Origin of the sequence: Mesorhizobium sp. M1A.F.Ca.IN.020.04.1.1 (assembly GCF_003997315.1) — a bacterium.
GTDB lineage: Bacteria > Pseudomonadota > Alphaproteobacteria > Rhizobiales > Rhizobiaceae > Mesorhizobium.
Map to the genome: position 1 here is coordinate 1 of NZ_RZSN01000001.1, position 55,667 is coordinate 55,667.

General features: G+C 63.0%; 55 protein-coding genes, 1 tRNA gene, 1 pseudogene and 1 riboswitch (1 of these 58 running past the window's edge). Of the genes and pseudogenes, 22 read left to right on the forward strand and 35 right to left on the reverse strand.

From position 1 onward, the window contains the following. Positions 1-61: 61 nt before the first annotated feature. Entirely contained in the window at positions 62-580 is a 519-nt protein-coding gene (locus EOA49_RS00005) for a GcrA family cell cycle regulator (protein WP_066996757.1), read from the reverse strand. A gap of 357 nt (positions 581-937) precedes the next feature. On the opposite strand from EOA49_RS00005, the gene EOA49_RS00010 reads away from it, so the two are divergent. The 3 genes from EOA49_RS00010 (at position 938) to EOA49_RS00020 (ending at position 4,204) form a co-directional block, all read left to right on the forward strand. Continuing rightward, entirely contained in the window at positions 938-2,137 is a 1,200-nt protein-coding gene (locus EOA49_RS00010; protein WP_067322728.1) for an aspartate aminotransferase family protein, read from the forward strand. Positions 2,138-2,152: 15 nt separating this feature from the next. Beyond that, positions 2,153-3,064, forward strand: coding sequence for an ornithine carbamoyltransferase (gene argF / locus EOA49_RS00015; RefSeq protein ID WP_095799366.1), 912 nt, complete (start codon positions 2,153-2,155; stop codon positions 3,062-3,064). A gap of 108 nt (positions 3,065-3,172) precedes the next feature. Continuing rightward, on the forward strand, positions 3,173-4,204 hold the full coding sequence (locus EOA49_RS00020) for an Hsp33 family molecular chaperone (RefSeq protein ID WP_127239715.1): 1,032 nt from the start codon (positions 3,173-3,175) through the stop codon (positions 4,202-4,204). 52 nt (positions 4,205-4,256) lie between these two features. Here EOA49_RS00020 and apaG read toward each other — a convergent pair whose 3' ends face one another. After that, positions 4,257-4,649, reverse strand: a complete 393-nt coding sequence (gene apaG, locus EOA49_RS00025) for a Co2+/Mg2+ efflux protein ApaG (RefSeq protein ID WP_066996767.1) — start codon at positions 4,647-4,649, stop codon at positions 4,257-4,259. A gap of 218 nt (positions 4,650-4,867) precedes the next feature. Between apaG and EOA49_RS00030 the strand changes: the two genes are divergently transcribed. After that, a complete protein-coding gene (locus EOA49_RS00030) occupies positions 4,868-6,013 on the forward strand; it encodes a ceramide glucosyltransferase (protein ID WP_127239716.1) in 1,146 nt (381 codons plus the stop codon). 41 nt (positions 6,014-6,054) lie between these two features. Here the strand turns inward: EOA49_RS00030 and EOA49_RS00035 are convergent, their stop codons facing one another. Then, entirely contained in the window at positions 6,055-7,245 is a 1,191-nt protein-coding gene (locus EOA49_RS00035; protein WP_095832208.1) for an O-succinylhomoserine sulfhydrylase, read from the reverse strand. Between the two features lie 56 nt (positions 7,246-7,301). After that, positions 7,302-7,379, reverse strand: a riboswitch (SAM riboswitch). A 135-nt stretch (positions 7,380-7,514) separates the two neighbouring features. Between EOA49_RS00035 and EOA49_RS00040 the strand changes: the two genes are divergently transcribed. Together EOA49_RS00040 and EOA49_RS00045 are read left to right on the forward strand one after the other, a co-directional pair. After that, positions 7,515-8,609, forward strand: a complete 1,095-nt coding sequence (locus tag EOA49_RS00040; protein ID WP_067322878.1) for a 2'-deoxycytidine 5'-triphosphate deaminase — start codon at positions 7,515-7,517, stop codon at positions 8,607-8,609. 87 nt (positions 8,610-8,696) lie between these two features. Then, complete coding sequence (locus tag EOA49_RS00045; protein ID WP_127239717.1) at positions 8,697-9,464, forward strand: ABC transporter substrate-binding protein; 768 nt, start codon at positions 8,697-8,699, stop codon at positions 9,462-9,464. A 49-nt stretch (positions 9,465-9,513) separates the two neighbouring features. Here the strand turns inward: EOA49_RS00045 and araD1 are convergent, their stop codons facing one another. From araD1 to chvE, 4 genes are all read right to left on the reverse strand, one after another. Further along, the gene (gene araD1, locus EOA49_RS00050) at positions 9,514-10,503 is read right to left on the reverse strand and encodes an AraD1 family protein (RefSeq protein ID WP_066996775.1); all 990 of its coding nucleotides are present in this window, start codon (positions 10,501-10,503) and stop codon (positions 9,514-9,516) included. Between the two features lie 208 nt (positions 10,504-10,711). Next, positions 10,712-12,004: a multiple monosaccharide ABC transporter permease gene (gene mmsB / locus EOA49_RS00055; RefSeq protein ID WP_066996778.1), complete on the reverse strand. Its 1,293-nt coding sequence runs from the start codon at positions 12,002-12,004 to the stop codon at positions 10,712-10,714. After that, on the reverse strand, positions 12,001-13,536 hold the full coding sequence (gene mmsA / locus EOA49_RS00060) for a multiple monosaccharide ABC transporter ATP-binding protein (protein ID WP_127239718.1): 1,536 nt from the start codon (positions 13,534-13,536) through the stop codon (positions 12,001-12,003). Before mmsA ends, mmsB begins: the two co-directional genes overlap by 4 nt. A gap of 188 nt (positions 13,537-13,724) precedes the next feature. Then, positions 13,725-14,795, reverse strand: a complete 1,071-nt coding sequence (gene chvE, locus EOA49_RS00065; protein ID WP_066996783.1) for a multiple monosaccharide ABC transporter substrate-binding protein — start codon at positions 14,793-14,795, stop codon at positions 13,725-13,727. Between the two features lie 293 nt (positions 14,796-15,088). On the opposite strand from chvE, the gene EOA49_RS00070 reads away from it, so the two are divergent. Then, complete coding sequence (locus EOA49_RS00070; RefSeq protein ID WP_067322751.1) at positions 15,089-16,078, forward strand: LysR substrate-binding domain-containing protein; 990 nt, start codon at positions 15,089-15,091, stop codon at positions 16,076-16,078. 122 nt (positions 16,079-16,200) lie between these two features. On the opposite strand, the gene EOA49_RS32450 is transcribed toward EOA49_RS00070, so the two are convergent. Then, entirely contained in the window at positions 16,201-16,656 is a 456-nt protein-coding gene (locus EOA49_RS32450) for a hypothetical protein (protein WP_164746664.1), read from the reverse strand. Positions 16,657-16,889: 233 nt separating this feature from the next. Between EOA49_RS32450 and EOA49_RS00080 the strand changes: the two genes are divergently transcribed. Then, positions 16,890-17,363, forward strand: a complete 474-nt coding sequence (locus EOA49_RS00080; RefSeq protein WP_127239720.1) for a hypothetical protein — start codon at positions 16,890-16,892, stop codon at positions 17,361-17,363. Positions 17,364-17,451: 88 nt separating this feature from the next. Here the strand turns inward: EOA49_RS00080 and EOA49_RS00085 are convergent. Continuing rightward, positions 17,452-17,525, reverse strand: a tRNA-Gly gene (locus tag EOA49_RS00085). 392 nt (positions 17,526-17,917) lie between these two features. Here EOA49_RS00085 and EOA49_RS00090 point away from each other — a divergent pair. From EOA49_RS00090 to EOA49_RS00100, 3 genes are all read left to right on the forward strand, one after another. After that, positions 17,918-18,652 (forward strand): hypothetical protein, encoded by a 735-nt coding sequence (locus EOA49_RS00090; protein WP_127239721.1) that lies wholly within the window; start codon positions 17,918-17,920, stop codon positions 18,650-18,652. Continuing rightward, positions 18,631-19,386: a glycosyltransferase gene (locus tag EOA49_RS00095; RefSeq protein ID WP_127214398.1), complete on the forward strand. Its 756-nt coding sequence runs from the start codon at positions 18,631-18,633 to the stop codon at positions 19,384-19,386. The genes EOA49_RS00090 and EOA49_RS00095 overlap by 22 nt, the downstream gene beginning before the upstream one ends. 149 nt (positions 19,387-19,535) lie before the next feature. After that, positions 19,536-19,799 carry a DUF6460 domain-containing protein gene (locus EOA49_RS00100; RefSeq protein WP_127239722.1) on the forward strand — a complete coding sequence of 88 codons (264 nt, stop codon included), beginning with the start codon at positions 19,536-19,538 and terminating at the stop codon, positions 19,797-19,799. Positions 19,800-19,810: 11 nt separating this feature from the next. On the opposite strand, the gene EOA49_RS00105 is transcribed toward EOA49_RS00100, so the two are convergent. Further along, on the reverse strand, positions 19,811-20,713 hold the full coding sequence (locus EOA49_RS00105) for a histone deacetylase (RefSeq protein WP_127239723.1): 903 nt from the start codon (positions 20,711-20,713) through the stop codon (positions 19,811-19,813). Between the two features lie 123 nt (positions 20,714-20,836). Between EOA49_RS00105 and EOA49_RS00110 the strand changes: the two are divergent. Next, positions 20,837-22,176, forward strand: a pseudogene (locus EOA49_RS00110) (MATE family efflux transporter). Here EOA49_RS00110 and EOA49_RS00115 read toward each other — a convergent pair. Beyond that, complete coding sequence (locus EOA49_RS00115; protein WP_127242852.1) at positions 22,169-23,248, reverse strand: quinone-dependent dihydroorotate dehydrogenase; 1,080 nt, start codon at positions 23,246-23,248, stop codon at positions 22,169-22,171. The pseudogene EOA49_RS00110 and the gene EOA49_RS00115 overlap by 8 nt on opposite strands. Further along, entirely contained in the window at positions 23,245-23,592 is a 348-nt protein-coding gene (locus EOA49_RS00120; protein WP_127242854.1) for a DUF952 domain-containing protein, read from the reverse strand. The genes EOA49_RS00115 and EOA49_RS00120 overlap by 4 nt, the downstream gene beginning before the upstream one ends. 110 nt (positions 23,593-23,702) lie before the next feature. On the opposite strand from EOA49_RS00120, the gene EOA49_RS00125 reads away from it, so the two are divergent. Both EOA49_RS00125 and EOA49_RS00130 read left to right on the forward strand, forming a co-directional pair. After that, positions 23,703-24,140, forward strand: coding sequence for a hypothetical protein (locus EOA49_RS00125; protein WP_066996874.1), 438 nt, complete (start codon positions 23,703-23,705; stop codon positions 24,138-24,140). 121 nt (positions 24,141-24,261) lie between these two features. Further along, positions 24,262-24,921, forward strand: a complete 660-nt coding sequence (locus tag EOA49_RS00130) for a response regulator transcription factor (RefSeq protein ID WP_066996819.1) — start codon at positions 24,262-24,264, stop codon at positions 24,919-24,921. On the opposite strand, the gene EOA49_RS00135 is transcribed toward EOA49_RS00130, so the two are convergent. Next, on the reverse strand, positions 24,922-28,407 hold the full coding sequence (locus EOA49_RS00135; protein WP_127242856.1) for a PAS domain-containing hybrid sensor histidine kinase/response regulator: 3,486 nt from the start codon (positions 28,405-28,407) through the stop codon (positions 24,922-24,924). Positions 28,408-28,657: 250 nt separating this feature from the next. Here EOA49_RS00135 and mscL point away from each other — a divergent pair, with 250 nt between their 5' ends. Continuing rightward, positions 28,658-29,080: a large conductance mechanosensitive channel protein MscL gene (gene mscL, locus EOA49_RS00140; RefSeq protein WP_067322891.1), complete on the forward strand. Its 423-nt coding sequence runs from the start codon at positions 28,658-28,660 to the stop codon at positions 29,078-29,080. 103 nt (positions 29,081-29,183) lie between these two features. Next, entirely contained in the window at positions 29,184-30,350 is a 1,167-nt protein-coding gene (locus EOA49_RS00145) for a pyridoxal phosphate-dependent aminotransferase (protein ID WP_127241997.1), read from the forward strand. Between the two features lie 11 nt (positions 30,351-30,361). Here EOA49_RS00145 and hemA read toward each other — a convergent pair whose 3' ends face one another. Then, positions 30,362-31,639: a 5-aminolevulinate synthase gene (gene hemA, locus EOA49_RS00150; protein ID WP_127242858.1), complete on the reverse strand. Its 1,278-nt coding sequence runs from the start codon at positions 31,637-31,639 to the stop codon at positions 30,362-30,364. A 207-nt stretch (positions 31,640-31,846) separates the two neighbouring features. Between hemA and EOA49_RS33235 the strand changes: the two genes are divergently transcribed. Then, positions 31,847-32,059, forward strand: a complete 213-nt coding sequence (locus tag EOA49_RS33235; RefSeq protein ID WP_127239738.1) for a hypothetical protein — start codon at positions 31,847-31,849, stop codon at positions 32,057-32,059. A gap of 76 nt (positions 32,060-32,135) precedes the next feature. Here the strand turns inward: EOA49_RS33235 and fixJ are convergent, their stop codons facing one another. Both fixJ and EOA49_RS00165 read right to left on the reverse strand, forming a co-directional pair. Next, on the reverse strand, positions 32,136-32,747 hold the full coding sequence (gene fixJ, locus EOA49_RS00160; protein WP_127239739.1) for a response regulator FixJ: 612 nt from the start codon (positions 32,745-32,747) through the stop codon (positions 32,136-32,138). Continuing rightward, the gene (locus EOA49_RS00165) at positions 32,737-34,251 is read right to left on the reverse strand and encodes a PAS domain S-box protein (RefSeq protein WP_127239760.1); all 1,515 of its coding nucleotides are present in this window, start codon (positions 34,249-34,251) and stop codon (positions 32,737-32,739) included. The genes fixJ and EOA49_RS00165 overlap by 11 nt, the downstream gene beginning before the upstream one ends. Positions 34,252-34,490: 239 nt before the next feature. Between EOA49_RS00165 and EOA49_RS00170 the strand changes: the two genes are divergently transcribed. Then, the gene (locus tag EOA49_RS00170; protein WP_127239740.1) at positions 34,491-35,300 is read left to right on the forward strand and encodes a universal stress protein; all 810 of its coding nucleotides are present in this window, start codon (positions 34,491-34,493) and stop codon (positions 35,298-35,300) included. A 99-nt stretch (positions 35,301-35,399) separates the two neighbouring features. Further along, positions 35,400-35,948, forward strand: a complete 549-nt coding sequence (locus EOA49_RS00175; RefSeq protein WP_127239741.1) for a hypothetical protein — start codon at positions 35,400-35,402, stop codon at positions 35,946-35,948. Between the two features lie 44 nt (positions 35,949-35,992). On the opposite strand, the gene EOA49_RS00180 is transcribed toward EOA49_RS00175, so the two are convergent. The 9 genes from EOA49_RS00180 to ccoN all read right to left on the reverse strand — a co-directional run bounded on the left by EOA49_RS00180 (position 35,993) and on the right by ccoN (position 44,833). Continuing rightward, a complete protein-coding gene (locus tag EOA49_RS00180) occupies positions 35,993-36,757 on the reverse strand; it encodes a CBS domain-containing protein (RefSeq protein ID WP_348626850.1) in 765 nt (254 codons plus the stop codon). Then, a complete protein-coding gene (gene ccoS / locus EOA49_RS00185; protein WP_127239742.1) occupies positions 36,754-36,924 on the reverse strand; it encodes a cbb3-type cytochrome oxidase assembly protein CcoS in 171 nt (56 codons plus the stop codon). The genes EOA49_RS00180 and ccoS overlap by 4 nt, the downstream gene beginning before the upstream one ends. Further along, the gene (locus tag EOA49_RS00190; protein ID WP_127239743.1) at positions 36,924-39,212 is read right to left on the reverse strand and encodes a cation-translocating P-type ATPase; all 2,289 of its coding nucleotides are present in this window, start codon (positions 39,210-39,212) and stop codon (positions 36,924-36,926) included. The genes ccoS and EOA49_RS00190 overlap by 1 nt, the downstream gene beginning before the upstream one ends. Continuing rightward, positions 39,209-39,724, reverse strand: coding sequence for a FixH family protein (locus EOA49_RS00195; RefSeq protein WP_127239744.1), 516 nt, complete (start codon positions 39,722-39,724; stop codon positions 39,209-39,211). The genes EOA49_RS00190 and EOA49_RS00195 overlap by 4 nt, the downstream gene beginning before the upstream one ends. Further along, positions 39,721-41,280: a cytochrome c oxidase accessory protein CcoG gene (gene ccoG, locus EOA49_RS00200; protein ID WP_164746666.1), complete on the reverse strand. Its 1,560-nt coding sequence runs from the start codon at positions 41,278-41,280 to the stop codon at positions 39,721-39,723. Before ccoG ends, EOA49_RS00195 begins: the two co-directional genes overlap by 4 nt. Before the next feature lie 172 nt (positions 41,281-41,452). Next, positions 41,453-42,316: a cytochrome-c oxidase, cbb3-type subunit III gene (gene ccoP / locus EOA49_RS00205; protein ID WP_127239745.1), complete on the reverse strand. Its 864-nt coding sequence runs from the start codon at positions 42,314-42,316 to the stop codon at positions 41,453-41,455. A gap of 2 nt (positions 42,317-42,318) precedes the next feature. Beyond that, positions 42,319-42,468 (reverse strand): cbb3-type cytochrome c oxidase subunit 3, encoded by a 150-nt coding sequence (locus EOA49_RS00210; RefSeq protein WP_127239746.1) that lies wholly within the window; start codon positions 42,466-42,468, stop codon positions 42,319-42,321. A 12-nt stretch (positions 42,469-42,480) separates the two neighbouring features. Continuing rightward, entirely contained in the window at positions 42,481-43,212 is a 732-nt protein-coding gene (ccoO, locus tag EOA49_RS00215; protein WP_127239747.1) for a cytochrome-c oxidase, cbb3-type subunit II, read from the reverse strand. A 10-nt stretch (positions 43,213-43,222) separates the two neighbouring features. Next, on the reverse strand, positions 43,223-44,833 hold the full coding sequence (gene ccoN, locus EOA49_RS00220; protein WP_127239748.1) for a cytochrome-c oxidase, cbb3-type subunit I: 1,611 nt from the start codon (positions 44,831-44,833) through the stop codon (positions 43,223-43,225). A gap of 241 nt (positions 44,834-45,074) precedes the next feature. Here ccoN and EOA49_RS00225 point away from each other — a divergent pair, with 241 nt between their 5' ends. After that, on the forward strand, positions 45,075-45,407 hold the full coding sequence (locus EOA49_RS00225) for a hemerythrin domain-containing protein (protein ID WP_348626853.1): 333 nt from the start codon (positions 45,075-45,077) through the stop codon (positions 45,405-45,407). Positions 45,408-45,484: 77 nt separating this feature from the next. On the opposite strand, the gene EOA49_RS00230 is transcribed toward EOA49_RS00225, so the two are convergent. Further along, the gene (locus EOA49_RS00230; RefSeq protein WP_127239763.1) at positions 45,485-46,213 is read right to left on the reverse strand and encodes a Crp/Fnr family transcriptional regulator; all 729 of its coding nucleotides are present in this window, start codon (positions 46,211-46,213) and stop codon (positions 45,485-45,487) included. Positions 46,214-46,392: 179 nt separating this feature from the next. Here EOA49_RS00230 and hemN point away from each other — a divergent pair, with 179 nt between their 5' ends. Beyond that, positions 46,393-47,736, forward strand: coding sequence for an oxygen-independent coproporphyrinogen III oxidase (gene hemN / locus EOA49_RS00235; protein WP_127239764.1), 1,344 nt, complete (start codon positions 46,393-46,395; stop codon positions 47,734-47,736). Between the two features lie 21 nt (positions 47,737-47,757). Here hemN and EOA49_RS00240 read toward each other — a convergent pair whose 3' ends face one another. From EOA49_RS00240 to EOA49_RS00265, 6 genes are all read right to left on the reverse strand, one after another. Beyond that, positions 47,758-48,189: a potassium channel family protein gene (locus EOA49_RS00240; protein WP_127239749.1), complete on the reverse strand. Its 432-nt coding sequence runs from the start codon at positions 48,187-48,189 to the stop codon at positions 47,758-47,760. Positions 48,190-48,295: 106 nt separating this feature from the next. After that, positions 48,296-48,643, reverse strand: coding sequence for a group III truncated hemoglobin (locus EOA49_RS00245; protein WP_348626851.1), 348 nt, complete (start codon positions 48,641-48,643; stop codon positions 48,296-48,298). A gap of 119 nt (positions 48,644-48,762) precedes the next feature. Next, on the reverse strand, positions 48,763-49,629 hold the full coding sequence (locus EOA49_RS00250; RefSeq protein ID WP_127239751.1) for an SUMF1/EgtB/PvdO family nonheme iron enzyme: 867 nt from the start codon (positions 49,627-49,629) through the stop codon (positions 48,763-48,765). A 65-nt stretch (positions 49,630-49,694) separates the two neighbouring features. Further along, positions 49,695-50,804, reverse strand: a complete 1,110-nt coding sequence (nirK, locus tag EOA49_RS00255) for a copper-containing nitrite reductase (RefSeq protein ID WP_127239752.1) — start codon at positions 50,802-50,804, stop codon at positions 49,695-49,697. Between the two features lie 262 nt (positions 50,805-51,066). After that, positions 51,067-51,513, reverse strand: coding sequence for a pseudoazurin (locus EOA49_RS00260; RefSeq protein WP_127239753.1), 447 nt, complete (start codon positions 51,511-51,513; stop codon positions 51,067-51,069). Between the two features lie 117 nt (positions 51,514-51,630). Continuing rightward, complete coding sequence (locus EOA49_RS00265) at positions 51,631-52,830, reverse strand: NnrS family protein (protein ID WP_127239754.1); 1,200 nt, start codon at positions 52,828-52,830, stop codon at positions 51,631-51,633. A gap of 206 nt (positions 52,831-53,036) precedes the next feature. On the opposite strand from EOA49_RS00265, the gene EOA49_RS00270 reads away from it, so the two are divergent. Then, positions 53,037-53,741: a Crp/Fnr family transcriptional regulator gene (locus EOA49_RS00270; protein ID WP_127239755.1), complete on the forward strand. Its 705-nt coding sequence runs from the start codon at positions 53,037-53,039 to the stop codon at positions 53,739-53,741. Positions 53,742-53,839: 98 nt separating this feature from the next. Here the strand turns inward: EOA49_RS00270 and EOA49_RS00275 are convergent, their stop codons facing one another. From EOA49_RS00275 to adh, 3 genes are all read right to left on the reverse strand, one after another. After that, positions 53,840-54,055: a DUF1858 domain-containing protein gene (locus EOA49_RS00275; protein WP_127239756.1), complete on the reverse strand. Its 216-nt coding sequence runs from the start codon at positions 54,053-54,055 to the stop codon at positions 53,840-53,842. A gap of 94 nt (positions 54,056-54,149) precedes the next feature. After that, a complete protein-coding gene (locus EOA49_RS00280) occupies positions 54,150-54,488 on the reverse strand; it encodes a DUF779 domain-containing protein (protein WP_127239757.1) in 339 nt (112 codons plus the stop codon). A 67-nt stretch (positions 54,489-54,555) separates the two neighbouring features. After that, positions 54,556-55,667, reverse strand: partial view of an aldehyde dehydrogenase gene (gene adh, locus EOA49_RS00285; RefSeq protein ID WP_127239758.1) — the 3' portion only. Its footprint extends 406 nt past the window's final position; the window shows 1,112 of its 1,518 coding nt (coding positions 407-1,518); its start codon lies off the right edge, out of view — the gene reads right to left on this strand; it ends in the stop codon at positions 54,556-54,558.

The following is a 55,667-nucleotide window of genomic DNA, read 5'->3' on the forward strand; positions in this document are numbered from 1 at the left end:
GCTATTCGCTATTCGCTATTCGCTATTCGCTATTCGCTATTCGCTATTCGCTATTTGCTATTCACCGACTCCGCCGCCGCTCCGCCGCCGGCTGGAACGCCACCCTTGCATGGTATTTGCAGTACGGCCCGGTTTCGCCAGCGTCGTTGCCGCAGAAGCTGAAGTCTTCCGACAGCGGATCGCCGTTGGGCCACTTGCAGGTGCGCTCGGTCAGCTCGACGAGCTGCAGGTTGCGCGAGATTGGCACGACAACGTTCTCGACCGGGCGGATATAGTGGCGCGCCACCGGCTCCGCCTCGAACTGCACCTGCAGAGCGGTGGCGCCGATGGAGGCCGTCACATGACGGGCTGCGCTGGCGGCACGAGCCACGGACTTCTGCATAGAGGCGCCCTGCGTGGCCTTCTTCTGCCGTGCCGGCGCCGCGGTCGCGCGGCCGCGGCCCGACAGTTTCAGGCGATGCACCTTGCCGATGACGGCATTGCGGCTCACACCGCCGAGCTGCGCGGCGATCTGGCTGGCGCTGAGACCCTCCGACCACAATTTCCTGAGAAGTTCGACTCGCTCGTCAGTCCAGTTCATGAGACCGCGCTCCTGCTGAGGCGTGCGGCGGTCAGAATCCTTTCCCGAGCCGGCTCTCGCCGGGCAAACGACACCACATGTACCGGGTGATTAGATCCGCCGCACGAAATCTAGTTATTTCTCGACTACAATTACCTTATGCGCTGACTCGGTGACAAGAGTCCCCAGGGCAACACCGATTCGGTTTTTACGGTTTTCCCCAACTTGCCCAACCGCTGATGGGCCGGCGTGGCGCTGGAGCCTTGCCGCGCGCTTCTGCGCGACCTTTTCGTTGACTTCATGGCCGAAAAACATGATAAGCCGCAAAGGCCGCCTCATTGGCGGCTTTTTTGATTTCCGGTTCCGGAGACGCATATAATGAGCGGTTCGGCGCTTTACGAGACTTTTGCTCGCGCACCCCTGGCCTTCGACCGCGGGGAGGGGACCTGGCTGGTCACCGACAAGGGCGAGCGATATCTCGACTTCGCCGGCGGCATCGCCGTGAACTCGCTGGGCCACAGCCATCCGCATCTGGTCGCGGCGCTCACCGGGCAGGCGGCCAAGCTGTGGCACGTCTCCAATCTCTACGAGATCCCGGAGCAGCGCCGGCTGGGCGAAAGGCTGGTCGATGCAACCTTCGCCGACAAGGTGTTCTTCACCAATTCGGGCGCCGAGGCTCTGGAATGCGCCATCAAGTCGGCCAGGCGCTATCAGTTCGTCAAAGGCCATCCGGAGCGGTTCCGCATCATCACTTTCGAGGGCGCCTTCCACGGCCGCACGCTGGCGACGATCGCCGCCGGCGGTCAGTACAAATATCTCGAGGGTTTCGGTCCGAAGGTCGAGGGCTTCGACCAGGTCGCGTTCGACGATATCGATGCCGCCGAGAAGGCGATCACACCGGAAACCGCGGCTATCCTGATCGAACCGGTGCAGGGCGAGGGCGGCATCCGCCCGGTGCCGACGCAGTCGTTGAAGCGGATTCGGCAACTCTGTGACCGGCATGGCCTGCTTCTGATCTTCGACGAGGTCCAGTGCGGCATCGGGCGCACCGGCAAGCTGTTCGCGCATGAGTGGGCGGGCGTCACGCCTGACCTGATGGCGATCGCCAAGGGCATCGGCGGCGGTTTTCCGATGGGTGCCTGCCTCGCAACCGACGACGCGGCGGCTGGCATGACGGCCGGCGTGCACGGCACCACTTTCGGCGGCAATCCGCTGGCGATGGCGGTGGGCAACGCCGTGCTCGACGTCGTGCTGGCCGACGGCTTCCTCGAGGACGTTCAGCGCAAGGCATTGCTGCTGAAGCAAGGACTGGCGGCGGTCGCCGACGAATTTCCCGAGGTCATCGAAGGCATCCGGGGAAGCGGGCTGATGCTAGGGCTGAAATGCGCCATGCCCAACGCCAAGGTTAACATGGCGCTGCGCGACCAGCACTTGCTTGCGGTGCCGGCGGGCGACAACGTCATCCGGCTTTTGCCGCCGCTCACCGTCACCGACGAGGAGATCGGGGAGGCGCTGAAACGCATTCGGTCGGGCGCCAAGGGCCTGACCGACGCGATTACGGCCGAAGCCGCGAAGTAGTTCTGGAATCTGCCGATGAGCGTTCGTCACTTCACCGACCTGTCCGCCGTTTCCGCAGGCGATCTGCGCGTCATGCTGGACGATGCGATGGCGCGAAAGACCAGGCTCAAGGCCGGCGAGCGTTCGAAGCCGCTCGAGGGCAAGGTGCTGGCGATGATCTTCGACAAGCCTTCGACGCGCACGCGCGTTTCCTTCGACGTCGGCATGCGCCAACTCGGCGGCGAGACCATCATGCTGACCGGCACCGAGATGCAGCTCGGCCGTTCTGAAACCATCGCCGACACCGCCAAGGTGCTGTCGCGCTATGTCGATGCCATCATGATCCGCACCACCTCGCATGACCGGTTGCTGGAACTCACCGAAAACGCGACCGTGCCGGTGATCAATGGGCTGACCGACGATACCCATCCCTGCCAGCTGATGGCCGACATCATGACCTATGAGGAGCATCGCGGTCCGGTGGCCGGCAAGACCTTCGCCTGGACAGGTGACGGCAACAATGTGCTGCACTCGCTTCTAGAAGCCTCGGCGCGGTTCCGCTTCAACCTCAATGTCGCCGTGCCGGAGGGCAGCGAGCCGTTCGAGAAATATGTCGACTGGGCGAAGGCCAATGGCGGCAAGGTGAGGTTTGCCGGCTCGGCCGAAGAGGCCGTCGACCAGGCCGATTGCGTCGTCACCGACAGCTGGGTGTCGATGGGCCAGGAGCATCGCGCCCGCGGCCATAACGTCTTCCTGCCCTACCAGGTCAACGCCGCGCTGATGGCGAGGGCGAAGTCCGACGCGCTTTTCATGCACTGCCTGCCTGCGCATCGCGGCGAGGAGGTCACCGACGAGGTGATCGACGGACCGCATTCGGTGGTCTTCGACGAGGCCGAGAACCGGCTGCACGCCCAGAAGGCGGTGCTGGCCTGGTGCCTGGGCGCTTGACCGGGGTCGACTTGATCCGCGCCAACTTGATCCGGGGATGTGTGATGCCTATTTGCGGGCCATCACTGAAATCGAACGCGCTTCGACCCATGCCGCCTGGAAAGCGGGATGGATGCGCCCCGGAGTTTTGTCATGCTGGAAACGCTTTCCTTGGCTGAGCATCAACCCAAACTCGGCGAATTCGGCTTCGCAGGCGACGACCATGTCGTGCCTTACGAAGTAGCGCCCCTGGATGTGCGCGGCCGCACGGTGCAGCTCGGGCCGATGCTCGACGCCATTCTCAGCCGCCACGATTATCCCGAGCCGGTCGCGCGCCTGCTGGCGGAGGCCTGCGTGCTCACCGTGCTGCTCGGCACGTCGCTGAAATTCGAGGGCAAGTTCATCCTGCAAACCCGCACGGACGGACCGGTCGACATGCTGGTGGCGGACTTTACCACGCCGCATTCGTTGCGCGCCTATGCGCGCTTCGACGCCGACCGGCTGCAGGCGCTGATTGCCTCGGGCGAGATCTCGCAGGAGAAGCTGCTCGGCACCGGCGTCCTGGCCCTGACCATCGATCAGGGCGCGCACACGCAGCGCTATCAGGGCATCGTCCAACTCGACGGCACATCGCTGGAAAAAGCCGCGCGCACCTATTTCCGCCAGTCGGAGCAGATCCCGACCGATCTGAGGATGTCGGTTGCGAAGCTGGTGACCCCGGGCCCGGGCGGGGCCCGCGAGCAATGGCGCGCCGGCGGTATCCTGGCGCAGTTCCTGCCGCAGGCGCCCGAACGCATGCGCGTGCCCGACATTTCGGGCGGGGATGGCGATCCGCGAGACGTGGCGCACGAACCGGCCGACAATTCCTGGCGGGAACTCTTGGCGCTGCTCGGCACCATCGAGCCGACCGAGCTCATCGATCCGACGGTGGGTGCCGAGCGGCTGCTCTACCGGCTGTTCCACGAGCACGGCGTGCGCGTCTTCCGCGGTGTGCCGGTCGCCGATCAGTGCTCCTGCTCGCGCGACAAAATCCGAGGCATTCTCGAAGGCTTCTCGGCCGAGGAGATCAAGGACTCGACCGAGGACGGCGGTATCCATGTCGCTTGCGAGTTCTGCTCGACGCAGTACGACTTCGATCCGGCGGAGTTTGCGGCGGAGTGAGAAAGCTCCGGCTCCTCGCCCCCGCTTTGCGGAGGCGGGGAACTCGAGTTCTTTAATTCACCGTCCTTTTCGTCCCCGGCATATCGAGCGAGAAAGCCGGAATGGCGACGTCGAACGTTTCGCCGCGGCCGTTGCGCATCGTGTAGTGGCCGACCATGATGCCGGATGGCGTCGAGAGCGGGCATCCCGACGTGTACTGATAGCTGTCGCCGGGGTTGAGCTCCGGCTGGTCGCCGACCACGCCCTCGCCGCGCACCTCTTCGACTCGGCCACGCCCGTCGGTGATGTGCCAGTAGCGCGACAGAAGCTGCACGAACTCGTCCGACCGGTTGTCGATCGTCACCTGGTAGCCCCAGACATAGCGGTTTTCGGACGGATCGGAACGGTCCTCCAGATAGAACGGCCTGACCTGCACTTCGATGTTGCGCGTCACGGCGCGATACATGAGCCACTCCGGTGCCGCAGGGAACATTTTACCGCGCTTCGCGGTTCTACCTCCGCGGCGTCGCCAGCCTGCCGGCTTTTCCACCGCAAGTGCCGACAAACAATGTCATTTAAGTGACACATGACAATGTTGGTGTGCACAAACCGTGCGGGCGACTCGGGCGCTTTGTCGAGTGATGAAACGGCCTCGGGCGGCCTTTCCGGAGTGACCAGATCTCGATGGAACTGACCCTCGCAGCCGCCTTTGCCTCCTCGGCCCTTCTTTTTTCCAACCTTGCCAGCATCCTGCTCGCGTCGTCGCGGCTGAAGCCCAGGCGGGTCATTCCTCCGCCTTCCAGCAAACAGCCGCCTGTCTCGATCGTCGTGCCGTCGCGCGGCGTGGAGCCGTTCACGCAGGAGACGCTCGACCGCGCCTTCTCGCTCGATTGGCCGCGCTACGAAATGATCTTCTGCGTCGCGCACGCCGAAGATCCCGTGGTCAAGCTGATCAACGCCGCCATCGCGCGCTTTCCGAATGTTCCGGCGCGGCTCCTCGTCGGCGATGACAGGATCAGCGCCAATCCCAAGCTCAACAACTGCATCAAGGGCTGGCAGGCGGCGCGGCACGACTGGGTGATCCTCGCCGATTCCAACGTGCTGATGCCCAAGGACTATGTCCAGCATCTGATGGCGGCCTGGGGACCGGACACCGGCCTCGTCTGCTCGACGCCGATCGGCTCGCGGCCGGACGGTTTCTGGGCCGAAGTCGAATGCGTCTTCCTCAACACGCTGCAGGCGCGCTGGCAATATGCCGGCGAAGCGCTCGGCCTTGGCTTCGCCCAGGGCAAGAGCATGCTGTGGAACAAGCCGATGCTGGATGCAAATGGCGGCATCCAGGCTTTGGCCGCCGAAATCGCCGAGGACGCGGCGGCGACCAAGCTGGTCAACAGCCTTGGCCTTGGGGTCAATCTCGTGGCCGCGCCCTTCGAGCAGCCGCTCGGCCAGCGCACGCTCGCCGAAATCTGGTCGCGCCAGGCGCGCTGGGCGCGGCTGCGCCGCGTCACCTTCCCATTGTTCTTCGCGCCCGAAATCCTGACCGGTGTGGTCGCGCCGCTGCTTCTGGCGCTGATCGCGGCGGCAAGCGCCGGTGTCAGCCTGCCCGCGACCGCGCTCTGCGTGCTGGCGATCGCCTATGTGCCCGAATGCATGCTCGCCTGGTCCAAGGGCTGGTATCTGTCGCCGCGCAGCGTCACCGCGATGATCGTGCGCGACGTGATGCTTCCCGCCATCTGGGCGCGCGGCTGGCTTGGCGGAGCCGTCGAATGGCGCGGCAACGCAATGACCATCCGCAACAGCGGGATGACTGAACTCGAAGAGATTGCTTGAGCCTGCTGCGGCTCAAGCGCGCTCTTTGCAGCCGTGGCGGTTCATTCCTTCGCCGCCTTGAGCGCCTGTTCGATGTCGGCGAGCAGGTCGTCGGTATCCTCCAGCCCGACGGAGAGCCTCAGCGTGCCTGGTCCGATGCCGAGCTCGGCGCGCGCCTCGTCGCTGAGGTTTTTGTGCGTCGTCGTCGCCGGATGCGTGATCAGGCTCTTTGCGTCGCCGAGGTTGTTCGAGATCAGCACGATGTCGAGCGCGTTCTGCAAGGCGAAGGCCGCCTGCTTGCCGCCCTTGACGTCAAGGCAGATCAGCGTCGAGCCGCCCGACATCTGCTTCCTGACGATATCCGCCTGGGGATGGTCGGCCCGGCCCGGATAGATGACGCGGGCGATCTCCGGCCGGCCAGCCAGGAAGTCCGCGATCTTGCCGGCGCTTTCGGTCTGCTGGCGCACGCGCAGCGGCAGCGTCTCGAGGCCCTTCAGCAGCGTCCATGCGTTGAATGGCGACAGGCTCGGGCCGGTGTGCCGGAAATAGTCGTGCAAGTTCTCGTCGATCCACTTCTTGTCCGACAGGATGACGCCGCCGAGGCAGCGGCCTTGTCCGTCGATATGCTTGGTCGCCGAGTAGACCACGATATGGGCGCCGAGCTGCAGCGGCTTCTGCTGCAGCGGCGTGGCAAAGACGTTGTCGACGATCACGCGTGCGCCGATCGAATTGGCTAAAGCGGCGACAGCGGCGATATCGACCACTTCCAGCGTCGGGTTGGTCGGGCTTTCCAGGAAGAACAGCTTGGTGTTCGGCCTGACCGCTTTTTCCCAATTGGCAATGTCGGTGCCGTCGATCAGCGTCGCCTCGATGCCATAGCGCGGCGCCAGCGTCTCGACCACCCAGCGGCAGGAACCGAACAGGGCTCGCGCCGCAACGATGTGATCGCCGGCCTTGACGCTGCAGAGCAGGGCGGCGGACACGGCGGCCATGCCGGAAGCGGTGGCACGTGCGTCTTCCGCGCCTTCCAGCGCGCACATGCGCTTCTCGAACATATCGACGGTCGGGTTGGCGTAGCGCGAATAGATGAAGCCGGGTTCCTCGCCCTTGAAGCGGGCCTCCGCTGCCTGGGCCGTCTCGTAGACATAGCCCTGGGTGAGATACATCGCCTCGGCGGTCTCGCCGAAGCCGGAACGCAGCGTCCCGCCATGCACGAGTGCCGTCTGAGGTTTCCAGTTACGCGTCTTGGTCATCGCCCTGCTTCCAAACACAAAAAAACCGGCCGCGACGTCGCAACCGGTCCATACGGCCTTGCGGCCCGACGGTCCTTTAGCGACTTGTTTAACGTGGCTGCAAGCCGACCGGCCAAATCACCACGGGATAACGACCCTTTAGACCTCGCCCGCGCTTGCGTCAATTGCCGGCTTGATTAAGAGGTTTGTACCAGGCAGCCTCAGCAAAAGTGTCCCGCGGTTTTGCGACAGGAAACTGCGACGACAATGACTTCGCCCGGAGCCAGACATTGCGGCAGACAGGCATTCTTCCCGATCAGGACATCGCGGCGCTCTTCCAGTCGGGCGCGCTGAAGTCGCCGCGCGCGCTCGACACCAACCAGATCCAGCCGGCCAGCCTCGATCTCAGACTTAGCGACAAGGCCTTTCGCGTGCGGGCTTCCTTTCTGCCCGGTCCCGATCATCTGGTGGCCGACAAGCTGGACCGGCTGAAGCTGCATGAGATCAACCTTGCCGAGGGCGCGGTGCTGGAGACGGGCTGCGTCTACATCGTGCCGCTGCAGGAAAGCCTGGCGCTGCCGGCGGAAGTCTCGGCTTCGGCCAACCCGAAGAGCTCGACCGGACGGCTCGACATTTTCACGCGTGTCATGACCGACCGCGGCCATGAGTTCGATAAGATCGCCGCCGGCTATCACGGCCCGCTCTATCTCGAGGTCAGCCCCCGCACCTTCCCGATCGTCGTGCGCGCCGGCTCGCGCCTGTCGCAGATCCGCTTCCGCACCGGCAATGCCGTGCTGTCGGAGAATGAGTTGCGTGACCTCCATCACGCCGAGATGCTGGTTGCGACCGAGCCGCCCAACATCTCCGGCGGCGGCATTGCGCTCTCTATCGATCTCGACGGCGACAAGGACGGCCTGGTCGGCTATCGCGGCAAGCACCACACCGGCCTCGTCGACGTCGACAAGCGCGCCGCTCAGGATGTGGTCGACTTCTGGGAACCGCTCTACAAGAGCGGGGCCGGCGAGCTCGTGCTCGACCCGGACGAGTTCTACATCCTGGTCTCTCGCGAAGCCGTGCATGTGCCGCCGCTCTATGCCGCCGAGATGACGCCTTTCGATCCGCTGGTCGGCGAGTTCCGCGTCCACTATGCCGGCTTTTTCGACCCGGGCTTCGGCCATTCCGCCGCCGGCGGCAGCGGCAGTCGCGCGGTGCTTGAAGTGCGCAGCCACGAGGTGCCGTTCATCCTCGACCACGGCCAGATCGTCGGTCGCCTCGTCTACGAGCATATGCTGAAGCGCCCGCAGGCGCTCTATGGCAGCGAGCTGGGCTCCAACTATCAGGCGCAGGGGCTGAAGCTCTCCAAGCATTTTCGCGCCGCGCGCTGATCGCCCAACCAGGCTGTGCTTGCCCGGCCTGGCGCGCCGTGCTTGGCTGCGTCTGACCAGGTAGCAACTGAACCCAAGGGGATGAAAATGCAGATATCCAGATGGATCCTGTCGGCCGCGGCCGCCGCCATGCTGGCGCTCGGCGTCGGTTCGGTAGACGCGGCCGAAAAGATCAAGATCGGCACCGAGGGCGCCTATCCGCCCTTCAACACCATCACGCCGGACGGCAAGGTCGAAGGCTTCGACATCGACATCGCCAATGCGCTCTGCGCGCAGATGAAGGTCGAATGCGAGATCGTCACCCAGGATTGGGATGGCATCATTCCGGCCCTGCAGGCCAAGAAATTCGACGCCATCATCGCCTCGATGAGCATCACCGAGGAACGCAAGAAGCAGGTCGCCTTCACCCACAAATACTACACCACGCCGCTTGCGCTGGTCGCCCTGAAGGACGCCGACATCGCCTCGACCGAGCCGGCCTCGCTTGCCGGCAAGACGGTAGGTGCCCAGGCCTCGACCACCCAGGCCAACTACGTCCAGGACGTCTACGCCAAGGCCGGCGCCGAGGCGAAGCTCTACCCGACCCAGGAAGAGGCGGTCACCGATCTGCTCAACGGCCGGCTCGACGCCGTCATCTCGGACAAGTTCGTGCTGGTCGACTGGATGAAGAAGGCGAGCGACGGCTGCTGCAAGCTGGTGGGCGACGTCAAGGGCACCGAGACCGAGGCCGGCATCGCCGTGCGCCTGGAGGACACCGCCCTGCGCGACCGCCTCAACGCGGCCATCGACGCCATCGTTGCCGACGGCACCTACAAGAAGATCCAATCGAAGTATTTCGATTTCGATATTTATTGAGGTTGAAGCTGCCAATCTCCCCCCTCGTGGGGGAGATCACGCTCTAACCTCACAGCGCCTTCACCGCCACCTTCACTGGCTTCTCGATCTCGAGCGGGTTGCGCAGCGGCAGGCCGAAATCCTTGGCCTCGATCTCGAACGTGTCGCCTTCCTCGGTCCTGACGCCGTCTGCGAACGAGAGTGTGGCGGTGCCGAACATGTGCACATGCACGTCGCCCGGCTGGCGGAAGGCTGAATATTTGAAATGGTGATGCTCGAGATTGGCGATGGTGTGCGACATGTTCGCCTCGCCGGACAGGAACGGCTTTTCCCAAAGCACTTTGCCGTCGCGCCAGATTCGTGAAGAGCCCCTTATGTCGGCGGGCAGCTCGCCGATCAGGATTTCCGGTCCGAACGAGGCGTTGCGCAGCTTGGAATGGGCGAGGAACAGGTAGTTCACGCGCTCGGTCACATGGTCGGAAAACTCGTTGGACAGCGTGAAGCCGACGCGGAACGGCGCGCCGTCGTCGCCGATGACATAGATGCCGGCGATCTCCGGCTCCTCGCCGGCGTCTTGCGCGAAGGCCGGCGACATCAGCGCGGCACCGGGCGCCACCGCCATGGTGCCGTTGCCCTTGTAGAACCATTCCGGCTGCACGCCGATCTCGCCCTTGGCCGGCTTGCCGCCCTCCAGCCCCATGCGGAACATCTTCATGGAATCGGTGAGCTGCTCCTCGCCGTCGCTGAGCTTCTTGTGCATGGAATCGCGTGTCGCGGCGGAGCCGAGATGTGTAAGCCCGGTGCCGGTAAGGTGGAGATGCGCGGGGTCGGGATGGTTGATCGGCGACACCAGGCGTCCCTTCTTGTAGACGGCGTCGAGGTCGACCGTCTCGCCATAGCCCTTGCGCTCGATCAGCGCCTCGAGCCCGGTGCCGGTGCGGGCTGCCTCCATCGCCAGCGAATAGACGCTGCGCGCGCCGTTGATGATCCGGGTCTTGCCGCCGCTGCGGGCAACGACGCGGATCGTCTCGGCGTCATCGAGGATCTGGGAAATCAGCATGATGAACCCTCTCTCTTTTGCCTTGGCCCGGCTGCCGATTGGCAAGCCCTGACCGGCGCGGCCCGGAACCGATCCGCGCCACGGTTGAAACTCTTCGTCCGGATTGCACTCGCGAGCCTGGTCCTTCCAGGACTTCTTCGCGCCGACGGGTTGCCGGCAGCTTCGCGATCTAGAACCCGTATGCCTCCTTAGTCCTTGCCTCCGGCCTCTACGCCTTGTTCTTGTTGTAGACGTCGAAGATGACGGCACCGAGCAGCACCAGGCCTTTGACCACCTGCTGCCAGTCGACATTGACGCCCATGATCGACATGCCGTTGTTCATCACGCCCATGATGAAGCCGCCGACCACGGCGCCGATGACCTGTCCGACACCGCCCATCGCCGAGGCGCCGCCGATGAAGACGGCGGCGATCACGTCGAGCTCGCTGCCCAGACCGGCGGCCGGGACGGCCTGGCCGAGGCGAGCGGCGATGATCAGGCCGCCGAGCGCCGACAGCACGCCCATGTTGATGAAGACGAGCAGCGTCAGCCTTTCGGTGTTGATGCCCGACAGCTGCGCCGCCTTGGCGTTGCCGCCCATCGCATAGATGCGGCGGCCGATGGTCATGCGCTTGGTGACGAAGACGAACAGCGAGATCAGCACGCCCATCACCAGAAGCACCACCGGCAGGCCCCTGTAGCTGGCGAACTGGAAGACCAGGAACAGCGCCAGCGCGCTGCCGACCAGCGTCTTGACGACGAACAGCGGGAAGGGCTCGGCCTCATAGCCATGCCGTTCGCGCTTACGCCGTGTTCTGAAGCCGAAATAGGCATAGGCGAGCACCGCGACCAGACCGAGCACGATCGTCGTCATGTGCAGCGTAAGGCCGCTGCCGACGATGGTCTTGCCGGCGGCATTCACCGTCGGCGGAATGAGCGTCAGCGGGCCGATGACGTCGGGGATGAAGCCGGAGCTCAACGCCTTGAAGCTGTCGGGAAGCGGACCGACCGAGGAGCCGCCGCCAAGCAGTGCCTGGCAGATGCCGCGGAAGATCAGCATGCCCGCCAGCGTCACGATGAAGCTCGGTATTCGGTGATAGGCGATCCAATAGCCTTGCGCCGCGCCGATAAGCGCACCGACGATCAGGCAAACGATCGAGACCACCAGTGGATTGCTGAATATACCGAGCGGCCAGATGACCATCATCATTGCGGCAAGCGCGCCGATGAAGCCGGCGACCGATCCCACGCTGAGGTCGATATAGCCGGCGACGATCACCAGCAGCATGCCAAGCGCCATCACGATGATGAACGAGTTCTGCTGCACCAGGTTGCTGAGGTTGACCGGTTTGAACAGCGTGCCGGACGTCGTGTACTGGAAGAACAGCATGATGACGATCAGCGCGATGATCAGTCCGTATTCGCGCAGGTTCGTCGTCAGCGCCGAAACGGCGACACGCGGACCATGCTTGACGTCTTCGGCGACGCCGCTCTGCGGCGCGGGAGCGCTTTCTGTGCTCATGAGGCTTTTTTTCCTTCTCCCCGAACGATGGCGCGCATGATCTTTTCCTGGCTGGCGTCGCTTGCCGCCATTTCGCCGACGATACGCCCTTCGTTCATGACATAGATGCGGTCGGTGATGCCGAGCAATTCCGGCATTTCCGACGAGATGACGACGATTGCCTTTCCCTCTGCGGCGAGGCGGGCGATGATCGTGTAGATTTCGTACTTGGCGCCGACGTCAATGCCGCGCGTCGGTTCGTCGAGGATCAGCACTTCCGGGTCGGCGAACAGCCATTTCGACAGCACCACCTTTTGCTGGTTGCCGCCCGAAAGATTGCCGGTCAGCTGATAGACGCTTGATGCGCGGATGTTGGTCTTGTTGCGATAGTCGTTGGCGACGCTCATCTCGCGCATGTCGTCGATGACGCCGCGGCTGGAGACGCCTCCCAAATTGGCCAGCGTCACGTTGTGCTTGATGTGGTCGATGAGGTTGAGGCCAAAGGTCTTGCGGTCCTCGGTGACATAGGCGATCCGGTTCTCCACCGCCTTGCTCACCGTCGAAAGATCGAGAGGCTTACCCCTGAGCAGGACCTCGCCGCTGATATGCCGGCCATAGGAACGGCCGAACAGGCTCATCGCGAATTCGGTGCGGCCGGCGCCCATCAGCCCGGCAATGCCGACCACCTCGCCCTTGCGCACATTGAGGTTGACGTTCTTGATCACCTGCCGCTCGGCGTGGATCGGATGGTACACCGACCAGTTCTTCACTTCGAAAATAACCTCGCCGATCTGGGGCTCGCGCGGCGGGTAGCGGTCGTCGAGCGAGCGGCCGACCATCGAAGTGATGATCCGGTCTTCGCTGATGTCCTTCCTGGGCAGGGTCTCGATGGTGCGCCCGTCGCGGATCACCGTCACCTTGTCGGCGACGCGGTTCACCTCGTTGAGCTTGTGCGAGATCAGGATCGAGGTCATGCCCTGGCGCTTGAACTCGAGCAGAAGATCGAGCAGCGCCTGGCTGTCCTTTTCGCTGAGCGAGGCGGTCGGCTCGTCAAGGATCAGCAGCTTCACTTCCTTGCTGAGCGCCTTGGCGATCTCGACCAGTTGCTGCTTGCCGACGCCGATATTGGTGATCAGCGTCTTGGGATCTTCCTTCAAGCCGACTTTGTCGAGCAGGGCCTTGGTGCGCTTCTCGTTGGCGTTCCAGTCGATGACGCCGTAGCTGGCGTGCTCGTTGCCCAGGAAGATGTTTTCCGCGATCGACAGCATCGGCACCAGGGCAAGTTCCTGGTGGATGATGACGATGCCGATATGCTCGCTGTCATGGATACCCTTGAAGTGGCATTCCTGGCCGCGAAAGACGATCTCGCCTTCATAGGTACCGGTCGGGTAGACGCCCGACAGCACCTTCATCAGCGTCGATTTGCCGGCGCCGTTCTCGCCGACGATGGCGTGGATTTCTCCTTCCTCGACGCTGAGGTTGACGTTCGACAGCGCCTTCACGCCGGGGAACGTCTTGGTGATGTCGCGCATCTCCAAAATCGTCGAGCTCATCAGGAATTCCGCTCCCTGGCGCATGCCTGCCGTTTCCGGAAGGCGTTATGCGCGAAATCAACATACTGCAGTCTGGCTCGCGCCGCGATGGCGCATGGCGCTGCAGAAGCCGGCAAAAACAATACCGGGGTCGCTTCTGAACGAAAAGGGGCCCTGCGTCGCGCAGGACCCCTCCCTTAAAGGCTGGATTACTTCAGCTCTTCGGCCTTGATGTAGCCGGAGTCGACGACCAGCGCCTTGTAGTTCGACTTGTCGACCTCGTGCGGCGTCAAGAGGATCGAGGGAACGACCTTGACGTCGTTGTTGTAGGTCTTGGTGTCGAGGCCGTCGGGCTTGCCGCCGGAGAGCACCTTGTCGACCAGCTGCACGGTGGCCTTGGCCAGCTCGCGGGTGTCCTTGAACACGGTCGAATACTGCTCGCCTGAAATGATCAGCTTGACCGAGGCGGTCTCGGCGTCCTGACCGGTCACGATCGGCCAGGGCTGAGCATCCGTGCCGTAGCCGACAGCGCGCAGCGAGGCGGTGATGCCGCGCGACAGGCCGTCATAGGGCGACAGAACGCCATCGACGCGGCTGCCGTCCGAGTAGTTGGCCGAGAGCAGGTTGTCCATGCGGGCCTGGGCGGTGGCGGCGAGCCAGCGCAGCGTGCCGACCTTGTCCATGCCCATCTGGCCGGACTTGATCTTGATCGAGCCGTCGTCGATCAGCGGCTGCAGGACCGACATCGCGCCGTTGTAGAAGAAGAAGGCGTTGTTGTCGTCGGGCGAGCCGCCGAACAGCTCGACGTTCCACGGCTTGGTGTTCGGGAAGCGCTCCTTGAGGCCCTTGACCAGGGAATTCGCCTGGATCACGCCGACGCCGAAATTGTCGAAGGTGGTGTAGTAGTCAACATTCGGGGTCTTCTTGATCAGCCGGTCATAGGCGATGGTGACGACGCCTGCGTCATTGGCCTTCTGCAGCGCATCGGCCATGGTGGTGCCGTCGATCGAAGCGATGATCAGCGCTTTCGGGCCTTTCGTGATCTCGTTTTCCAGCTGGCTGAGCTGGTTCGGGATGTCGTCCTGCGCGTATTGCAGGTCGACCGTGTAGCCCAGCGCTTCGAGCTGGGACTTGACGGCGTCGCCGTCGTTGATCCAGCGCTGCGAGGTCTTGGTCGGCATCAGCACGCCGACGAGACCCTTGTCGGCGGCGTGCGCCGAATAGGTCGTGGCGGCAATGCCAAGGGCCGCGACGGCGGCCAGCGTCTTGATGATCTTCACATTTACTCTCCCTGGTTGATGGACGCGACACCTCGGGGCTTCGCGGGCCGCGCAGTCGAACAGGAGCGCAGTCGCGCCTCTGTCGGCTTTATCGATCTCCGGTATCCTCCCAATCGGCCCCGCGACGCAGTTTCAATCGATACGATTTTGCTCGTTGCCGATCGCTGCGTCTCGGAACGCGCGAAGGGTGTGTCCCTTTGACATAACTGTCAAATGCGATCTTTGCTGGTTGCTATACCGAAACTGGTATGATTTAGCGTAGAGCAGAGAACTGCCGGAGAGGCTGGGAAATCATGGCGGCGCTGCGCGATCCTGATGCGATTTCAGGGAGTTACGAGAAGCTTCCGGGGGACGGCGAAACGCTCCTGCGCAGCGGCCTGAGCCTGCGCCATATGCGAATGATCGCCGCGCTCGACGATCACGGACGGGTGAGCGCCGCCGCCCAGGTGATGAATATTTCCCAGCCGGCGGCCTCGCGCATGATCGCCGAGATGGAGGCGGTGCTCGACGTGAAATTGTGCGAGCGGCTGCCGCGCGGCGTGACGCTGACCCCTTACGGTCAGGCGCTCGCCAGGCGCGCCCGCTCGATCCTGCTCGAAATGCGCGAAGCCGACCGCGAGATTTCGGAACTCAAGGCAGGCAAGGGCGGCTCGGTGTTTCTCGGCGCCGTGACTGCGCCGGCGATCGAACTGGCGGTGCCGGCGATTCGCGAGATCCGCCGCATCTATCCGCGCATCGAGATCACCATGCAGGTCGAGACCTCGAACGTGCTCGCTCGCGAGCTGATCGCCTCCCGCCACGACTTCATCATCGCCCGCATCCCCGATGACCTCAATCCGCGGCTGTTCGAATCGCGCGTCATCGGCATCGAGAAGGCCTGCCTGATCGTGCGCCGCGGCCATCCGCTTGCCGGCGGCGGGATGGTCGGCCTGGAGGAGACGGCTGCCTATGATTGGGTCTTCCAGTCCGGCGGCTCGCCCCTGCGCCAGGCGATGGAAAGCAATTTCTTGAACCGCAACATCCCGCTTCCCGACCGCATCCTCAACACCTCGTCGCTGCTCTTGACGCTGGTAATGGTGGCGCAATCTGACGCCATCGCCCCCGTTTCGGTGCAGGTGGCCAAGTTCATCCAGAGCGGCGACGGGCTGTCCGGAGCGATCGATGTCGTTCAGACCGAGTTCGACATCGAGGTCCGGCCCTACAGCCTGATCACGGTCAGGAACCGGGCGCTCTCGCCCGCCGCCAAGATGCTGCACGACTTCATCCTGCGCGAAGTGGGGTAACGGAACGAGAATGCTACCTGTGCGTTCAAACAGATCGGCAGTTCGCTGGAGCCCGTTTGGGTGAGGGAACCACCTGCCGATGCTGAACTATCGGGAGGTCTTTGATGGAACGTCGCTTGTTTCTAACTGGAATGCTTGGCGTTGCGGGGGCAGCGGCAATTGCAACCCTGGCTGGCCCCAATAGGGCGGTTGCCGGAATTCCAAGCGGCAACGGAATTCTCGATGAACTCGATAAGCCCGATACCGCCGTCTTCGAGGATGGAGACGAACGTGCTGAAGTGGAGCAGGTTTACCATCGTCATTGGCATCACGGCCGTCGCCGCCGCAGACGGCGCCGCGTTTGGAGACGTGTTTGCCGCCGCTACTGGCGTCGTGGCCGCTGGCGTCGCCGCTGCTGGCGCGAACGTGTTTGGATTGGCTTTTGGCTTTAGGGGTCCATAGCGGTTCAGCTTTGGATAAGAGCCGCTCACCCGCAGTAAAGAACTGTTTTTACGGAATTCCGGACCGAGACGTGGTCCTGGATTGCTCAACCGGTCCAGAGCCGGCCGCCGCAAGGTGGCTGGCTTCTTTTTCGCCATAGTTCGCGCGGCGATCCTCTTCTAGGGCCCAAGCCCCTCGCCTTTCGAGCGGCTCTTTCGTTTGCGCGCTTTCGCCGAACGAGGTGGCTCCCTTCGGAGTGCGGTCAAAAAGCACGTTGATTTTCCAGTCCCCCTGCTGTTGAGAGGATGCGGGCAGTTGGGCGATCTGGATGTTCGATGTTTTCAAAGCTGCCTGTTGTTAACCATCGCAATGTTAGCCTTGGTCTCGCCGGATGAGCGAGGTCACCAATATGCACGCCGATCTGCCGCGCGCGCGGGTTAAGCGGAGGCTGGTAGCCAGGGCGCTAGCGTTCCTCGCCGCCGCCCTGACAACGCTGCCCGCAGATGCCGAAACGGTGCAGGAAAATCCCGGCGGTCAGATCGTGATCTTCGCTTTGCACGTCGCCGAGCTGCGCGCCGCGAACGAGCCTGTGGAATTCGACGGTGCCTGCGACAGCGCCTGCACGCTCTATCTGTCTTTGCCCGCCGAGCAGCTTTGCATCACGCCGCGTGCATCCTTCGGCTTCCATCTGCCTTACGGCGTCGGCGCCCATGAGAACGCAATCGCCGCCGGGTACCTGATCTCGCAATATCCCGACTGGGTTCGCCTGTGGATCGAGGAACGCGGCGGCCTGTCGCGCACCATCGTGCGGATGGAAGCCGCCGAGGCCGCAAAGCATCTTCCCCTCTGCGGCGTGCTGGCCTGACCGGCAAGCGGCAACGATCGCATTCGCCATCGGCCGCCTGAGGACGCTCTGCCAGATCGCTGCGACCGCGCGGCACTGTAGCGAGGGATGGAGCGGGTAGCGGGAATCGAACCCGCGCGTTCAGCTTGGGAAGCTGACAGGCTACCATTACATCATACCCGCGCAACAGCCTCGTTACCATGATGGCCCCGCATCTAGCAATCGGCGATACATTGAAAGCCGAGAGCCATCCACCGGCGCTTTGACGCCGCGCCACAACATGGTAATGGCTCAGGGGTTAAGGGTGGGGACCCAGCTTGAAAATCAATGTTCGGAAGAGGAAGCGAGCCTCTCGCTCCGGAAAAGCCTTTGCTGTGGAAGATCTCGGATTCCTGCTGAGGCTTCCTGTTTTTGTATTCGTCTCTCTTTTCGTGCCTGAGAAGAGATGGCGCAGTGTCTGCCTTTGGCTGGAGCGGCTGAAACGGGCGCCTGAGTCTCGGCGCGACGTTGGTGACCAACCGGATCTTGCCGCCTTTGGCATAGCCGGCCGCGAGGACCGGCTCCGGGTCGACGCGATGCGCAGCGAACACAACATCCAGATCGTCCGCGAGTGGCTCGTCGGCTGGCGACCCGAGATCGAACTCCTCGGCGCCGAGCATCTCGATGCGGCGCGCGAACAGGGCCGTGGCGCCGTCCTGTGGATTGCGCATTTCGCCTTCAATGCGCTTGCGGCGAAGATGGTTTTCGCCAAAGCCGGCTTCGATGTCTTCCATGTCAGCAGGCCCGAGCACGGTTTCTCGAAATCGCGCTTCGGCATCCTGTTCCTCAACCCGATCAGAACCGGCGTCGAGCTCAGACATGCCGCGGGCCGTATCGTGATCGACCGCGCCAATCCCGCCGCCAGCATGAACGAGGCGAGGCGGTTGCTTCGCCAGGGCAAGTTTGCGTCCATCACCGCTGGCGCCTGGGAGGGTGAGTTGCTCGTGCGTGCGCGAATCGGCCAGTCGGCCATTGAATTTGCGGGCGGCGCGCCCCGGTTGGCCAGGATCGCCGGCGCTCCCCTGCTGCCGGTCTTCGTCGTGCGTGACGACAGCACAGGCAAGATACGGGTGACTGTGGAAAATCCGATCGATCTTGATCGCAGCCAGGACAAGGCCGAACTGATCCAGAGCGCCGCGCAAGACTTCGCCGATCGGCACCCGGCCTATCTGAAGGCCAGTCCCCACCAGTGGCGCGACTGGGGCAAGTTGAAGGCTCACCAAGGCACCTTGATCGAGACGGAAGCCGGATGCCTCTCTTCAGCATTCTGATCACCGACGACGGCAGCGAGCACGTTTCCGGGCTCGTTGCCGAAAACATCCACTCGCTCACGGCTGCTCATCCGGGCGAAGAGCACCGCCTGTTCCGGGAAGCGGCGTTGGCGGAGTTCATTTCGACGCATTTCGGAGCAGAGGTGCTTTCGGCTTTCAGGACGCTGCGACCTTATTCCTACAAGGCGGACCTCGCCAAATATTGCCTGCTCCATGAGCAAGGCGGCCTTTATGCCGATCTCTCCTATTTCTTCCTGCGCGGAGTGCCGCGCGCCGATGGAAAATTGTCGATCTTTCGCGATTTCCTCAGCTCGACCCCTTGGGACACCAGCATCGGCGTTGTTGCCGCGCCGCCTCGCCACAAGGCGCTCGCCAAGGCGATCGAGCTTGTCTGCGCCAATGTGAAACGGGAATATTACGGGCCGACTGCGCTCTGCCCCACAGGCCCGACCTTGTTCGGCAAGGCCGTCGCGCTGACCTGCGAACCGGAAGACCTTATCGTCGGCGAAGCCCTCAGGTCGGTGCCGTCTGCCGCGCCTCTTCAGCCGTCCGCGGATTTCGGCCATTGCCTCAGCCATGATGGCGAGCCGGTCGCGATCAAGCGTAAGCGGGGCGGCAAGCCGATATCGCACCTCGGTATCGGCGGCGGCAACCGCTACAACAGGCTGTGGCGCTCCAGGGAAGTCTACCGCGACCGGCCGCTTTGGGCCCGCATCTTCCGGTGGAGAATCTGACCGAGCGAGCCACGTGTGCCGGCCGGATCGGGCTATCAAGGCCGCCGGCACAATAGCTTCGCGCGCGGCCTTCGGCTTGATGCCGGGTATCCGAGTGCGTATTTCTGAGGTCGCGCCCCGAATCGGGCAGCTCGAACCGGAGAACGGCCTTGTCCGCACTGACACGCTTTCTCGGCGATACGCCACTCAGGGTGGTTGTGAAGCTGCTGGTGGTTTCCTTCCTTGTCGGCCTCGTCATGCACGCTTTCGGCTGGTCGCCGATGGACGTGCTCTACGGCATCCGCCAGTTCTTCATCGACCTGTGGAATCTCGGCTTCCATACTCTCGACCGCTTCCTGGGCTATATCCTGCTCGGCGCCGCGATCGTCGGGCCCGCCTTTATCCTGCTCAGGATTGCGAGCTACAGGAAGTAGCCTGGCGAGCGTCAGGCATACGCGGCCGCGACCTCGAACAGAATGGCGTGGCGCGCGGCAAGCGCCGGCACGTCGCTCGAATAGCCGCCGCCGATGACGCCGCATAGCGGGACGTCGGCCTTGCGGAAATGGCTGATGACCAGCTCCTCGCGGCTGCGCAGGCCGTTGTCGGTCAATGTCAGCCGGCCAAGCCGGTCCTCGGCATGGACATCCACGCCGGCATTGTAGAACACGATGTCCCAGCGCCGCCTTGCGCAAAGCTCTGGAAGAATGGCGCCGAGCCGGTCGAGATAGGCAGCGTCGCCGGTGCCGTCCGGCAGCGCGATATCGACATCGGAGGCGATCTTGCGCGCCGGATAATTGCGTTCGCCATGCATGGAAAAGGTGAAGGCGCGCGGCTCATCCTTCAAAATGTCCGCCGTGCCGTCGCCCTGATGCACGTCGAGATCGACGACCAGGATGTTTTCGACGGCGCCCTCCGCAAGCAGGACCAGGGAAGCCACGGCCACGTCGTTGAAGGTGCAGAAGCCCGCGCCTTGGGCACGCCTGGCATGGTGGCTACCGCCGGCGGCGTTGCAGGCTATGCCGTGTTTCAGCGCCAGCCGCGCCGCCAGCACCGTGCCTGCCGTTGCTAGCTGCGCTCTCAATGACACGCGCTGGCTGACCGGGAAGCCGATCTCGCGCTCGATCTTTTCAGGCACCTCGCAAGTGAGCACCTGGTCGACATAGCCGGCCTCGTGCGCGAGCTTGAGCCACGCCGCCGGCGCCCGTTCCGGCATCGAAAGCGCTCCCGCTGCTGCCAGCCCGCGGCTGTGCAAAGCCTCCATCAGCAACGGATATTTGCTCATCGGAAAGCGGTGATTGACGGCAAAGCCGGCGTCGTAGTCGGGATGGTGGACGATCTGCAAAGGCATGATGGGGCGGCCTGCGCCAGAGCTGGAATTCGGTTGGCCGTCACCCGATGGCGATTGCGCGGCAGCGGCAAACTGGGGCACATCGGCCGTTCTAGCAAGCCGCAATGAGCAAGGCAGCAATCCTTGGACAAGGGTGCGACCCACATCAACGCCGGGACCTTCATCGTCACCAACCGGTCGGTGCTGGCGATCGCGGTGCCGATGACGCTTGCCTATCTGACGACGCCGCTGCTCGGCATCGTCGACACCGCGGTGATCGGGCAGTTCGGCGATGCGGCTCTTCTCGGCGGACTGGCGGCAGGCGCGCTGGTCTTCGACGTCGTCTTCACCACCTTCAACTTCCTGCGCTCCGGCACCACCGGCCTCGTCGCTCAGCTTTCGGACGCGGCGATCCGCTGGAGGAGCAGGCGGTGCTCTGGCGGGCCGTGCTGATCGCGGTCGTCGCCGGCGTGGTGCTTGCAGCACTTGCGCCGCTGTTTGCGGTAGGCGGCCAGTGGTTCATGGGCGCCGAGCCGCGTGTCAGCGCGGCGATGTCGGTCTATATCCGCATCAGGCTCATTGCCGCGCCCTTCTCGCTCATCAACTATGCCATCTTGGGCTACGTGCTGGGGCGTGGCGAGGGTGGGATAGGGCTGATGCTGCAGGCCGTGCTCAACGGCATCAACATCCTGCTCTGCTTCCTGCTCGGCCTCGAGCTCGGCTGGGGCGTGGCGGGCGTTGCCTGGGCGACCGTCACCGGCGAGTTCCTGGCCATGCTGCTCGGCCTTGCCATCGTGCTGAGGCGGTTCCGCAAGCTGGAGCGGCCGTCGCGCCGGCGCATCCTCGACCTGCCGGCTTATCGGCGCATGCTGTCGCTCAACCGCGATATCATGATCCGTTCCTTCTCGCTGCTTGCCGCCTTCGCGCTGTTCACCAGGCAGGGCGCGCAGTTTGGCACGGTGACGCTCGCCGCCAATGCCGTGCTGATGAACTTCTTCCTCGTCGCCGGCTATTTCCTGGACGGCTTTGCCACCGCAGCCGAGCAATTGGCAGGCCGCGCCATCGGCGCGCATGCGGCCGCTCCTTTCCGGCAAGCCGTCCGGCTGACGCTGATCTGGGGCGTTGGCCTGGCGGCGGTCGCCAGTCTTATTCTGCTGACGGCCGGCGCACAGCTGGTGGCGATGGTGACAACCGCTCCGGAGGTCCGCGCGGTCGCCGACATTTATCTGCCCTGGGCCGCCTTCACCGCGCTGAGCGGTGTGCTCGCCTTCCAGATGGACGGCGTCTTCATCGGCGCTACCTGGTCGCGCGACATGCGCAACATGATGCTCCTGTCCTTCCTGGCCTTCGCCGCGGCGCTGATCACGCTGGCGCCCGCCTTCGGCAACAACGGCCTATGGGCCGCGCTGCACGTCTTTTTGCTGGTGCGGGGTTTCAGCCTGCTTGCGGTGCTGAGGCTCAGGATGCGCACGGCGTTCAGCTGATCGGCTTTGAAGCCCAGCGCTCGCAAGCCGAGTCGCGCAAATCCTGGATCGAGCCAAGCCGCTCGCGCTCCACAAACCGCGCCATGCCGGCAACGATGCGGCCGGGCAGCGCCGGGCCGGCATAGATCATGCCGGTATAGAGCTGGACGAGATCGGCGCCGGCGCGGATCTTCTCCAGCGCGGTTTCCGCCGAGTCGACGCCGCCGACCCCGACGATCGTCACTTGTGGGCCGAGCAGCTTGCGCATCCGGGCGAGTACCGCCGTCGAGCGCTCGAAAAGCGGCTTGCCTGACAGCCCGCCGGCTTCGCCGGCCAGACTTGCGCTGCGCAACCCGACCCGGGCAAGCGTCGTGTTGGAGACGACAACCCCGTCGATCTTTTTCTCGATGACTTCGGCGGCGATGTCTTCCAGTTCCGCTTCAACGAGGTCCGGCGCGATCTTGAGGAAGATGGGCGGCTGAACCGACGCAGCCGCGCGCGCCGCCACCACGCGCGACAGGAGTTCGCCCAGTTGCTCGCGCGCCTGCATGTTGCGCAGGCCCGGCGTGTTGGGCGAGGAGATGTTGACCGTCAGATAACTGGCATGAGCCGCGAAGCGGGCGACGCCGCGCTCATAGTCGGCAATGCGGTCGGCGCTGTCCTTGTTGGCGCCGATGTTGACGCCGACAATACCCGGCCGCCCTTTGCGCGCGGCAACCCGTCTTTCGGCGGCCGCATGCCCTTCATTGTTGAAGCCCAGCCGATTGATCACCGCTTCGTCGGCGGTCAGCCGGAAGATGCGCGGCCTCGGATTGCCGGGTTGCGGCAGCGGCGTGATGGTGCCGACCTCGGCGAAGCCGAAGCCGAGTTTGAGCAGCGCGTCCGGCACTTCGGCGTTCTTGTCATAGCCGGCCGCCATGCCGAGAGGGTTCGGAAAATCGAGCCCGCAGACGCTGACCTCGAGCCGCGCGTCGCGCGGGGGAGGCGAGGCGGCCGGCAGGCCGCAGCGCAAAGCCGCGATCGACAGGCCATGCGCCGTTTCCGGGTCGAACGAGAAAAGCAGCTTTTGGCCGATCCGGTCGAGCACGCTCATTCGTCCTCCAGCGGCGGGAATTCGTGGCCGTCGGCGCCGAGCGGCAACGGCTTCACCCAGAGCACGGCGTCGAGGGCGAGCGCGGCGTAGAGATGCGGGAACAGGGCGCCGCCGCGCGACACCTCGTATTTCAGCGCGTCGCCCAGCTTTGCCGCGTCGACAGCGATGAGAAGCAGGTCCGCCTGGCCGGCGAAATGCTTGGCCGCCGTCTCGCGCACTTGAGTTGCGGTGGAAAAGTGGATGAAGCCGTCGGCGATGTCGATCGGCGCCCCGGTGAAGCGGCCGTTCCGTTCCGCTTCGCTCCACATGGCTTCAGGCGCGATCTTGTAGATAAACTGAGACATTGGCGCGCTATAGTCCGAACGATACATGGGGGAAAGGGTGCTTGCGAACTCTTCCCCATTTCAGGCGCAAACCTGTGATATTGTTCGCACAACGGCTCATGGAGGATAACATGCGTCTGCAGCACATTCTAATCCCGGCGGCGCTTTGCTCGCTGGTCGCCGCATCGGCCTATTCCGAGGAGACGGACCGCTATCGGCTCGAAAAGTCCGCCAACGGCTATGTCCGCATGGACACCCAGACCGGCGCCATGTCGATCTGCGAGGAGCGCTCCGGCCAGCTCGTCTGCAAGTTGGCCGCCGACGAGCGCTCCGCCTTCCAGGACGAGATCGACCGGCTGCAGAGCACGGTGAAGGCACTCGACGAGCGCGTCGCGAAGCTCGAGAACTCGCTCTCGGCCCGGCTGGAGTCCCAACTGCCGAGCGAGGAGGATTTCAACAAGACGATGAGCTACATGGAGCGCTTCTTCCGCAGCTTCATGGATATCGTCAAGGACATCGACAGGCAGGAAGGCGACGGTGGCACGAAGCCCAGCCCGCAAAAGACCTGAGCTCCCGGGAAAAAGCCTGCGCGCGCGGCCTTTGCTGCTTGAAAACGCGCCGCGCCGCCGCATAATCGTTCCGATCCCCTAAGAAAGCACACAATCAGCAATGGGATCCGGGGAGGAGTATTTGCCGTCGGGCCACACTTTCGTCATTGCCGACGACCATCCGCTGTTTCGCGGCGCACTAAAGGAAGCGCTCGCCGGCATAGGCGACGTCGCCGCCATCCATGAGGCCGGCGATTTCGAAAGCGCCAAGGCGCTGGTCGTCGCCAATGAAGACATCGACATGGTGCTGCTCGATCTGTCGATGCCGGGCGCCAGCGGCCTGTCCGGACTGATCTCGCTGCGCGGCATCCATGCCTCGGTGCCGCTGGTGGTGGTGTCGGCTCATGACGATCCAGCCACCATCCGCCGCGCGCTCGATCTCGGCGCGTCCGGCTTCATCTCCAAATCGGCAAGCATGGAGGAGATACGCAGCGCCGTCCTGACTGTGCTTGCCGGCGATATCGCAGCACCCGCCGGCATCGAGCTCGGCGTCGAGCGCGACCCGGAGATTTCCGATCTGATCAAGCGCCTGCAGGCGCTGACGCCGCAGCAGACGAGGGTGCTCGGCATGTTGGCCGAAGGCCTGCTCAACAAGCAGATCGCCTATGAGCTCGGCGTCTCCGAAGCCACCATCAAGGCGCATGTTTCGGCTATATTGCAGAAGCTCGGCGTCGACAGCCGCACCCAGGCGGTCATCCAGCTTTCCAAGATCGGCGGCGACCCGCTGCAGCCGGTGAGCTGATCATTCCGCCGCGGGCGCCAGTGCCCTGACCCTTGCCATCATCGAGCGCAGCACGGCAGGCTTCAGCGGCTTGTTGATCACCGGCACATCAAGCAGATCAGCAGCAGTGCGCACCTCGCTGGAGCGGTCTGCGGTGACCAGCACGCAGGGCAGATCCTTGCCGTAGGTGGCGCGCAGCCTGGCGATGGCGTCGAGCCCGGTACCGCCGTCGAGATGATAGTCGGCGAGCACCACATCCGGCCTTGCCGCACCCGGGCGCATCAGGTCCTGCGATCCCGAAGCGGTCTCGACGCTGCAGCCCCAGCCTTCGAGCAGCAGTCGCATGCCGTCGAGGATTCGCGCGTCATTGTCGATGCACAGCACATTGAGTCCGGCAAGTGAGGATGGCGCGCGCGCGGGCGCCTTTCCCGTCTCGCGCGGCGGCGCCGCGATCTCGGCGACCGGCAGGATGACGGAAAAACGCGTGCCCTTGCCGGGGTTGGAGAAGATGCGGATTTCGAGCCTGAGAACCCTGGCGATGCGGTCGACGATGGAAAGGCCAAGGCCAAGGCCCTCGGCCTCGCGCGCGCCCTCGTCCAACCGGGTGAATTCGTGGAAGACGGTGTTCAGCTTGTCGGCGGCAATGCCGATGCCGGTGTCGATCACCTGGATCTCGGCCAGCTCGCCGCGCCTTCTCACGCCGACCAATATGCGGCCTTCGCGCGTGTATTTGATCGCATTGGAAACGAGGTTCTGGATCAGCCGGCGAAGCAAATTGCGGTCGGTCATCACGCCGAGCGACGACGGCATGATTTTCAGGCCGAGCTTCTTTTCGGCGGCGAGCGGGCGAAAATCGTTGCCGATCTGGCCAAGCAGCCCGCCGAGGCTGAAGGCGGTGTCCTCGGGCTTCAACGCGCCGGCGTCGAGCCGCGATATGTCGAGCACCGCGCCGAGGATGGTCTCGACCGATTCCAGTGAGGATTCAATGTTGGTCGCGGCCCTGCCGGCGGGCCCCTTGCCGGCCTTTTCGATCAGCGAGGAGCAATAGAGCCTGGCGGCGTTGAGCGGCTGCAGGATGTCGTGGCCCGCGGAGGCGAGGAAGCGCGTCTTGCTGAGATTGGCCTCCTCGGCAAGCATCTGCGCCTGCGCCAGCTCCTCGTTGACGCGGGTGAGCTCGGCGGTGCGGCTCCTGACCCGCTGCTCCAGCGATTCATTGGCCCGCTTCAGCGCCAGGTCCTGCTCGACGCGGCCGGAAATGTCGGCATAGGTGGCGACGATGCCGCCGTCGGGCATCGGGTTGGAACGCAGCTCCAGGATGCGGCCGCTGGTCCTGAGCTCCATCTGCCAAGGACCGACGAAGCTGGTCAGCCGGTTGAGCATCGTCACCCGCTGGTCGGCGGCGATATCGCCGCGCTCGGCCAGATGCCGCAGGATCTGGTCGAGCGACACGCCCACTTGGCCCATCTCGTCAGGCAGATCGAACAGCGCCCGGTATTGCCGGTTCCAGCAGATCAGCCGCAAATCCCGGTCGAAGACGGTGATGCCCTGCTCCATCTGGTCGAGCGCGATCTGCAGCAGGTCGCGGTTGTGCTGCAGCGCCTCGGTGGCGTCGTCGAGCAGCCGGAAGGCATCCTTGGAGTCGCGGTCGTTGCGGCGGAACAGCAGCGACAGGATCAGCCGCGCCGACGACGACCCGACGGCGCTCGCCAGCAACTGCTCCGAGAAACGGATGACGTCCATGCTGGCCTGTTCCTTGCCGTGCAGGGAGACGTTCGCGTTCTTCTCGAAGGACTGGAAGGAGCGCTCGGTGCGCTCGACGCCGAGATAGCGGGAAATCGTATCCTTGAGGTCATTGACCGTGACCGCGGTGCGGAAGCGGCGCAGGCTTGGCATCGGCCCCGCCTCGCGCGGCACGAAGATCGCCGCCTGGATGCGCTCCAGCGGCACCGATGCGCGGGACAGCGAACCCATCACGAAGAACAGCGTGTTGACTGACAGGCTCCACAGCACGCCGTGGTTCAGCGGCTCGCCGAGGGTGCCGAACAGCGCCTGGGGTCTCAGCGCCTCGAAGCCGAACAGTCCATGGACGACAAAGTCGGAGCCGGGACCGACGAGGGAAGGGAGCAGCAGCGTGTAACCCCAGACCGCGATGCCGGCGACCATGCCGAGCGCGGCGCCCCGGCCATTGGCGCGGCGCCAGATCAGCCCGCCGACCAGGGCGGGCGCGAATTGCGCGATCGCTGCGAAGGACATCAGCCCGATCGAGGACAGCCGCGCGCTGTTGGTGCTCTCGCGGTAATAGAGGAAGGCGATGAACAGCATGATGAAAATCGACGCTCGCCGAACGTTCAGGATCAGCGTCGACCAGTCTTCGTTCTCCGAAGAAGTGGTCTTGAGCAATCGACGCACGAACAGCGGGATGACGAGGTCGTTGGAAATCATGATCGACAGCGCCACGCTCTCGACGATGACCATGGCGGTGGCCGCCGACAGGCCGCCGATGAAGGCGATCATCGCCAGCACGTCGTGGCCGCTGAATAGCGGCAGCGACAGGACGTAGAGGTCGCTGCTGGTCCTTGCGCCGACCAGCGACAGCCCGGCAAAGGCGATCGGCAGGACGAAGAGGTTGATCGCCACGAGATAGAGCGGAAACACCCAGGTCGCGGTGCGCAGCTCGGCCTCGCTGCGATTCTCGACGATGGTGACGTAGAACTGGCGCGGCAGCATCAGGATGGCGAAGCCGCTCAAGGTCGTCAGCACCAGCCAGGTGACCAAGGACGTGTTGTAGCCCATCGCCTGGCGCACCTCGGCATTCGCCCCGAGCGTCGCCAGCATGTCGCCGGGGCCGCCGAAGATGAGAAACGTGACCATAAGGCCTATGGCGAGGAAGGCGGCGAGCTTGACCACCGTCTCGACCGCGACCGCCAGCACCAGCCCGTCCTGGTGCTCGGTGGCGTCGGCGTGGCGGGTGCCGAACAGGACCGCAAACAGCGCCAGCAGCATCGCCACCACCAGCGAGATGTCGCTTACAAAAGGATCAAAGGAAGGCGGCGATCCCGTATAGTGCTCGATCATCAGGCTGACCGAGCCGGAGATCGCCTTGAGCTGCAGCGCGATATAGGGCACGGCGCCGACCGTGGCGATCAGGGTCGCGATCGCCGCGACGGCAAAACTCTTGCCGTAGCGGGCGCCGAGAAAGTCCGCAATCGAGGTGATCTTTTCGCTCTTTGCCAGCCGGACGATGCGGTTGAGCAGCGGGAAGCCGAACACGAAGACCAGCACCGGGCCGGTGTAGATGCCGAGGAATTCGAGACCCCGCTCGGAGGAGAGCCCGACCGAGCCGAAGAAGGTCCAGGAGGTGCAGTAGATGGCGAGGCTGAGCGCATAAATGGAGGGCCGTGCGCGGCCGAGTCCGGCTGCCACGGAGCGCCGGTCGCCGACGCTGGCGATGGCAAAAAGCAGCGTCACATAGGCGATCGCGATGATGACGACGAACCAGCCTTGCACGGTTCGAACTTCCTTCCTGACCGGCTGCTCGTCCGGTTATCAAACGCAACCACAGCTTTGACGCCAAGTCCACCGCGGCTTTCGGCGCATAGGTGCTTGGTGACGCCCAGAAGCGCGAACCGGTTAGGCACAAACCGGCGGCTCCGACCTTTTTCCGGTTTTGCAACTGGGGGTTTTTGTTATTGTGGCTTCGGGGCCGGCGCCGGAGAGCCGGGGCGGCAGCGCGGCCCGTTATGGCAAGGAGGGTCGGATGCTGAAAGAATTCCAGGAATTCATCTCCAAGGGCAATGTGATGGACTTGGCCGTCGCCGTCATCATCGGCGCCGCCTTCGGCAAGATCGTCGATTCGCTGGTCAATGACATCATCATGCCGATCATCGGCGCGATTTTCGGCGGGCTTGACTTCAACAATTACTTCTTTGGGCTGTCCTCCAATGTGCACTCGGCCACGCTGGCCGAAGCCAAGAAAGAGGGAGCCGTTTTCGCCTATGGCAGCTTCATCACCGTCGTGCTGAATTTTCTGATCCTCGCCTTCATCATCTTCCTGATGGTCAAGGCGGTGAACAATCTGCGCAGGCGGCTGGAGCGAGAGAAGCCTGCGACTGCCGCGGCGCCGCCGCCGGCGGATGTCCAGCTTCTGACCGAAATCCGCGACCTGCTCGCCAGGAAATAACGCATCCAACGTTCTCGCTGGACCAAAACCCCGGCCGCTTGCGGCTGGGGTTTTCTGTTCAGTGATCTGGTAAGAGCGCAGCAAAACGAGCACGGATTTGTCCATGACCCTGATCGAGACCTTGCGCGCCGAAGCCCGTGCTGCCCCCGAAAGCGGCATTGTCGCCGTCGTCAATCACGGCCGCTTGCGCGAAGGCCTGATTCCGCTCTGGGCCGGAGAGGGCGACCTGCCGACGCCTTCCTTCATCAGCGATGCCGCCGCAGGCGGCCTCGCCAATGGCGAGACCTTCTACACCTGGCAGAAGGGCATTCCCGAGCTTAGGCAGGCGCTCGCCCGCTACTATGCCAGGCATTTCGGCCAGCGCTTCGCCGAGGAAGAATTCATCGTCACCGGCTCGGGCATGCATGCCATTCAACTGGCCATCGACGCGATCGCCGGCAGCGGCGACGAGGTCGTCTATCTCTCGCCGGCGTGGCCGAATTTCGCTGCCGCCGCCGGTGTTGCCGGCGCTGTTCCCGTGCCGGTCACGCTCGACCAGTCCGGCAATGGCTGGTCCTGCGATGTCGACAAGATCGCAGCCGCCATCACGCCGCGTACCAAGGCGCTGTTCATCAATACCCCCTCGAACCCGACCGGCTGGACAGCCGACAAGGAAACGCTTCAAGCGATCCTCGATCTGGCCCGCACGAAGAAGCTTTGGATCATCGCCGACGAGATCTATGCGCTGTTCCACTATAGCCACGGCCGCGCGCCGTCTTTCCTCGATATCGCAACGGCGGAAGACCGCATCCTGTTCGTCAACAGCTTCTCCAAGAACTGGGCGATGACCGGCTGGCGAGTCGGCTGGATCAAGACCCATCCGGCGCTGCAGCAGGTGTTCGAGAACCTGATCCAGTATTCGACCTCGGGCGTCGCCCAGTTCATGCAGCGCGGCGCGGTTGCTGCCCTCGACGAGGGTGACGGCTTTATCGTCGAGCAGGTGGAGCGGGCACGTGCGGCGCGCGATCTGGTCTGCGACATCCTGGGTGCCACCGGCAAGGCGCGCTTCACCGTGCCGCAAGGTGCGTTCTACCTGTTCTTCACCGTCGACGGCATCACCGATTCCCGCGCCGCCGCCTTCGACATCGTCGACAACGCCAATGTCGGCCTGGCGCCCGGCACGGCCTTCGGCCCCGGCGGGGAGGCCTTCCTCAGACTGTGCTTCCACCGCCGCCTCGATCAGCTCGAGGAAGCGGCAAATCGCCTCGCGAAATGGATGAAGACGGTCTGAGACGGGCGGCTTCAGCCGCCTGATTTCGGCACCAGGAGTGGAATAATCCGGTCGCTCTTGGCGACGGCCGGGCGGCCGGAGGCGGCATAGGGGATGCCGAGCGCGTCCCAGGTCTCGACCAGCGCGTCCTGCAGTTCGGCGATCAGCGCGTCGGAATGGAAAGGTGTCGGTGTGATGCGTAGCCGTTCGGTGCCGCGCGGCACCGTCGGATAGTTGATCGGCTGGATGTAGATGCCGTGGACGCCGAGCAGGCGGTCGCTCGCCATCTTGCAAAGCTCGGGATCGCCGACCAGCACCGGCACGATATGGGTGGCCGATTCCATCACCGGCAGCCCGGCCGCGGCAAGCACCTGCTTGGCCCGCGCTGCCTGGCGCTGCTGGGCGTCGCGCTCGGCCTGCGAGCGCTTCAGATGCCTGATCGAGGTGGTGGCGGCCGCCGCGATCGCGGGCGGCAGCGCGGTGGTGAAGATGAAGCCCGGCGCATAGGAGCGCACCGCGTCGATCACAGCGCTCGTGCCGGTGATGTAGCCGCCCAGCGTGCCGAAGGCCTTGGCCAGCGTCCCCTCGATGATGTCGATGCGGTCGGCAAGACCCTCGCGCTCGGTGATGCCGCCGCCGCGCGCACCGTACATGCCGACAGCATGAACCTCGTCGATATAGGTCAGGGCGTTGTAGCGCTCGGCGAGCTCGACGATCTGCTTGATCGGCGCGATGTCGCCGTCCATCGAATAGACGCTTTCGAAGACGATCAGCTTGGCGCGCTCGCGTCCTGCCGCCTGCAGCAGGCTTTCCAGATGCGCAACGTCGTTGTGGCGAAAAATCTTCTTTTCGGCCCCGGAGCGGCGCACGCCCTCGATCATCGAGGCGTGGTTCAACTCGTCCGAGATGATCAGGCAGTTGGGCAAGAGCCTGGCGATGGTCGAAATCGAGGCTTCGTTGGAAACGAAACCGGAGGTGAAAACCAGCGCCGCCTCCTTGTCGTGCAGGTCGGCGAGCTCATGCTCCAGCTCGACCAGCGGGTTGGACGTGCCGGAAATGTTGCGGGTGCCGCCGGCGCCCGAGCCCATCCGGCCCGCCGCGTTCTGGAAGGCGGCGATGACGTCCGGATTCTGGCCCATGCCGAGATAGTCGTTGGAGCACCAGACGGTGATTTCCTGGGCGCGACCGTTGGAGCGCCAGATGGCGCGTGGAAACTTGCCCACGATGCGCTCGAGGTCGGCGAAAACGCGGTAGCGCCGCTCGGCGTGGAGCTGGTCGATCGCGTCTTCGAAGAACCGCTGGTAGTTCATGTGTAAGTTTCCTGTTCAGGAGGCGCGCCGTGGGTGCGACGGTTCGATCCGCTGGACCCAAACTACGAACGAGGAAAGGGCGCCGCTTTGAGCTGTGTCAAATTGCAGGGCGCCTGGTCGTCTGAGATGCGCAGATTCTAGGCGTAAGCCGCGCCAAAACTGATCCAAATCAAAGCGCCGGGCCACCTTTCGGCCCACGCTGACCGGATGTGGAATCCAATCGCAAGCGCTCCGTTTGGCCGCAGCCTCGAACTAGCCGTTCTGGACGAGGAGGGCCTACACGCGCTTGTATTTCCGTGCGAAAAAGGGCGCGAGGGATGGCGGCATGCCGTTACCGGCATCCGGGTCGATATCCGGCCGACACATTGGCGCGCCTGGCATCTGGAAAGAGGCCAAGAGGATTGTCAGAACCCCTCGTAGAGCAATTCCGAAGGTATGGAACGGTTTTCAGTTCGGCTTTCCGCAACCAAAGTGCTTGCCTTCGCGCAACGCCTTTTCAGCCCTTGGGATCGGCGATCAAAGCCATACGCACCAGATGCGAAAGACTGCCGGCGCCCATCTTGCTCATGAGATTCGCGCGATGGATTTCGACCGTGCGCGGACTGATCCCAAGATCGTAGGCTATCGTCTTATTCGGCAAACCCGAAACGAGACCGTCCAGCACCTGACGTTCCCGATCCGAGAGCGTGGACAGATTTTTCCGAATGTCGGCGGCTTGCGGGTGTGACGCCACCCCGCGGTTACGGTTATCGACCGCCGAGCGAATTGCGCCTATCAGCACCTGGTCGTCGAATGGCTTCTCGATGAAATCGGCCGCTCCTTCCTTCATCGCTTGTACTGCCAGCGCCACGTCCGCGTGCCCGGTCATGACGATGACCGGCACGGCATGGCCGCGAGCCTTCAACTGCCGCAGGAATTCTATGCCGTCGATGCCCGGCATGCGCACGTCGGTGACGATGCAGCCGTCGACCTCCTTCGGCTCTGTTGCCAGGAATGCTGTTGCCGATTCATAGAGGCGCACCGCAAAGTCGGCTGTCGCAAGAAGGAAGCCCAGAGACTTGCGGACGTCGACGTCATCATCGACCACATGCACGACATCACTGGCCATTGGCGACCTCTTCCCTTTCCACGGCGCGCAAAGTGAACCGAAATGCGGTCCCACCGCCGGCTGCCGACTCTGCCCAGATATGACCACCATGGGACTCAACGATAGTCCGGCAAATGGACAGGCCGACGCCCATGCCCTGCTTCTTGGTGGTGACGAAAGGCTGGAAGAGCTGAGCTGAGACCTCAGGGGGCAAGCCCGGACCAGTGTCGATAACGCTAACTTCCGTCATGCCGTCGTGCCGCGCTACGGTGACGATACGCAGCTCGCGGCGCGGCTGCCCCTGCATGGCTTCCACGGCATTTCTCATCAGATTCAGCAGCACCTGCTGGATTTGGATACGGTCGGTCAAAACAAGCTCGGCCCCCGGATCGAGATCGTAAGTGACTCGCACGTCCGCCTCTCTCGCACCAACCAAAGCCAGCGACGAGGCATCCTCGATCAGCGCCGGCAGACGTTCGACCTGACGCTCGCTTTCGCCCCTAGCGACAAAATCCCTGAGACGACGGATGACATCCCCGGCGCGCAAGGCCTGCTCGGCGGCCTTTTCGACAGCCTCCTCCAACATGACGGCATTGTCGTCTTTGCTCTTTTCGAGCAGGCGGCGGCTGCCTTTGAGATAGTTCGTGATCGCCGTCAGCGGCTGGTTTATCTCGTGCGCCAGTGTCGAAGCCATTTCCCCGAGTGCGGTGAACCGCGCCATATGAAGCAGTTCCTGCTGCTGCTCCTGAATCCTCGCTTCGGCTCTGTGGCGTTCCGTCAGGTCGCGGCAGAAACCGGTGAAGAAGCGACCCGTTCCGGGGTGCATTTCGCCCACGGAGAGCTCCATGGGAAAGGTCGATCCGTCCTTGCGCATCCCGGTCACCGTACGGCCCAGCCCGATGATGCGGCGCTCTCCCGTCATCAGGTAACGCTGCATATACCCGTCATGCTCCTCCCGGTAGGGCGAGGGCATCAGCAACTTGACGTTTTGACCGATGACTTCGCTGGCCTTGTAGCCGAACAACGTCTCGGCCGCCGTACTGAAAGATTGGATCAGGGCGCTTTCGTCGATGACGACCATTGCATCGGGCACCGTCGCCAGGATCGAACGCAGGTGATCCTCGCGTAATTGCAGTGAAGCGTTGGCAAACGACAGGTCGCTGACATCCGTGCCCTGTACGAAGATAGCGCTGATGCGGCCATCCTTGGCTCTAATGGGTTGATTGACGAAGTCCAGGATGCGTTCTTCCGCCATACCCGTCTCGGCGTTGCGTAGGACGATTTTGGCATTGCGGCCCACATAAGGCTCGCCGGTTTCGCTGACACGATCGAGCAATTCGAAGAAGCCCTGGCCCTCGAGCTCCGGCAACGCCTCGCGCACCGGCTTGCCGATAACTTGCCGCTGACCGATCAGTCGCTGGTAAGCCGCATTGGTCAACTGGAAAACGTGACCAGGCTCGCTGAGCAAGGTCATGAAACCTGGAGCCTGATCGAACATCAGCGCAAGAAGCTCATGTTCCGGCATATTGTCGTGTTGCAGTCGACTGCCTGCCAGCTGGGCCGCTTTTGCCACAGTTTCGGGCGAAGCTTGCCCCTTCTTGCTCACAAGCGAACTCCGGATCGGGGAAGAGCAATGATGGATGATGTAGCACTCATCCGCCTGCTCGCCAAACAGGCTGCTTTGAGCATTTGATCGGTATCAAGGCGCGGTTCCTTCGCAGTATGCAAATGACGATGTATTCCGCTTCCAGGCGAGGTGCCCGAATGTCCTACAAAACGATGGTCGTCAACCTAGCCGTTGATGCAAACCCGGCGGCGATCCTCAATCTGGCAACAGAGCTCGCGCAGCGCTTCGATGCTCACCTGATCGGCCTCGCTGCCGCCGACGTTCCGCCGTTGGTCGCAACGGGGGAAGGCATGGTCCACGAAGGCAAGGTGATGCAGATCCAGCGCCTCGAGATCGAGAAACGTCTCGCCGAATTGCGCGAGCTATTCGAGAAGCTTGTCCCGCCCTCGGTCAGCAGCGAATGGAGACAACACGTATGCGGCCCGACGCGCGCTCTGGGCTTGGCAGCTCGTTCAGCCGATCTCATCGTAACAGCGGATGGCGGGGAGAATGTCTACCGGGAGGTTGATATCGCGAGCGTTGTGCTCGGCGCAGGCCGGCCTGTACTGGTCACTGCGGCCAATGCCGAGCATTTTTTGAGCAAGACTGCCCTTGTCGCCTGGAAGGACAGCCGGGAAGCACGTAGGGCCCTGTCTGATGCCTTGCCCCTCCTGGCTAAAGCAAACGAGGTGGTCGTCGCCACCATGGAATCCGACTTCGGAGAGGATGTTCGAAACAGCCTCGCCGACATCGTTGTTTTCTTGGAGCAGCACGGCATCACCGCACGAAGCGAGGTGATCATAGGCGACGCGGACGGCGGCAAGCTCGTGACTTTTGCGCTCTCGATCCATGCCGACCTGATCGTTTCAGGGGCCTATGGTCACAGCCGACTGAGGGAATGGGCTTTTGGCGGTGTCACGCGCTCGCTGATCGACGAGAGCGGCATCAGCCGCCTCCTGTCGAACTGACGGATGGCCATCGGGCAAAATCTTGGACAGGAACCAACGAGAGTCAACGCAAGCGAGACCTCCGCGATCAATAGGTCGACATCCACGGGACGAAACAGCTTGACCAGTCTCCATCTTCTTGAAGCATTTCTGCTTTTTGCCGCGCCGGGGCCGACCAATGCACTTTTGATGGTGGGAGCGGTCAAGCGAGAGAAAGCGATCGCCCTGTTCATCGCCCAGGCGTGCGGATACGGGGTCGCATCCGCCTGCTGGTTTTCGCTTCGTCCTTTGGTGTCGCCCGGCGCCGTCCTGATGATCGAGCTGGTTGCAGCCGGATTGCTGGTTGTTCTTGGCCTGCGTCTCATGTCTGGCGTTGGCGCCAACACATCCAAAAAGGCCGACGCCATTACAGTTTTCGCGACAAGTGCCATCAATCCGAAGGGATTCATCTATTGCCTGGCAATGGTGCCGGCGGACGCCAAGCCCCAGGCGCTGGGTGTGTACTGGGTCGTGCTGCTGGCGACCACGACTGTCACGGGAACCTTTTGGATCCTGCTTGGCAGCAGGTTCAGCGGGGGCCGAACCACGGTTGACTGGGTTGCTGGCGCAGCGCTGATAGCATTCGCCGTCTTGCTTCTCGGACCACTGATCCCGTTGGCGGCCACCTAGCCCGGCAGAACCGGAACCGCGGTTTGGCTCCGGCAGGCGTCGTTCTAGGACACAAGCACCACCGAAAACGGTTCCGCACAGAATAGGCTGTCCTTGACCGCCTTCACGCCGGCGACGTTTTCGGCCACCACGACCGCCGCCTTGCGCTGGCGCTCGTCAAAGATCGCGCCATTCAATTCGACAGCCCCGTTGTCCACCGTCACGCCAATCAAGTCGCCACCACACCAGGATTGGCTCTGCAACTCAGCGACGACGCTCCTGCGGATCAACTCGTCATCGGCGGTCGTCGCGCCCGATTTCGGCAGGACACGAGCCAAAGCGCGCAAGAGGTCCGAGCGCGTGATGATGCCGAGAATCTCGCCAGCTTCGACGATCGGAACGTTCTTGATGTTGTGGCGGGTCATCAGTTCAACGATTTCGGCGAGCGAGGCACGAGGCGACGCCGAGACGACATCGGTTGTCATCACCTCGTCGACCCGCCGCCCGTTGGCGCGAACATATTCGTCGGCGATCTTGCCGGGGCCCAGGAGGAACTGCAGCCAGCGTGCGCGGGCGCGCTGGGTGCCAAGCTCCGCTCGACGCAGGAAGTCCCCTTCGCTGACCATGCCGGCCAGCGTTCCGTCAGCGCCGACGACCGGCAGACAGCTGATCTTCTTAGACAGCATCAGTTCGACTGCGCCGGCGACGGGGGTTGCCGCGTCGATCGTGATCACCGGGGTTGTCATTATGGCACTGGCCTGCATGTACGCCTCCATCGTTTCTCGCATGTTTAGAGGCTTCCAGGCGGGCTGCGCCTTGATCTGCCTCATTTTCGGCGCGCGATTTCGTTCTCGATGTCGTCCGGGTCGATCAGGATCCGCTCGGCAGCCCCATCAAGGTCCTCGTACTGTCCGCTGCGTAGCGCCCACAGGAAGCCCGACAGGCCGAGCGCGCCCAGGAAGAGGGCCACAGGAATGAGATAGGCGAGCGTAGTCATCAACGGGCCGCTTCCACGATGTCGGTGCGGTGCTGACGACGCTCACGTTGCTGGGGAGCGGCCGTCGTCGCGGCTCCTCTCAGCCGCATCGCGTTCGCGATCACGATCAGCGAGGACGCTGACATTGCGATGGCTGCGATCAGCGGCGTCACATATCCCAGGATGGCGATCGGCACGGCAAAGGCATTGTAGACGATCGCGATTGCGATGTTTTGGCGGATGAGCCGGCCTGCCTTGCGCGACAGGTCCAAGGCAAGCGGCACCGCCAGTAGGCTTTCGCGCAGGAAGACGAAGTCGGCCGCCTTGCGGCCGACGTCGGCCGCGGTGGCAGGCGCCATGGACACATGCGCCGCCCCAAGCGCGGGCGTGTCGTTGAGTCCGTCGCCGACCATCAAAACCTTGTGGCCGGCGCGGGCCAGCGTCTCGATCCAATGGACCTTGCCCGAAGGAAGCAGCGCCGGCACAAAGCTGTCGATGCCCAGTGAGCTGGCAACCTCGCCGCAGGCTCTCTCCGTATCGCCGGAGAGCATTTCGACCGACACGCCGGCGCGCTTCAAGCTCTCGATAGCCGCATTGGCATCGGACCGAGGCGCGTCCTCGAAGGCAAAGCACGCGACGATCGTGCCGTTTCTTGACAGGACAGTTCCGCCATAACCGCCGAGCTTGCCTTCACCTCCGGTCCGGGCCTTCCATCCGGCCCAGCCGCGCCGGCCAAGGCGCCAGATGTCGCCGCCGGCTTCGGCCTCGATGCCGAAGCCGGGTTCTTCCCGCACCGAGACAAGCTCGGGTTGGCCGCAAAAGCCGGCGTGGATCGCCAGGGCCTTTGAGAACGGATGACGCGACTGCGCGGCCATGCCGGCCGCCATCGCCAGCATGGTCGGATCGATCGATGATGCATTGGTGAGGCGCGGCTGACCCAGGGTGAGTGTTCCGGTCTTGTCAAAGACAGCCGCATCGACTGCGGCCAGGCGCTCCATGGCGGAGCCGCCCTTGACCATGATCCCGGCCTCGAAAAGGCGCCGGGCCGCCACGACCTGCACGATCGGCACCGCGAGACCGAGGGCGCAGGGGCAGGTGATGATGAGCACGGCGATGGCGATGGTCATGGCTCGGTGCCAATCACCGGATGCCACCATCCAGCCAAGGAAGGTCGCGAAAGCCGCGATATGGACCACCGGCGCATAAAGCGCCGATACCCGGTCGGCAATCCTTCGGTATTGCGAGCGCCCGCCTTCCGCGGCTTCCATCAACCGGACCATTTCCGCCAGGAAGGAATCCTTCGCGGCGGCGGTCGCCTGCATCGTCAGCGGGCCGGTGAGGTTGAGTGTTCCGGCCTGGACACGGGTTCCGGCGCTGACGGATTTCGGCCTGCTTTCACCCGACACGAGCGAGCAGTCGAGGTCGGAATTGCCGCTGACTATGGCGCCGTCCACCGGTATCCGCTCTCCAGCCGCGATAAGCAGGCGCATTCCCGGCTGCAGCTCGGCGACCGGCACGTAGTCGCGCGTGCCGTCGTCGCGCAGGACCACCGATCCCCGTGCCGCAAGGCGCGACAGGCCGCTGACGGCCGTCCGCGCCCGTTCCCGCATGACGTGATCCAGCGTGCGGCCGATCAGCAGGAAGAAGAGCAGCGATGTCGAGGCATCGAAATAGGCGTGCTCACCGTGGGTTACGGTTTCGTAGAGGCTCATCGCATAGGCAAGCGACACGCCCACCGCTATCGGCACGTCCATGTTCATGCGGCCGTGACGCAAGGCGTTCGCCGCAGAGCGGAAGTAGATAGCGCCGGCGAAGACCAGGGCAGGGATGGCGATCAGGGCCGACAGCCAGTGGAACAGGTCCCGCGTCGGGCCCTCGGCGCCGGACCAGACCGAGACGGACAAAAGCATGATGTTGCCCGCGGCGAAGCCGGCGACCGCGACTGCTCGGATCAGTTCCGAGAGGGCCTTGTCCTTCTCGTGCGTCTCGGGGTCGAAAAGATGTGCCTGATAGCCGAGCCGGCCAAGCACGGCAAAGAAAGGTGGGACCCTGCCGCCATGCCAGCGAACCGTTACGCGTTTCGTCGACAGGTTGACGCGCGCGGAGTCGACGTTCTCGATCTTTGCAAGGGCGGCTTCAATCGTCTGGATGCAGGCCCCGCAATGGACCGCCGGCACCGATAGCTCGGTCTGGTGAATGTCGCCGCCGAGGTTGCGGCTGGCAAGCCTGATCTCGTCACTCGAGGGCGAAGCAGACGCCGCATCGGCGATATCCAACGTCATTTCGGCACCCGGTGCGCAGCAGCTCATTGCAGGGCTCCCTTCGAGATTATGAGGCGACGAACATCGCGAAACGGCAATGTCAGCCCGGCGTCGGCATCGATCTCGACGATCCAGACGCCGTCCTTCGGTGTGTGCCGGGCGGCAAATTCCCCCGTTTTCGAAGGAATGCCGCCCGTGGCCGCGGCGAGCGTCAAAGCCTCGTCCTCGGTCTCGTAAGCCGGATGCCGGAACAAGACCTTGACGCCGTGGAGCGGCACCGGATTTCCCTGTGTATCGGCAAGGCTGTAGCGGACCTCGCCGGGGGCGATGGTCAACTTGCCTTTCCAGCCGAGCGCGGCTTGCGCGCGTCCTTCCCTGGCCCGCTTGTTGAACTGCTGGCTGGCAACATAGGTGTTCTCGACGACCAGACCGGTCCAACTCCGGCGGGCGAGAGTTGCCATGGTGAGGTTCACGCCGATGACGACCGCAAAAAAGGCGAGGATGGAGGCCAGCATGTGCCTGCCGGTGAACTCGCGCGGCTTTCGTGTATCGGTGCTCATTTGCGGTTCTCGGGTGCGTTGAAACTGGCGGTGTACTGGGCGGATTCGGAACTCGCCTTGTCCGCGATCCGGAATTCGAAGCTCTGCACGGGCGCTTTGATCAGCTCGGTTGGTTGGCGGACGAAGACCTTGAGGACATTCAACCTGTCGGGCTCGACCGCGACGGCAAATGTGCGGCTCGAGGGCTGGTCGATGCCGACGATGCTCATCTCGCCGCCGTCCAGCCCTTGCAACGTAACCTCGATCGTTCTCGGCTCGGGGATCATGTTGAGCAGCTTGACGGTGTAGCCGTTGCGGATCGAGCCGTCCGAAAGCGTCACGAACTGAGGATTGCGGTCATGAAGGACATTCAGCTCCAGCCGCTCGCGGGTCAGCAGCGAATAGACGAGGACAAGCCCGATCGCCGACCAGGCGCCCAGATAGATGTAGGTGCGCAGGCGGAAGATCTTGCTCAGCTGGAAATACGCCAATCCGTCGGCGAAGCTGCCGCTCGGCGTTCTCACCAGCGCCGGATTGACCGGACTGGTGCCGCCGGCGGTCGCCACCGCCATGTCGGCGTTGTAGTCCGCCAGCGTCGCGTAGGAGATCAAGCCGCGTTCGCGGCCGAGCTTGTCCATGACACCGTCGCAAGCGTCGATGCAGAGCGCGCAGGTGATGCATTCCAGTTGCTGGCCGTCGCGGATATCGATGCCCATCGGGCAGACGGCGACGCAGGCGTTGCAGTCGACGCAATCGCCGACCAGCTGTCCGGCGGCCAGTGCCTTCTTGGCGTGACGCGAGCGCGGTTCGCCGCGCCAGTCGTTATAGGTCACGGTCAACGAGTTCTCGTCGAGCATGGCGGCCTGTATGCGCGGCCACGGGCACATGTAGGTGCAAACCTGCTCGCGCATCAGCCCGCCGAACACATAGGTGGTGCCTGTCAGAACGGCGATCGTGACATAGGCGACGGGCGCCGCCGTGCCGGTCACGACTTCCATGAGCAATGTCGGCGCATCGGCGAAGTAGAAGATCCAAGCGCCGCCGGTGGCCATGCCTATGGCCAGCCAGATGACGTGCTTGATGGAACGCAGGAACAGCTTGCGCGCCGTCCAGGGAGCGGCGTCCAGTTTCATGCGGGCATTGCGGTCGCCTTCGATCGCGCGCTCGACCACGAGGAACAGGTCGACCCAGACGGTCTGCGGGCAGGCGTAGCCGCACCAGGCTCGCCCGACCGTGGACGTGACCAGGAACAGGCCGACGCCCGCCATCATGAGGAGGCCGGCGACGTAATAGAATTCCTGCGGCCAGATCTCGATGAAGAAGAAGTAGAAGCGGCGGTTCGCCAGATCGACAAGCACAGCCTGGTCGGGAGCGAAGGAGCCGCGATCCCAGCGCAGCCACGGCGTCAGGTAATAGATGCCGAGCGTGATCGCCATCACCAGCCACTTGAACTGGCGGAAACGGCCCGAGGCGCGCTTCGGAAAGATCTTCTTGCGCGCGGCGTAGAGAGGCTGGCGGGTCTTCGCGGAATTCACCGCTTCGGCCTCGAGCCGTTCTACCTGCGTCTGGTCGAGCACATGCATCTCCAACGGCGGCAAAGTACGGAGCCGCTCTCATCGGGCAGTCTTGCCGGAGGTCTCATCGCAGCGCGTTGACCCAGGTCAAAAACCGCCGATGGAACAGGTCGAGGCCCGGCTCGGCCGGGCCTCGTCGCTTGCACGGCCGAGGGCCGAGAATAGGCCCCGCTTCCTATTCTCCGCCGCCAAGCGAATGAACATAGACCGCCAGTTCCTTGACCGTCGTCTCGCCGAGGCGCCCGCCCCAGGCAGGCATCACCCCGTTATGCGGCGTGCGGACCTGCGCCGCGATCGCCGCCTCGCTGGACCCATAAAGCCAGATGGCGTCGGTAAGGTCGGGCGCTCCAAGCTCCCGGTTGCCCTTTGCATTCTCGCCATGGCACGCGGCGCAATTGTCGGCGAAGACCTTGGCGCCGGGGCCGACCAGGTTCTTGTCCTGGACAGGGCCCGAGAGGCTGGCGACATAAGCGCTGACCTCAGCGATCTGGTCAGGCTTCAGCACATCGGCGAAGGCGGTCATCTCCGACTGGCGAGTATCGGCATCGGTGGCGAAGCGAATGCCGTGCGTGATCGTCTGCTGGATCTGATCGGTCTTTCCACCCCATAGCCAATCGTCGTCGTTGAGGTTCGGAAACCCTGTCGACCCTTGCGCGCCGGAGCCGTGGCATTGCACGCAGTTGACCCTGAACGCAGCGCCGCCCGCGGCGACGGCGAACTCGCGCAACGCGTTATCGGCGGCGATCTCGGAGACGCTCTTGGCCTGGATCGCCGCGACATACTGAGCCTTGGCCGTCTCGGCGGCGGCCATCTCGTTCTTGACGTCGTTGCGGCTGGAGAAGCCCAGAACGCCTTGGGTGGCAGAGCTGATCATCGGCCACGCCGGATAGGCGATCGTGTAGGCGAGCGCCCACGCGATGGTGATGTAGAAGGTGATCACCCACCAGCGCGGCAGCGGATTGTTGAGTTCCCTGATCCCGTCCCATTCGTGACCGGTCGTCGCGATGCCCGAGATTTCGTCGATATGCTCGCTGCTCATGATCAGCCGTCCTTGAGTGGAATCTGTGCGGCCTGGTCGGCGTGCGCCTTGCCGCCGGGGCGGAGCGCGAAGGCAACGCAGCCGACGAAGAACAGCGCCATGGCGAGCAGGCCCCAGCTGTCGGCAAACTCCCGCATCAAATTGTAGTCCATCGGTCACTCTCCTCAGCGATAGCCGGCGGCTTCGTCATAGGTCTTGAAGTCGACCAGCGTGCCGAGCATTTGCAGATATGCGACGAGCGCATCCATCTCGGTAACCTGCTGCGGATTGCCGTCGAAGTCGCCGATCTTGGCCTTGGGATAGCGCGCTTCCAGGCCCGACGTATCGGCGCTGGGATCGGCCTGCGCCATCAGGTCCGCATTGGAGTTGGCAATCATGTCGTCGGTATAGGGAACGCCGACGCGCCGGTTCGCGACCAGATGCGTGGAGAAGTCCTTCACGTCGATCGGCGTGTCCTTCAGGAAGGCGTAGCCGGGCATGATCGATTCCGGCACCACCGAGCGGGGGTCGGCAAGGTGCTGGACGTGCCAGCTGTTGGAGTAGCGGTCGCCGACGCGGGCAAGGTCCGGTCCGGTGCGCTTGGAACCCCATTGGAACGGGTGGTCGTACATCGACTCGGCGGCTAGGCTGTAGTGGCCGTAGCGCTCGACCTCGTCCCTGAACGGCCGGATCATCTGGCTGTGGCAGAGGTAGCAGCCTTCGCGGACATAGATGTCGCGTCCCGCAAGCTCTAGCGGCGAGTAAGGCCGCATGCCTTCGACCTTCTCGATCGTGTTATCGAGGTAGAAGAGCGGCGCGATCTCGACGATGCCGCCAATGGTCACGACCAGCAGAGACCCGACGAGAAGAAGCGTGGCGTTCCTCTCGATGAGCGCGTGTTTGTCCATCAAGCCCATGTCTGGCTCCCTATTCGGCAGGCTGGAGGGCGGGCGTGGGGCCCGGCTGGGATTGCTCCTCGGGCTGGTAGCCGAGAATGGTCATGGTGATGTTCCATGCCATTATCAGCATGCCGGCGAGGTAGAGAGCGCCGCCCGCGGCGCGCATGACGTAGTAAGGGTGCATGGCAGCGACCGTCTCAGCGAAGGAATAGACGAGGAAACCCTGCTCGTCGTACTCGCGCCACATCAGGCCCTGCATGATGCCGGAGACCCACATGACCGCGGCGTAGACGACGATTCCGAGCGTCGCCAGCCAGAGGTGCCAGGTGACGAGCCGCAGCGAATAGAGCCGCTGACGGTTCCACAGCTTCGGCACCATGTAGTAGATGGCGCCGAACGAGATCAGCCCGACCCAGCCAAGCGCGCCCGAATGGACGTGGCCGATTGTCCAGTCCGTATAGTGGGACAGCGAGTTGACGGCCTTGATCGACATCATCGGGCCTTCGAAGGTCGACATGCCATAGAAGGCGATGGCCGCGACCATCATGCGCACGATCGGATCGGTGCGGATCTTGTCCCAGGCGCCTGACAGGGTCATGAGGCCGTTGATCATGCCGCCCCAGGACGGCATCCACAGCATGATCGAGAACACCATGCCGAGCGTCTGAGCCCAGTCGGGCAGGGCCGTGTAGTGAAGGTGATGGGGGCCTGCCCAGATGTAGAGGAAGATCAGGGCCCAGAAGTGGATGATCGAGAGGCGATAGGAGTAGACCGGCCGGTTCACCTGCTTCGGCACGAAATAGTACATCATGCCGAGGAAGCCGGCGGTGAGGAAGAAGCCGACGGCGTTGTGGCCGTACCACCATTGCGTGAGCGCGTCCTGGACGCCGGAGAAAGCCGAATAGCTCTTCGATCCAAGGAAGGAGGCCGGCATCGAAAGATTGTTGACGACGTGCAGCATCGCGATGGTGATGATGAAGGACAGGTAGAACCAGTTCGCGACGTAGATGTGCGGTTCCCTGCGCTTCAGGATGGTGCCGAGGAAGAGCAACAGATACGCGACCCAGACGATCGTCAGCCAGATGTCGACATACCATTCGGGTTCGGCGTATTCGCGGCTCTCGGTGATGCCGAGCAGATAGCCGGTCGCGGCCATGACGATGAAGAGCTGGTAACCCCAGAAGACGAACCAGGCGAGATTGCCGCCGAACAGGCGGGCGCGGCAGGTGCGTTGCACCACGTAGAGGGAGGTGCACAGAAGCGCGTTGCCGCCGAAGGCAAAGACGACACCAGAGGTGTGCAGCGGGCGCAGACGGCCGAAATTGAACCATGGCGCGACATTCAGGTCGGGATAAGCGAGCTGCAGCGCGATAATCACGCCGACCAGCATCCCGACACCCCCCCAGAATATGGTTGCGATGGCGCCGTAGCGGACCGGCCCGTCCATGTACGCGCCGGGGTCAACGGGGATCGCCGGCTTGAAGTCCGTCGTGCGCAACAGGATCGCGGTGAAGCCAGCCAAGACGAAGAACAAGACCCACATATGCTGGCGAAAGGGTTCGTCCACGCCGAAGCCGGCGGCCACAAGCGCCGCAAAAGCAAAGAGGCTTAGAAGAACGATCTCCGTGCCAAATCTCATCGCAAGTCCCCGAATCTCGAATTCCGGCGGATGCCGACGGCCGCATGAGTTCCTCAATCGGGGACTGTCGGCCTTGATCTAGGTCAAAGCCCTGTCGTTTCGGTTTGGGCAGCCTCGATGCCAGTTCGGTCAGCAGGCAGTCGTTGGGAAGGAAAGGCACGCCGGCACGGCGCCTTGGCAAGACTGCGGCCATCTGTCCCAAGCCGCTGGGTTCGGCGATGAAGCAGTGCCGGGCGCCATGATGAGACGGGCACATCGGCAAAAGCTGCGGCTCTGCGATACGCTCGAGCAATTGGCCGACGCCCTGCCGCATGTCGATCGCCTGCAATGCCTTGGCGTGGCCAACAGCATCGTTCCGCTGCTACGCGCCATTCACCGCTATGAGGAAACGGTCGTCTTCCCGGCCTATGAGGCGGCTCTCACCCTGGCTGAGTCCAATCTTGCCTCCATCAGACGGTCGGGCGGAGCACCTCGAGGACGAATGCTACGCGGACGAGTTGACCGAGGATCGAGAATGCGAAAGCGGTCGGCTTCATGCTGCGCGGCTTCTTCGAAAGCATGCGGCGCCATATAGCGTTCGAGCGCGAGCACATTCTTCCGAGGATCGGACTAAGCGACTCTTGTAGCGCTCCGCCAATCGCGCTGGCGCGATCAGTCACCGCAGCGTTGTTGCAGGCGGCTGAGGCTGTCCACCGTGACATGGCGGTTGCTCTCGATCCGGATCACATCGTCGGTGCGCAGTCGCGTCAGCTGGCGGCTGACCGTCTCGATGGTGAGTCCGAGAAAATCAGCGATGTCGGCACGCGTCAGCGGCAAGTCGAAGCTGGCCGACCTGGCTGCCGGATCGGACGCCGGCTCTATATTCCTGGCAATCATAAGAAGGAAGCTGGCGACCCTTTCGGACGCTGTCTTGCGCCCCAGCGCTACCATCCAGTCTCGCGCTTCATCGAGGTCGTTCAGAGCCTGCTTGAGCAGGCGGTGTTCGAATCCCGGAGAAACCCTCATCATCCGTTCGATCACCGTCCTTGGAAACGAGCATAGTGATACTTCCGTAGCCGCTTCGGCATTGATTGCACTTTCGGACTTGAACGGTCGCCCCAGGAAATCCGGAGCGAACTGCAGGCCGACGATCTGCTGGCGCCCGTCCGAAAGGCTCTTTGTCAGTTTGACAACCCCGGAGAGGACGTTCGAATAGCGTTCTACGACTTCGGCATCGCCCATCAGCTCAGCACCCGGTGACACGCCGTGCCTTGAGGCTGTCTTGGATAGCTCAACCAGCTGATCGGGTTCGAGCGCACCACATAAACCCCGGTGCCGCGCTTCACAGGACTGGCAAAGCACAGGGATGCCGGCACTATGGATGTCCTGTCGAACGTTCATCGCATCTGAAGCCAAAACAAAGTGGGGCCGAGCCCAACAAGGTTGGCAGGGTATCACCTTTGTATTGTGGGATTGTTGCGTCCTTTTGTCCTTTGGTCCGCATTGATTGGAATCAAGGCTTCAACAGACGAGCGCGGCTAGGTTGCGGCATGCAACAGAAAACGGCGAACGATATCCGCATGGCCTTGGCCAACAGCTCGGCCGAGAACGTGCCGCGGTATACGAGCTATCCGACGACGCCACACTTTCACGCTGGCGTCGACCCAGTCGTCGCTCGGGGCTGGCTGGATGGGCTTGAAGGCGATGACGAGATATCGCTGTATCTGCACATCCCCTACTGCGACAGGCTGTGCTGGTTCTGCGCCTGCCATACCAAGCAGACACGGCACTATGCGCCGGTGGCCACCTTCCTGCGCTCGCTGCACAGGGAAATCGAAACCGTCGGTGGCCTTGTCAGTGGCCGGGGCAGGGTGCGCGCCGTTCATTTCGGCGGCGGCTCCCCGACGATGCTGAAACCGGACGACATCCTGATGCTCGGAACAGCGTTGCGGGATCGGTTCGACTTTCTCGATGACGCCAGTCTCAGCGTCGAGATCGACCCGAACGACATGGACGAGGGGCGGCTCGATGCTTTCGCCGCGATCGGCATGACGCGGGCGAGCCTTGGCGTCCAGGACTTTGATCCCAAAGTGCAGAAGGCGATCAATCGCGAGCAGAGTTTCGCGCTAACCAAAAGCATTGTTGATGCTGTGCGCGCGCGGGGCGTGAGATCCGTCAACCTGGACCTGCTCTACGGTTTGCCGCATCAGACCTGCGAGAGCGTCGCCGCGACAGTCACCCAGGCGCTGACGCTGGCGCCGGACCGGCTTGCCCTATTCGGCTACGCGTATGTGCCATGGTTCAAGAAGCACCAGACGATGATCGATGAGGCCTGGCTGCCCGATTCAGCCGCTCGACTGGGGCAGTCGCAGCTTGCCGCACGAATGATTGTCGATGCCGGCTACCAGGCGCTGGGACTGGATCATTTCGCAAAGCCGCAGGATGCGCTGGCGGTTGCCGCGCGCGGCGGCAGGATCCGCCGCAATTTCCAGGGCTACACCGAGGACCCATGTGAAACCCTGATCGGTCTTGGGCCCTCCGCGATCAGCCGGTTCCGCCAGGGTTATGCTCAGAACATTGTTGCAACTGGTGAATACGAAAAGGCCGTCGATGCCGGACAACTGGCGACGGTGCGCGGCATTGAGCTTAGTGCCGATGATCAGGCGAGGGCCTGGCTCATCGAGCGCCTGATGTGCAACTTTACTTTTTCAGCGATAGAACTTGTCGAACGCTTCGGGAATATCGGCCAAAGGCTGCTCTGCGAGGCGAGCCGATTGGCCATCAGCGGAGCAGGCCAGCTTCTTCGGCTCGATGGTGAATACTTCATCGTGCCCGAAGAAAGCCGTCCGCTGGTCAGGACGGTGGCGGCGAAATTCGACAAGTATTTCAGAAACGGAACCGGCAGGCACTCGTTGGCGGTCTGAGCGCAAAGCTGGGCCTAGCACTCAAAAGTGCTCGCCCGCCTTGAACGGACCGATACGGGTTCCGGCCGCAATCAGATAGGCTGTCGACCAGCCGATCAGCAGAAACCCGTTCACGCCTTCCAGAGCAGCCAGGACACGCCAACCGTGGGCGGGTATGACGTCGCCATAGCCGACCGTGGAAAAGGTGATGGTGGAGAAGTAGAGCGCAGTCTCGAAGTCCGGGAGGACGCCGAGTAGTCTGTACATTCCGGCCCAGAGCCAAACTTCCGCTGTCATGACAGCGAAAAGCCCCATCACGACGCTGATCACGGCCAGGATGCGGCTGCGGCGGCCGTGCATGCGAAAATGCGCCACGAGGTGCGCCATCACGTGAGTGATCGCGATCAGGCCGAAGGTGTGAATCAGGACCGTCAGGCTGATGACGCTCGTGCCGACGCAGAGATTGAGGATCATTCGACGAATCTATGACCCCCGACGGGCCTAGTCTTTGCGTAAAATCAAGTCGGGATCAGCCTGCCAAGGGTTCCAGGACAATCAACCAGCCGGCCCGACTATTGGCCTACCTGCACGCTGCCGCCCGATCCAGGCGAAAGAACATGGCGAGCTTCAGGCTCGCTGCTATTCGCTCCGCCCGCTCGATGAACACCGCCGCGGTTTCGGGCTCGAACTGATCCGATGCCGTCGCCCGGAAGAGAGCCAACCAGGTGTCGAAGTCGGCTTCGGTGACATCCTCCAGTTTCAGGTGAGCCGGCACCGGACGTCCATGATAGTCGCCGCTCTTCAACATGACGGAGCACCAGAAATTCGTCATCTTCTCGAGGTGAGGTCCCCAGTCGCCAGTGATCTCCCGGGTGAAGATGGGTCCGAGCCGCTCGTCCTCTCTCACTCTGGCATAGAACTCGCGCACCAGTGCTCCTATCGAAGCACGATCCACACCGGGGCTCATCAGAGGCTGTTCGGTGACAGGGCGAATCCTGTCAGTCAAAACTGACTTCGATGTCATTCATATTCCTTGTCAGCAGGCAGTCAGGTCAGGCCAGGGCGACGAACCACGGCCCTCAGGAAGCCATCGCGGTCGCGGACAAGCCGGAAGCCCAGATTGTCTGGTGGTGTGCCGACCGCGCAGCCGCCGCTTTTGCCATCGCGGATGAAGTTCGACATGTAGGTGCGGTGGAAACCTTCCACAACATGCACACCGCAATTGGTGACCACGCTGCCTACGACCTCATCGGACACAGTCGCGTGGGTGTAGCAGGTCGATGTCCACTCCCATACATTGCCGGCGACATCGGAAACGCCCTTTGAGTTGAGGCCAAAGTATCCACGTGGCTTCGGTTCGGGATCCGGTTTGCGACCGAGCGCGGCCTCGTTGCGATATCGGGTGAGCCATCGCCTTGCCGGATTGGCCGGGTCGCCTTCACCGCCTTCTATATCGGCCCGAAATCGCTCCGCCGCCGCATAGGCCCATTCCACATCGGTCGGGAGCCGCCACACTTCGCCCGTCTTCGCCGACAACCAGTTCGCATAGGCCTGCGCATCGAGAAAGCTGATCCCTGTCGCTGGAACGTTGCCGGCAAGATTTGAGTCAGCAGGCTTGCAGGCGCCCTCCGAAACGCAACGGTCGTAGTCCGTTGCGCTCACCTGGAACTTCATGATTTCCACCGGCGCTTCGATAGTTTCGGTCAAGGCGGGCGCTGGGGCAGGATGGTTGTCCTTGAGGAATTCGCCTGGCTGCGGATGCTTGAATGAACCGGGTGCCAGAGCTACCAGCTCGCGTGGTGCAGCCGCGATCGCCGCGCGCGAGGACATGCCATCGAGCGCCTGGCTGACCCCCAGGCCGATGACGGCGGCAGCCCCGATAACACCGAATGTGAAGACAGGATCGAAGGACATGCTGCACCCCCCGGGGAGCAGCGCAATCCGCCAGAAGCGGGCTGCGCTGCGATTCCGCTCTGCTCTTAGGAGGCAATTGCCCTGGGAGCCTCGACCTGTTTCATCAGATCGTCGTCCCAGCTTCCTTCAACCATGAAATGCGCGGTCGCGCCGAGCTCGACTGCCTCGATCAGGTTGTGATTGACGTAGGCGTAGACGCCCGGCTGCAGGAAGGTGTAGAGCGCGGCACCCGCCGACCCGCCGCGGATAAACCAGGTTTCCATATCCCTGGCAGGCGGGTTGGCGAACTTGCCGCCTTCCCAGACAAAGTCGCCATGACCGCCGATCAGGTGCGGACGTGTGTCGCGGTTGGCTTGCGAGTGGACGATGAGAACAGTTTCGCCGACCTTCGCCTTCATGGCGTTTTCGCCTGTCAGCGATCCCGCCTTGCCGTTGAACACGACATGTGTCGGTATGAGGCCGCGCATGACCTTCATCGTCTCGTCGTAACCATCACCGGCCGAATCGTACTTCTTGAACTTTCCCTGCTCGTCGCGTGGGATGTAGAAATCGTTTTCACCGATATAGTAGATGCGATCATAGCGGACCGGCTTGCCCTTATCGTCCATCAGTCCGTCGCGCGGCAGGACCATTACCGCTCCGCTCATTCCCGACACAACGTGCCAGGGTATCATCGCTCCGCCGGGCGCGCAGTGATAGACGAAGGTTCCCGTCCGCGTCGCCTTGAAGCGTAAAGTGACCTGCTCGCCCGGGTTGATCAGCGTCAGTTCGCCGCCGCCGAGCGCGCCGGTTGCCGCATGGAAGTCGATGTTGTGGGCGAGACTGTTGGTATCGGGGTTGACCAGCGTGAGCTCGAGGTAATCGCCCTCGTGCACGACCATGAGAGGCCCCGGAATGGAGCCGTTATAGGTCATGGCGTTGAGCTGCGTGCCGTCGGCGTCGATGACCATCGGCTTCTCTTCGATGGTCATGGTGAACTCGACGACCTTTGGGCCGCCCTTGGCAGCCTGATCGTGAGCGTGCACCAAGGGCGGCGCGACCAGCGTCACCTTTTCGCGAGGCAGTCCGGCCACATCCTGTGCCTTGGCCGCTGCCATGGCCGGCACTGCTCCGGCAGCTGCGACGGCGGTCGCAGCAAGAACAGAACCCAACAAAGCTTCGCGTCTCGTAAGCATCTCAGTCTCCCTTTGGTTTCGACCTTTCGATGCCAGCAAGATAGCAGTTGGGACGAGGACTTCTTTGCGCTGGCGCAAATCTGATGGTTTTGTGGAAACTGCTTTGAGAAACTTCCTAAATTCTCACGGACAGCGAGATTGTTTCGGCAGACCGGCGGAAAGCGCGGCCGGCACAAAAAAGGCCGGACAGATCTCTCCTCGGGATCTGCCCGGCCTATGCCTCCGGCCCGCCATTGCCGAAGGCAATCTCTGAAGAATCAAGTCAGTTGGAAGCGACCTTGCTCGCTTCAGCGAACAGTTCAGCAAAAACTGTCTTGGCTTTGCCAACCTGCTTGATGGCCTCCGCCGCCGAAAGGTTCACCGGCTTGCCGACGACAACCAGCGCTACCATGCCCATACCGTAGTGAGGGGCACATTTCACGCCGTAGACGCCTTCCTGGGTGAGGGTCACGGTTACTTCGTCATTCGGCTTGCCTTTAAAGGGCTGGGCGCCGTCCGGAATCATGTCCTTGATGCTTTCGGCATTGTGGGATTTGTCGGTCGGAACGAATTTGATCGTGTCGCCGGGTGCGGCGCGGACAAAAGCAGGCTGGAAGACCATTGAGCCCTTCTCACCCTTATTCAGCATCTGGACGACATGTTCTTCGGCATTTGCGGTGCCAGCGATGGAGAGCAACGCGATCGCCGCAGCGATAAGGGGCAGTTTCATTGGAGAGTCCTTTCTTTCGTTCACCACGGCTTCAACCGCTGCATCCTTCTAGTTCGTCAGGTGTCCTGGTGATTTGCGCTGGCTCAAATTGCTCGACGAAAAATCGCCGCACGCCATTCAAGAAGCACTCTTCCGGCGCGCGTTGAGGCGCGGTCGCACGAGCATGCCTCCAAACTGGACGGTGTAGCCCACGAAAGCGGCCACCCAGAGCGCTGCTGAGATATGAAGGAATACTGCGTAGGATGGCACAACACCTGCGATGATGCGCAGGATGGCAGCAAGAACGATGGCCATGAAAATCGCGCATGTCCCCCGGCTTGCCCGCAATTCGCGTCCAGTGTGGCCAAAGGTGGCGCGGGTCATGACTGCAAGCGTCATGCCGGCGACCGCTCCAACCGCCAACGCATGAATGCCGGCAATCTCAGGTATCGTCTCGGGAACGAAAACGGCCAGTCCGGCAAGCAATAGCCCGATCGGCACAAAGGCGAACGCGACGTGCAGGATCAGAAGCAGAGGGTCGGACAGCGTCCGGTAACCCGCCCAGCGGGCCATCCTACCGGCATTTGCCAGCGCTCCGGCAACCAGCAAAAAGCCGGTTGCAATGCTATTGGGAAAAAATGTCCAGGCGACCAGCCCGACAGCGGACAGCGCGATCGTTCCGACATCGAATCCGCCGAATGGTGTGGGAACCCGACCGGGGTTCTCGCGGACCAGCCAATTGCGGGTGAAACTGGGGATTTTGCGCCCGCCGATGATCATGATGAGGAGCGCAACGGCTCCAAGACCCAGGCGGCGGCTGATGTCGGAGATGCCCTGATAGTGCGCTTCGGCATGAAACATGACGTTTGCGGCAAAAAGGATGGCGACCGGTAGGAGCACCTTGAGATTCCGCCAATTTCGCCCGGCAACGATTTCGGTCGCGGCCGCGGCTACCACCGCCAAAAGAAAGGAGCAGTCTATGACGGCGCCCGGCAGCCACCCGAGCTCCGCCGAAAAGGACACGGCGATCCTGCCCGCGATCCAGAGCAGCACGAGCACCAGCAGACGAAGATCCTGAACGGGAAGTCGTCCCGTCCAGTTCGGAATTGCAGTCAGCAGGAAGCCCGTCACGACGGCAGACAAGTAGCCGAAGAGCAATTCGTGAATGTGCCAATCAACAGGCGCAAACGCGCTGAAGGTTTCGAGCTGGCCGTAGTAGAGGGGCAACCAAAAAAGCATCGCGGTAGCGGCTTGCAGCGAGCCCAGCAGGAAGAAGGGCCGAAACCCGTAGGAGAAGATTGCCGGATATGTGCTTGGCCGCGTACGCTGAATTGCCATGATGTGCCTCTTTGAAAACCAGGCGGCGAGCCTGTCCGGCTTGTCTATCGAGGCCTGAAGGATGGAATTTGCGGCAGCGCAAACAAGAGAGCGAATTGCCGTCTCCGGCGACAGAAGGCTCCACTTGTCGATGGGCCGTCGTCCATGACAAAAGTCTGGTCAGGAGCCTGAGCGCGTTGCATTGTTGAAAGCTGGGAGAACGGCAGTTGGCAAGCCTTGATCGATCGCTGATTGCCGGACTGTCTGTGTTCGAGGGGATCGCCGCCGCTGACCTGGATCGCATTGTCGGACAGGCGAGATCCATGCGGATCGCCAGGGACCAACCGGTTTTCGAGCAGGAGCAAGAGGCTCATTCCTTCTTCCTGCTGCTCGACGGTCATGTGCGCGTGGTGAAATCGACCCCGGACGGGCATGAAGTCACCGTGCGATATATCAGCCCGGGCGAATTGATGGGGATCGCCAGCGCGTTGGGCCGGACGACCTACCCGGCAAATGCCATCGCGGCCGTCGATTGTGTTGTGCTTGCCTGGCCAAGCCAGCTCTGGCCCACATTCGCGACGAGCTTTCCAAGTTTCAGCGCCAGTACCTACAAAACGGTGGGAACAAGATTGCAGGATGCCCACACGCGCGTCATCGAAATGTCAACCGAGCAGGTGGAGCAGCGCGTCGCGCATGCGTTGCTCAAGCTGATCAAGCAGTCGGGGAAAAAGACCGATGAAGGGCTGATGATCGATTTCCCGCTTTCACGCCAGGATATCGCGGAAATGACTGGCACCACGCTTCACACGGTAAGCCGGCTGCTCTCGGCCTGGGAAGATCAGGGCCTGGTCAAGAGCGGCCGTCAGAGGGTCATCGTGATCGAGCCGCATCGGCTCCTCGTCATCGCCGAGGGTCGTGCGGCAAGGAGCTAATGCGCGCGTCGCGCTGAAGCGGATTGAGCGAGGCGCTTAGGTTCTGTTTTTATGCAGGTCGTTCTCGCAAGACGGCCGCACACTTTTGTGCGACATGCTCAGTCCACTCGGCGGGCGTCGATGGCCACCTCCAGATCGCGGCGGAGCTGGTCCTCGTCAAGCTCATGTTCACGTGCCGCATCGGAAACCGTGTGAAAAGAAGCAATTGGGCAGCCGACGCACAGCATGCCATGTTGAAGAACGACGCGGATTGCCGCAGGCGTCTCGCGCATGATCCCGTCCATCGTCGCATCGTCGTCCAGTTTCCGTTTCATGCCGCTTCTCCACCTCGGAGGCGGCATGTTGCATCCAATTCCCGGGATGCTCGTTGCGCTGAGACAAAGAGCGCGCAGTTCGATGTTGTCCCCTTCACATTCGAGCAGTGCAGATCGTGGAGCGTGTCAGGAACCGCTTCTCGCGTCCGTTGTCGAGCGAGAACATGCCGCCGCGGCCAGGCACCACATCGATAATGAGATCGGTATGCTTCCAGGCCTCGAATTGCGGTGCCCCGATATAGAACGGCATCTCGGCGATATAACCGAGCAGCACATCCTGCTCGCTGACGATGAACCCGTCGCGCGGGTAGCACATGGGCGACGAGCCATCGCAGCAGCCGCCGGATTGATGGAACAGCACCGGACCATGCTCGGCAACGATTTCGGCGACAAGCTCGAGGGCAGCCGGCGTTGCAGTGACCTTCGCTTGCATGGGCTTCCCCCACCCTTCACTCATAGGCGCGGCTCTCTAAAGCCGCGCCTATGAACCAGATAGGCGATTAGAAGAAGCCGAGCTTCTTCGGGCTATAGCTGACCAGCATGTTCTTGGTCTGCTGGTAGTGGTCGAGCATCATCTTGTGCGTCTCACGGCCGATGCCGGACTGCTTGTAGCCACCGAAAGCGGCGTGTGCCGGATAGGCGTGGTAGCAGTTGGTCCAGACGCGGCCGGCCTGGATCGCGCGGCCGAAGCGGTAGGCACGATTGCCATCGCGTGTCCAGATGCCGGCGCCGAGACCGTAGAGCGTGTCGTTTGCAATGCCGAGCGCGTCGTCATCGTCCTTGAAGGTCGTGACCGAAACCACCGGTCCGAAGATCTCTTCCTGGAAAATGCGCATCTTGTTGTTGCCCTTGAACACTGTCGGCTTGACGTAGTAGCCACCCGCCAGATCACCAGGCAGGTGGTTTTGCTCGCCGCCGGTCAGCACTTCCGCTCCTTCCTGCCGGCCGATGTCGAAGTAAGACAGGATCTTCTCCAGTTGCTCGCTCGATGCCTGCGCGCCGATCATCGTTGCCGGATCGAGCGGGTCTCCCTGCACGATCGCCTCGACGCGCTTGAGGGCACGTTCCATGAAGGTGTCGTAGATCGATTCATGGATGAGCGCGCGGCTCGGGCACGTGCAGACCTCGCCCTGATTCAGCGCGAACATGACGAAACCCTCGATCGCCTTGTCGAAGAAGTCGTCGTCTTCGGCGACAACGTCCTTGAAGAAGATGTTGGGCGACTTGCCGCCGAGTTCCAGCGTGACAGGGATCAGATTCTGGCTGGCATACTGCATGATCAGCCGGCCCGTCGTGGTTTCGCCGGTAAAGGCGATCTTGGCAATGCGCGGCGAGGAGGCGAGGGGCTTGCCGGCTTCGAGGCCAAAACCGTTGACGATGTTGAGCACGCCTGGCGGCAAAAGATCGCCGACAAGATCGGCCCAGAGCAAGATGGCAGCCGGCGTCTGCTCGGCCGGCTTCAGCACCACGCAGTTTCCGGCCGCAAGCGCGGGAGCAAGCTTCCAACACGCCATCAGGAGCGGGAAGTTCCACGGGATGATCTGGCCAACAACGCCGAGCGGCTCATGGAAATGATAGGCGACTGTATCGTCGTCGATCTGGGAAAGGCTGC

Coding starts and splice junctions, on each gene's coding strand:
- EOA49_RS00005 (WP_066996757.1), bottom strand. CDS start 580: ATGAACTGGACTGACGAGCGAGTCGAACTTCTCAGGAAATTGTGGTCG.
- EOA49_RS00010 (WP_067322728.1), top strand. CDS start 938: ATGAGCGGTTCGGCGCTTTACGAGACTTTTGCTCGCGCACCCCTGGCC.
- argF (WP_095799366.1), top strand. CDS start 2,153: ATGAGCGTTCGTCACTTCACCGACCTGTCCGCCGTTTCCGCAGGCGAT.
- EOA49_RS00020 (WP_127239715.1), top strand. CDS start 3,173: ATGGATGCGCCCCGGAGTTTTGTCATGCTGGAAACGCTTTCCTTGGCT.
- apaG (WP_066996767.1), bottom strand. CDS start 4,649: ATGTATCGCGCCGTGACGCGCAACATCGAAGTGCAGGTCAGGCCGTTC.
- EOA49_RS00030 (WP_127239716.1), top strand. CDS start 4,868: ATGGAACTGACCCTCGCAGCCGCCTTTGCCTCCTCGGCCCTTCTTTTT.
- EOA49_RS00035 (WP_095832208.1), bottom strand. CDS start 7,245: ATGACCAAGACGCGTAACTGGAAACCTCAGACGGCACTCGTGCATGGC.
- EOA49_RS00045 (WP_127239717.1), top strand. CDS start 8,697: ATGCAGATATCCAGATGGATCCTGTCGGCCGCGGCCGCCGCCATGCTG.
- araD1 (WP_066996775.1), bottom strand. CDS start 10,503: ATGCTGATTTCCCAGATCCTCGATGACGCCGAGACGATCCGCGTCGTT.
- mmsB (WP_066996778.1), bottom strand. CDS start 12,004: ATGAGCACAGAAAGCGCTCCCGCGCCGCAGAGCGGCGTCGCCGAAGAC.
- mmsA (WP_127239718.1), bottom strand. CDS start 13,536: ATGAGCTCGACGATTTTGGAGATGCGCGACATCACCAAGACGTTCCCC.
- EOA49_RS00070 (WP_067322751.1), top strand. CDS start 15,089: ATGGCGGCGCTGCGCGATCCTGATGCGATTTCAGGGAGTTACGAGAAG.
- EOA49_RS32450 (WP_164746664.1), bottom strand. CDS start 16,656: ATGGCGAAAAAGAAGCCAGCCACCTTGCGGCGGCCGGCTCTGGACCGG.
- EOA49_RS00080 (WP_127239720.1), top strand. CDS start 16,890: ATGAGCGAGGTCACCAATATGCACGCCGATCTGCCGCGCGCGCGGGTT.
- EOA49_RS00090 (WP_127239721.1), top strand. CDS start 17,918: ATGCGCAGCGAACACAACATCCAGATCGTCCGCGAGTGGCTCGTCGGC.
- EOA49_RS00095 (WP_127214398.1), top strand. CDS start 18,631: ATGCCTCTCTTCAGCATTCTGATCACCGACGACGGCAGCGAGCACGTT.
- EOA49_RS00105 (WP_127239723.1), bottom strand. CDS start 20,713: ATGCCTTTGCAGATCGTCCACCATCCCGACTACGACGCCGGCTTTGCC.
- EOA49_RS00115 (WP_127242852.1), bottom strand. CDS start 23,248: ATGAGCGTGCTCGACCGGATCGGCCAAAAGCTGCTTTTCTCGTTCGAC.
- EOA49_RS00120 (WP_127242854.1), bottom strand. CDS start 23,592: ATGTCTCAGTTTATCTACAAGATCGCGCCTGAAGCCATGTGGAGCGAA.
- EOA49_RS00125 (WP_066996874.1), top strand. CDS start 23,703: ATGCGTCTGCAGCACATTCTAATCCCGGCGGCGCTTTGCTCGCTGGTC.
- mscL (WP_067322891.1), top strand. CDS start 28,658: ATGCTGAAAGAATTCCAGGAATTCATCTCCAAGGGCAATGTGATGGAC.
- EOA49_RS00145 (WP_127241997.1), top strand. CDS start 29,184: ATGACCCTGATCGAGACCTTGCGCGCCGAAGCCCGTGCTGCCCCCGAA.
- hemA (WP_127242858.1), bottom strand. CDS start 31,639: ATGAACTACCAGCGGTTCTTCGAAGACGCGATCGACCAGCTCCACGCC.
- EOA49_RS33235 (WP_127239738.1), top strand. CDS start 31,847: ATGTGGAATCCAATCGCAAGCGCTCCGTTTGGCCGCAGCCTCGAACTA.
- fixJ (WP_127239739.1), bottom strand. CDS start 32,747: ATGGCCAGTGATGTCGTGCATGTGGTCGATGATGACGTCGACGTCCGC.
- EOA49_RS00165 (WP_127239760.1), bottom strand. CDS start 34,251: ATGCCGGAACATGAGCTTCTTGCGCTGATGTTCGATCAGGCTCCAGGT.
- EOA49_RS00170 (WP_127239740.1), top strand. CDS start 34,491: ATGTCCTACAAAACGATGGTCGTCAACCTAGCCGTTGATGCAAACCCG.
- EOA49_RS00180 (WP_348626850.1), bottom strand. CDS start 36,757: ATGAGGCAGATCAAGGCGCAGCCCGCCTGGAAGCCTCTAAACATGCGA.
- ccoS (WP_127239742.1), bottom strand. CDS start 36,924: ATGACTACGCTCGCCTATCTCATTCCTGTGGCCCTCTTCCTGGGCGCG.
- EOA49_RS00190 (WP_127239743.1), bottom strand. CDS start 39,212: ATGAGCTGCTGCGCACCGGGTGCCGAAATGACGTTGGATATCGCCGAT.
- EOA49_RS00195 (WP_127239744.1), bottom strand. CDS start 39,724: ATGAGCACCGATACACGAAAGCCGCGCGAGTTCACCGGCAGGCACATG.
- ccoP (WP_127239745.1), bottom strand. CDS start 42,316: ATGAGCAGCGAGCATATCGACGAAATCTCGGGCATCGCGACGACCGGT.
- EOA49_RS00210 (WP_127239746.1), bottom strand. CDS start 42,468: ATGGACTACAATTTGATGCGGGAGTTTGCCGACAGCTGGGGCCTGCTC.
- ccoO (WP_127239747.1), bottom strand. CDS start 43,212: ATGGGCTTGATGGACAAACACGCGCTCATCGAGAGGAACGCCACGCTT.
- ccoN (WP_127239748.1), bottom strand. CDS start 44,833: ATGAGATTTGGCACGGAGATCGTTCTTCTAAGCCTCTTTGCTTTTGCG.
- EOA49_RS00225 (WP_348626853.1), top strand. CDS start 45,075: ATGAGACGGGCACATCGGCAAAAGCTGCGGCTCTGCGATACGCTCGAG.
- EOA49_RS00230 (WP_127239763.1), bottom strand. CDS start 46,213: ATGAACGTTCGACAGGACATCCATAGTGCCGGCATCCCTGTGCTTTGC.
- hemN (WP_127239764.1), top strand. CDS start 46,393: ATGGCCTTGGCCAACAGCTCGGCCGAGAACGTGCCGCGGTATACGAGC.
- EOA49_RS00240 (WP_127239749.1), bottom strand. CDS start 48,189: ATGATCCTCAATCTCTGCGTCGGCACGAGCGTCATCAGCCTGACGGTC.
- EOA49_RS00250 (WP_127239751.1), bottom strand. CDS start 49,629: ATGTCCTTCGATCCTGTCTTCACATTCGGTGTTATCGGGGCTGCCGCC.
- nirK (WP_127239752.1), bottom strand. CDS start 50,804: ATGCTTACGAGACGCGAAGCTTTGTTGGGTTCTGTTCTTGCTGCGACC.
- EOA49_RS00260 (WP_127239753.1), bottom strand. CDS start 51,513: ATGAAACTGCCCCTTATCGCTGCGGCGATCGCGTTGCTCTCCATCGCT.
- EOA49_RS00265 (WP_127239754.1), bottom strand. CDS start 52,830: ATGGCAATTCAGCGTACGCGGCCAAGCACATATCCGGCAATCTTCTCC.
- EOA49_RS00275 (WP_127239756.1), bottom strand. CDS start 54,055: ATGAAACGGAAACTGGACGACGATGCGACGATGGACGGGATCATGCGC.
- EOA49_RS00280 (WP_127239757.1), bottom strand. CDS start 54,488: ATGCAAGCGAAGGTCACTGCAACGCCGGCTGCCCTCGAGCTTGTCGCC.